The organism is Aminobacter sp. GW821-FHT11F06, from assembly GCF_058808215.1.
Map to the genome: position 1 here is coordinate 408,040 of NZ_JBXARL010000004.1, position 56,228 is coordinate 464,267.

The following is a 56,228-nucleotide window of genomic DNA, read 5'->3' on the forward strand; positions in this document are numbered from 1 at the left end:
TCTGCGCCGCTCGCTGCGCTCGCGCTTCGACCCGAGGATGACGGATGAGTTGATGCCGTACCCAATCGCAAACACAGGAGATTGGCTGGACTACCGATGACTTGGTTGCGGCGCGGGGGATGGGAGTGAGAAAAACTTGGCTGGGCTGTTCTGAGCCGCCGTTTATCTCACAAACGTCACGGCATGGATCCCCGGGGTCTACGCCGCTCGCTGCGCTCGCGCTTCGACCCGAGGATGACGGATGAGTTGATGCCGTACCCAATCGCAAACGCTGGAGATTTGGCAGGACCACTGATTGGTTGGTTGCGGCGTGGGGAGGTTGGCGGGGCCGCCCTTTCAACCGTCATCCTCGTGCCCGTAGCGGCGCAGGCCGCGGAGGGTCACGGGGATCCATGCCGTGAGGCTGGAACTGCCGCGACGGTCACGGACATGATGGTCTCGAAAAGGAGACCGCATTCCGCCGTCAACCCTCGTTCCGCCCCGAAAACTCGGCGATACGCGCGTGTACCGAGGCCGGAACCGTGATGCCCTCCATCTCCGATCGGGCGCGCGCCGCGGCTTTTGCCGGGCCGGGGATGTGGACGCCGTAGCGGCCTGACAGCCGGTCGAGCTGGACGCGCATGCGGATATCGAAGCCGGGATCGAACAGCTTTGGGTCGAGCGCCACCACGAACAGGCCGGTGCCGGGCGACTGATGGCCTTCTGTGATCGACGGGGCGTCGAGCGACCAGTTGGCGCCCGAGACACCGGCGGCAAGCACCTCGACCATCAGGGCGATGTTGGCGCCGCGCGCGCCGCCGAAGGCCAGCAGTACGCCTTTCATCGCCTTCTTGGCGTCGGTGGTGGGGTTGCCTTTGGCATCGAGCGCCCATCCCTCGGGGATGGCCTCGCCGGCATGTGCTGCCTTGCGGACATTGACGAAGGCCGTAGCACTCGACGACTGGTCGATGATCAGCGGCGGGCCGTCGATAACAGGAGCCGCCAGCGATATCGGGTTGGTGCAAAACACTGGCTTGGTCGAACCGGAGCCGGCGACCAATGCCGGCCCATTGGTCGCGGCCAGCGCCACCAAGCCGGCTTCGGCTAGGCGGCCGGTGAAATAGCCGAGCGCGCCGCAGGTATAGGCATTTTTCTGAGAGAAGACGGTGACACCGAACAATCGTGCCGCCTTGGCGATGTCGTCGAAGCTGCGGTCGAAACCGGTATGGGCGGCCCCGCCTTGCCCGTCCGACAGGTAGATCGCCAATGCCGGCCGGTGGATGACGGGTTCTGCCTTGCCGTCGATGCGGCCGGCTTCGAGGGCTTCGAGATAATCGATATAGTGCGAAAGCCCGACGCTCGGCTGGCCGTCGGCCTCGGCGGCGACGGCGGCAAGGGCGATGGAACGCGCCGTTTCTTCGCTGGCGCCGGCACCGATGGCGGCGGAGATGCACAACGAGCGCGCCTCGTCGAGGCTGAGCGTGGCAGTCTTGGTATGCGGCATGGGCGTTATCCCAGTCTGGCCGGAATCCGCGCCTCCAGTTTTCGGAAGGCGAAGACGAGAATGCCGGTGATGATCAGATAGATAAGCGCGAGCAGCAAGAGCGGCTCGTAGACGATGAACGTGTCCTGACGGACACGCGAAGCGACGGCATAGATGTCGATGACGGTGATGGTGGCGACAAGCGGCGTCGCCTTGAGCTGGAGCACGGTTTCGCCGGCCAATGTCGGCAGAGCGCGGCTGACCGCCTGCGGCAGCCAGATGCGGCCGAAACGTTTCCAGGGGCTCATGCCGAAGGCGCGGGCGGCCTCCAATTGGCCTCTCGGCACGCCGGCAAACGCACCGCGCATCACCTCGCCCTCATAGGCGGCATAAGACAGGGTCAGCGCCACGACGGCATAAGGCCATGCCTGCCTCAGGATCGGCCACAGTTCGGACTGCCTGATCCAGGGAAATTGCGGAAACAGCGAACCGAGCCCGTAGTAGAGCAGCCACAGCTGGAGCAGCAGCGGGGTGCCGCGGATGACGGTGCAGAACGCCTTGGCCGGCCAGGCGAGCCAGAACGGGCCGGCGGCCTGGGCAAGCCCGAGCGGAATGGCGAGCATGAAGCCGAGCGTGCAGGTGACGGCCAGGATCCAGATGGTGCGCCAGAGACCGAGCAGCGCCAGGTCGTAATAGTTGGGCAGCCAGTCCCAGCGCATGAACAAGATGGCCGAGAGCACGAGGGCGGCGGCGATGGCGATCAGCACGATGCGGTGCGGCTGCAGCCATTCGGAGCGTACGGCGGGTATTACTTCGGCGGGAGCGGCAGCACTCATTGGCCGGTCTCCGTCACTGGCGGCATGCCACGCCTGGCCCAGCGCTCGACGCGGCCGATGATGACGTTGGAGAACAGTGTGAGCAGCAGATAGAGCACGCCGGCGGCGACGAAGAAGGTGAAATAGGCTTTGGTCGTCGCACCCGCCTGGCGGGTTTCCTGGGTCAGTTCGTTGAAGCCGACGACGGCCAGAAGTGCCGTGTCCTTGGTGGCGATCAGCCAGAGATTGGCGAGGCCGGGAATGGCGAAGGGCAGCATCGCCGGCAAGGTGATGCGGCGCAGCATCTTGCCGGGCGCCATGCCATAGGCGCGGGCAGCCTCGATCTGGCCTTGCGGGATGGCAAGGATGGCGCCGCGGATGACCTCGGTGGCATAGGCACCCTGGACGACGCCGAGCACGCAAATGCCGGCGACAAGGCCTGATATGTCGATCGGCGCGTAGCCGAAGCTGTCGAGCGCGCGGTTGATGAGGTCGGTGCCTGCGTAATAGAGCAAAAGGATCAGCACCAGCTCGGGCACGGCACGCACGACCGTGGTGTAGATCTCCATCAGGTCGCGCACCACCGGGCTGCCATAGAGCTTGCCCCAGGCACCGGCGATTCCAATCGCCAGACCAAGGCCAAAAGCGCCAAGGGCGATCTGGACGGAATTGGCGAGCCCGCGCAGCAGATTGGCGCCCCAGCCTGGCGGCGAGATCGATAGCAGCTCGACCGTGCCCGATTGCAGCAGCGGGTTCAGGAGGTTCTCGATCGGCCTGTTCCTTATGAGAGCTGCGGATATTCCCCTCCCCCTTGTGGGGAGGGGCTAGGGGTGGGGGTGGCTTGCTGCCTTGAGGAACTGAGATTTGTAGCTGGCGAGCGGCCATGGACCCCCACCCTGTATCCCTCCCCACAAGGGGGAGGGAGGGCGTCGGCGTCGCACCCGACCCGGCGCTGGCGCAGGGCCGGATCGGAGCGCCCCGCTCACTTGCCGTAGATATCGAAGTCGAAATACTTCTTGGTGATCTCGGCATATTTGCCGTTGGCGCGGATGGCCTTGATGGCGGCGTTGAACTTTTCCTTCAGCGCGTCGTCGCCCTTGCGCAGGCCCACGCCGACGCCCGGTCCGAGCACTTCGAGGTCTTCGGCGACGTCGCCTTTCATGTCGCAGCAGGCCTTGCCCGCATCGCTAGCAAGGTAGGTCTTGAGCGACAGCGAATCCGCCTGCACCGCGTCGACGCGGCCGGCAGCAAGGTCCGCCTGCGCCTCGTCTTGCGTCTGGTAGATCTTGATCTCGGCAGCACCTTCGCCGAAGTGCTTCTTGGCATAGGCCTCGTGCACGGTCGAAACCTGCACGCCGATGATCTTGCCTTTCAGCCCTTCGGGCGTGGCATCGAACTTGGCGTCCTTGGCGCCGATGATGCCGGTGGGCGTGTTGTAATACTTGTCGGAGAAGTCGATCGACTTCTTGCGCTCGTCGGTGATCGACATCGAGTTGATGATGGCGTCGATCTTCTTGGAATTGAGCGCCGGAATGAGCCCATCCCAGGCGGTCATGGTGACGGTGCACTCAAGCTTGGCTTCGGCGCAGAGCGCGTCGATGATGTCGATCTCCCAACCGCCCCATTTGCCGGAGGCATCGGGCGACTCGAAAGGCGGATAGGGCTCGGGCGCCATGCCGACCTTGATCGCCTCGGCGCTGGCGTTTCCCGCGCTCAAGCCAAGGACCAAGGCCAGGGCCGCTGTTGCAAGCAGTGCTTTCATGCTGTCACTCCCGTTTTCGTTGTTTCGGATGTTCCCCTGATTTCGTCCGCGCTATCCGATGCTGCGGATGAATTGCTTGAGGCGCTCCGATTTGGGAGCGCCGAAAATCTGGTCGGGTGGGCCTTCTTCTTCGACCACACCGTTCCAGAGATAGATCACATGCGTTGCCACCTCGCGGGCGAACTTCATCTCATGCGTCACCAGCACCATGGTGCGGCCCTCGCGCGCGAGGTCGCCGATCACCTTGAGCACCTCGCCGACAAGTTCGGGATCGAGTGCCGAGGTCGGCTCGTCGAACAGCATGACGCGCGGTTGGACCGCGAGCGCACGCGCGATCGCGGCGCGCTGCTGCTGGCCACCTGAGAGATAGGCGGGATAGACATCGCGCTTTTCGGCGAGGCCGACGCGCTCCAGAAGTTTTTCCGCTTCGACAATGGCATCAGCGCGCTTGATGCCCAGCACGTGAACCGGCACCTCGATGACGTTTTCGATCAGCGTCATATGGCTCCACAGATTGAAGCTCTGAAACACCATGCCAAGGCGAGAGCGGATGCGCTCGATCTGGCGCCGGTCGGCCGGCACGCTGTCGCCCAGGCCGTTCGGCTTGAGCCTTATCTGCTCGCCATTGACGCGGATGATGCCGCTGGTGGGGTTTTCCAGGCAGTTGATGCAGCGCAGCAGCGTCGACTTGCCCGAGCCCGAGCCGCCGATGATCGCCACCACCTCGCCGTCACGCGCCGACAGCGACACGCCTTTCAGCACATGCAGCTGGCCGAACTTCTTGTGCAGGTTCTCGACATGGATGGCTTCGGCGGCGACGCCGTCGGTTGAGGCAGGGCGCTGGGCTGCATCAACCGCAGCCATCAGCGATGGCCCCAGTGCGTGAACGTTTTCCCGTCAGCGTGCAATCGGCTGCTCATGGTCGCGTCGCGATGTCCCCTGGCGGTGAAGATGGACCCTCAAGCCTTGCGGCGTCAACGGCACCATTCCCGCTTCTTATGTGCCCATTACGGCACTTGCGACGTTGTTATGCAAGTGTATAAATATTGCCACGATCCGACTTTGACGATTTTTCCGGAAGGCGTGGCCCCATGCCCGAACCCGTGGCGGTGACGATCGCCGGCCGGCGAAAATTCCGCCGCGAAGGCGAGGAGCGCCGGCGGCAGGACCTGATCGAAGCGACGCTCGACTGCGTCGCCGAGCACGGGCTGCAAGGTGCCACAGTCAGGGCGATCGCCTTGCGCGCCGGCGTGACCGCCGGGCTGATCCGGCACTATTTTCCCGGCAAGGAAGAGCTACTGCAGGCGGCTTATGCAACGATCATGGGACGCATGACCGAGCTTGCGAAGACGTCACTGGCAACTGTCGAGCAGGATCCGCGCCGGCGGCTTGCGGCCTTCGTCGAGGCAAGCCTGGTGCCGCCAGTCATCGATGTCAGGACCTTCTCGATCTGGGCGAGCTTTATCGGCCGGGCGGGTTCGGACCCCGCGTTGGGGGCGGCCCACCGCGCCGGTTATCTCGGTTTCCGCGATGAGGTCGAGGGGCTGGTCGCCGAGGTGTTCTCAGGTGTGGGGCGGCTGGCGAGCCAAGGCGAGTTGCGCAGGCACGCCATCGCCATCAATGCCATCATTGACGGGCTATGGGTCGAGGGCTGCCTGGCCGGCGACATGTTCGAGAACGGCGAACTGGCCGAGATCGGCATAAGCTCGGTCGAAGCCATACTCGGCTTGAGATTGCGGCAAGAGGAAATGGCATGACGACGATCGGCGAAGCTCTCATCGCATTGCTCGAGGCGCATGGCGTTGATACCGTCTTCGGCATACCGGGCGTGCACACAATCGAGCTCTATCGCGGGCTGGCGCGGTCGAAGATCCGCCACATCACGCCGCGCCACGAGCAGGGTGCCGGCTTCATGGCCGACGGTTATGCCCGCGCCTCGGGCAAGCCTGGCGTCGCTTTCGTCATCACCGGGCCGGGGCTGACCAACACGATCACGGCGATGGCCCAGGCACGGGCAGACTCCGTGCCGATGCTGGTGATTTCAGGCGTCAACGCGATGCCGACGCTGGGCAAGGGGCTCGGCTATCTGCACGAACTGCCTGATCAACTGGGCATGATGGCAAAGGTGGCGCTGTCGTCGCGACGCGTGACTGAGGCAGCGGAGCTGCCCGGTGCGATTGCCGACGCCTTCGAGATTTTCGCGACGCGGCGGCCCGGCCCGGTGCATATCGAAATCCCGCTCGATGTGATGGGCAGACCGGCGGGTGGGCTGAAACCATTGCCAAGGCGCGCGATCGCGCAGATTCCCGATGAAGCGGCGATTGCCGAAGCGCTAGGCTTGATCCGTGCGGCGAGGCGGCCGTTGATCCTGGCCGGTGGTGGCGCGAAACGCGCCGGGGCCGCACTTCTCGCGCTGGCCGAAAAGCTCGACGCGCCTGTCGTGACCACGGCCAACGGCCGTGGGCTGATGCACGCTCACCCGTTGAACGTGCCGGCGAGCCCCAGCCTGAAAGCGGTGCGGTCGCTGATCGCCGAGGCCGATCTGGTGGTCGCCGCAGGCACCGAGTTCGGCCCGACCGACTACGACATGTATGGCGATGGCGGCTTCGTGCTGCCGAAGAATCTGATCCGCATCGATATCGACGCTTTGCAGCTTGGCCGGCGGCCTGCCGCCGTTTCGATCATGGCCAATGCCGGCGCTGCTCTTGAGAGGCTCAACGCTGACTTTGGCAACGAGAGGCGCTCGGCCGAAGGCGCATCCCGCGCCAAGGCAGTACGGGAGGCTGCATGGGAAGAAATCGGCCCAGTCATGCGCGACCAGGTCAGGGCTGTCGAGGCGATCCGGGATGCGCTACCCGGCGCGATCATCGTCGGCGATTCCACCCAGCCGGTCTATGCCGCCAATCTCTATTACGACCATGACCGTCCAGGTGGCTGGTTCAACGCCGCGACCGGCTATGGCGCGCTTGGCTACGGCCCGCCGGCGGCGATCGGAGCCGCGCTTGCTGTGCCCAACGCGCCTGTCGTTTGCCTGAGCGGCGATGGCGGTTTCCAGTTCACGCTGCCGGAACTGGGGGCAGCACTCGATGCAGATGCGCCCGTGATCTTCGTCGTGTGGAACAATCGCGGCTATCGCGAGATCGAGACCTCGATGCTCGACGCCGGCGTCGAGCCGGTCGGCGTGTCGCCTGTGCCGCCGGACTTTTCACTCATCGCCCAGGCCTACGGGCTCCGGGCTGAGCGGTTGCAGGATATTGGCGCACTCGGCGACGCATTGAAGAAAGCACGCTCGACGGGAAAGCCCTGTCTGATAGAAATTACCGTCGAATAGGCCGCGCTTCGCGGCCAGTCGCGGGAGGCGAGCATGACGAAAAGTTTCGAAGGCCGGCATGTGGTTGTCACTGGCGCAACCGGTTCGCTGGGGGCTGCGGTCACCAGGCTTTTGCTTGGCGAAGGTGCTGTCTGCCACTTGCCTGTCAGCCGGCCGAAAGCGCCTGACGGTTTCGAATTTGCCGGTCACGACCGCGTCCATATCGCCGCCGGCGTGGACCTGACGGACGCGAGCGCCGTCGACGCCTTTTACGACGCCATTCCCGGCCTGTGGGCCTCGATCCATTCGGCCGGCGGCTTCGACATGGCGCCGATCGGGACTGTCGATCCTGACCAGTTCGGCAAGATGATGGACATCAACGCAAAGACCGCCTTTCTCTGCTGCCGTGCCGCGGCCCGCTCGATGCTTGCCGGCAAGGGCGGCGGCCGCATCGTCAACGTCTCGGCGCGCGCCGGCATCGAACCGCGCAAGGGCGGCGGCATGGTCGCTTATGCGGCGAGCAAGGCCGCCGTTGCGGCGCTGACTTTGGCCCTGGCCGAGGAACTGAAGGGCGCCGACATTCTGGTCAATGCGGTTGCGCCGTCGACGCTCGACACGCAAGCGAACCGCAACGACATGCCCAAGGCGGATTTCTCCAAATGGGTTAGCCTGGAAGCGGCGGCGGAGGCCATCGCGCATCTTGCGTCGCCCGCCAACCTGGTCACCAGCGGCACGGTGGCGGCAATTTACGGACGCGCTTAGCGCGCCAGCCCGCCATTCGGCACGCCAAGCAGCTTCGCCGGCAGGTAGATCACCAGCGAGGCGGCGCCGGTGAGGATGTTGGTGCTGTCGGCGAGAAGGGTTTCGGCCTGGGCGCCTTCGCCGCGGACGCCGATATCGCGGTTCAGGGCGCCGCTGGCAGCCAGCGCCATCAGCGTCGGCGAACTGGCGAAGACGTCATGGGCGCCACCGTCGAGGTCGGACGTATCCAGGACCGTGATGTTCTCTTCCTGCAGCGCCTTGATGTCAGCGCCGCTGCCGACACGCGGGTGACCGCCGGTCAACGTGCCCGAGACGCCGAGCGCCTTGTCCTTGCGCGACACCAGAATGGTGAAGGGCTTGGGAAGCTTGCGGATGTCGCGCACCTGGCTCTGGAACACATCGATGTCGATGTCGGGTGCGGCCAGGATGACACCATCGAGTCGCTTGATGTATTGGCCACGGCCACTGAGTGCCAGGCTGCGCAGCGCCTCCATGACGACATAGGTTCCCATCGAATGACCCAGCAGGATGATTCGCTTGGCCTTGGTGCGGGTGGCGATCTCGATGGTTTCGGCAAGCCCGTCGCGGCTGTAGGCGGCACTGTCGCGATCATAGACGTAGAGCGGCAGCGAACCGCCCGACGGCCAGGCGTAATGCAGTGCCACCGCCTTGACGTGGTAGTCGTTCATGATTTGTGCGTTGCGGAAGACGCTGTCGGCGAAATTGTTGTTGTAGCCGTGGACGAAAATGGCGATTTCGCGCTCGTTTTCAGGCCGCTTCGCCAGTGCCGCGTCAAGCGCGTCGATGAACTGCTGCTTGCCGTCGAGTGGCTGGAAGCTGCGGGCGAGGAAATGGCGCGCCGGATCTGGCGCGCGGTCGCTCTTTTCGACCTGGCCCGCGACGTGGGTCTTGGGGATGCCGATCTCGAACTTGGCAAAATTGAGCGTTTTCGCCCGCGCCGAAGAATATGGCAGCGCCAGGTCGTTCGACCGTTCGCGCATCGTCGACACGAAGATCGGCACGACTGCAGCTGATTCGCCTTCCTTGCCGTCGCCGAGGCCGAGCACAGCTCGGCCGGCGCAGCCTGAAAGAACCAGAAACACCATAACAACCGTCAGGAAACGCAACTTGGGCATGATCTGGCTCTGAACGCGGGCAGGGTCCAAGACTAATGATCAGCAAATTTCCGCGACGGCAATCGCGGAAGAGCCCAACGGGGCAGGCTTGTGTCTATTCGGTGGCGGTGCTGTAGCTTTCCGGCATCACTCATGGCCTGTCGGTAGCACCGCGCAGGCCATGAGGCGACGCTTTAGCTTGCGGCTACATACGCATAGCCCGTGCCTTTCTTCTCGGCATAGCCGATGCCCGGATAAGGCCAGTGGAAACCGAGCATCTTGATCTTGTCGGTGGCGGCCCGGTCGAGGAACGTCTTGCGGGTCTGGATGGCAAGGTCGGGAATGGTGTCGAAGCCGAAGCGCCATTCGGGATGCGGGAATGCGATCGGTACCGCAACGACGGCGTCGCCGACGATGATGAGCATTTCATCGCCAGGCACCTCGAACGAGACGTGGCCAGGTGTATGGCCGGGCGTGTCGAGCACCTTGATGCCGGCGTGGACCTCGTCACCAGGCTTGAACATCGTCACCTTGTCCTTCACGGCCGTGAGATTCTTCTGCGCGCCGGTAACGAAGGGCTGCATCCCCTCGGGCACCTTCGTGACAAGGTCCTTGTCCATCCAGAAATTCCACTCCGCGGCGGCGGCATAGTAGGCGGCCTTCGGGAAGGTAAGGTTCCCGCCCGTGCCGAGCGTTCCCCAGATGTGGTCGGGATGCGCGTGGGTAAACACGACCTTGGTGATGGCGTCGGGTTTGACGCCCGCCAAAGCGAGATTTTCAACCAGCTTGCCTGCCGTGGGCTGGAAGTTCGCGCCGGAGCCCGTGTCGAACAGGATCGTGTCGGCTCCCGAGCGGATCAGAGTGACGTTGGTGTCGGGCTTGATATCGGTGCCGGTGATGCCTGCGGCGTCCAAAAGCTGCTTGAGCGCGTCAGGTGGGGCGTCGGGCGCGAGGATGCTGGTCGGAAACACCAGGTGGCCGTCGCTGACCACCGTGATGTCGAGCGCGCCCTGCTTGAAGCTGTAAGGCCCGGCGAGCGCAAGTGCCCGGGCAGGCAGGACGCCAGCAGCGACAAGGGCGGCTGCGACCGCGAGAAAGCGCCGGCGGTCGAGCGTGACTAAGCTTGGACGCGAAGTGTCAGATCCGTTCATAACGTGGCCCTCCTTTGGAGGCTGACGGCCCGCCCGACAAAGGATTATAGCGCTGATGGGGGATGCCGAGAACCGGTCGACTTCCCCCCGTGCCAATTATCATCGGCAGGGCTGTGGTTCTGATCGCGCTGCGCCCAAGAAAAAACCCCGCCGGATCGCTCCGGCGGGGTTTTCAGTTCACGACAATGAGCGGTTGGCTCAGTTGTTGCGGTTCTTCAGGGCTGCGCCCAGGATGTCGCCGAGCGAAGCGCCGGAGTCGGTCGAGCCGTACTGAGCGACTGCTTCCTTCTCTTCAGCGATTTCCAGCGCCTTGATCGAGACCTGCAGCTTGCGGGTCTTCTTGTCGAAGGCGATGATGCGGGCGTCTACCTTCTGGCCGACGACGAAGCGCTCTGGGCGCTGCTCGTCACGGTCACGCGACAGGTCCGAACGCTTGATGAAGGTCTCGATGCCGCTCTCGACGAGACGGACTTCGAGGCCACCATCCTTGATGCCGGTGACTTCGCAGGTGACGACGGCGTTCTTGCGCAGTTCGCCAGAGGTCGCGGCTTCGACGACGGTGTCGCGGCCGAGCTGCTTGATGCCGAGCGAGATGCGTTCCTTGTCGATGTCGACGTCGAGCACCTGAGCCTTGACCATGTCGCCACGGTTGTACTCTTCGATGACCTGCTCGCCCGGACGGTTCCAGTCGAGGTCGGACAGGTGCACCATGCCGTCGACGTCGCCGTCGAGGCCGATGAACAGGCCGAATTCGGTCTTGTTCTTGACTTCGCCTTCGACTTCGCTGCCGGCCGGGTGGTTACGGGCGAAAGCTTCCCAAGGATTCTCGAGCGTCTGCTTGAGGCCGAGCGAGATGCGGCGCTTGGCCGGATCGACCTCGAGCACAACCACGTCGACCTGCTGGGTGGTCGACAGGATCTTGCCGGGGTGCACGTTCTTCTTGGTCCACGACATTTCCGAAACGTGGATGAGGCCTTCGATGCCCGGCTCGAGTTCGACGAACGCACCGTAGTCGGTGATGTTCGTGACGGTGCCGGTGATCTTCTTGCCGATCGGGAACTTGGTGCCGATGTCCGACCACGGATCGCTCTCGAGCTGCTTCATGCCGAGCGAGATACGGTGGGTTTCCTGGTTGATGCGGATGATCTGCACCTTGACCGTCTGACCGATGTTGAGGATTTCGGTCGGATGGTTGACGCGGCGCCAGGCCATGTCGGTGACGTGCAGCAGGCCGTCGATGCCGCCGAGGTCGACGAACGCACCGTAGTCGGTGATGTTCTTGACCACGCCTTCGACAACCTGGCCCTCTTCGAGGTTCTGCACGATTTCCGAACGCTGCTCGGCACGGCTCTCTTCAAGCACGGTGCGGCGCGACACAACGATGTTGCCACGACGGCGATCCATCTTGAGGATCTCGAAGGGCTGCGGGTTGTGCATGAGCGGGGTGACGTCGCGGATCGGACGGATGTCGACCTGCGAACGCGGCAGGAAGGCAACAGCGCCGTCGAGATCGACGGTGAAGCCGCCCTTGACCTGGTTGAAGATGACGCCTTCGACGCGCTCACCCTTGGTGAACTTCTCTTCGAGCTTGACCCAGCTCTCTTCGCGGCGAGCCTTGTCGCGCGACAGCATGGCTTCGCCAAGCGCGTTTTCGATGCGCTCGACATAGACTTCGACGGTGTCGCCGACCTTGAGCTGGCCGTCCTTGGCCTTGGCGCCGAATTCCTTCAGCGGCACGCGACCTTCGACCTTCAGGCCGACGTCGATGATGGCCATGTCTTTTTCGATGGCCGTAACGATACCCTTGACGACCTGGCCTTCGCCCGAATGACCGTCCGAGAAGGACTCTTCGAGCAGGCTCGCGAAATCGTCGCGGGAGGGATTAGCTTGTGACATTAGATCTCCTGGTGCGTCCCGGCTAGCGGGAGCGGCGCCGTGGGTTGGTGTTGCGTTGGCCTGCCGACACCCCGGGCTGGAAGCCCTTGGCCGCCCAAAGCGGCAAATCGGCGCAAGAAGAATGCTGGCAGGTCGGTTAAGTGGCGAAACCTTGCGACTTCAGCCGTATCTTCAACTTCCAAGGACCCGATCGACGATGTCTTTGGCTGCGGAAAACGCGGCTTCTATATCCATTTCTGACGTGTCGAGCAAGTGCGCGTTGTTAGCGGGCCTGAGTGGCGAGTCGGCGCGGCCGCTGTCACGCTCGTCGCGACGCACGATATCGGCCAGGATGCCGGCGAAATCGGCGGTTCCGCCATTGGCCTCGATTTCGGCCAAACGACGCTGGGCGCGGACCTCGGCACTGGCCGTGACATAAAGCTTCACGTCCGCGTCGGGGCAGACAACAGTGCCGATGTCGCGGCCGTCGAGCACCGCCCCTTGCGGCGAACGCGCGAACTGGCGCTGCTTTTCGACAAGGATTTTTCGTACCTCGGGAATGACGGCAACCTTGGATGCTGCTTCGCCGACGGCATGCGCCGAAAGCACCTTGCGGTCGAGATGGCTAAGGTCGACGAGCTTGGCCGCCTCGATGGCGTGCGCAACGTCGTCGAGCGGCCAGCCCTTTTCGATCAGCATCTGGGCCACCGCGCGGTAGGTGAGCCCGGTGTCGAGCAAAGCGAGGTGGTAATAATCGGCGAGCCGACGGGCCAGAGTGCCTTTGCCCGCACCCGCGGGGCCGTCGATGGCTATAGTGATGGAGGTAGGCATTTTTCGCGCGGGTTCCTCGTCAGATGCTGCGCATCAAGCCGCCGTCGACCCGCAGGTTCTGGCCCGTGATGTAGGCAGCACCCTCCGAGGCCAGGAAGGCGATCGTCGCGGCGATCTCTTCCGACGTGCCGTAACGCTGCATCGGCACGCCGGCGCGGCGCTCGTCGGTCTGCGGCAAGCTGTCGATCCAGCCCGGCAGCACATTGTTCATGCGGACATTATGCGGAGCGTACTGATCGGCGAAAAGCTTGACATAGGCGGCAAGGCCGGCGCGCGCGACCGCCGACGTCGGGAACATCGCCGCCGGTTCGCTGACCCAGGCTGTCGAGATGTTGACGATGGCGCCGCCCTTCTGGGCGACCATGACCGGTGCGACGAGCCGCACCGCGCGTGCGACATTCATGAAATAGACGTCGAAGCCGGTGTGCCACTGCTCGTCGGTGATCTCCAGCAGCGGCGCGCGCGGGCCGTGACCTGCACCATTGACCAGCACATCGATGCGGCCCCACTTTTCCAAGGTGAGGTCGACGAAACGCTTCAACTCCTCGTTCGACTGGTTGGAGCCGGTAAAGCCGAGGCCGCCGAGCTCCTTGCCCAGCGCTTCGCCCTTGCCGGATGAGGACATGACGGCCACGGCATAGCCGTCGGCTGCCAGCTTGCGTGCCGCCGCAGCACCCATGCCGCTGCCCCCGCCGACGATCATCGCTACTTTGCTGGTCATGGTGCGTTCCTTCGATTTTTTGTTGCCGGCCTCAGGTGCTAGCGCTTCGGTGTCTTTGGCAAGCCTTTTGCTTGTTTGACCAGGGCGGCGATTGTCTCGTCCGCTTCTTCCTGGCGCGTTACTTTCCGCGACTGATCGAATTTCTCGTACTCGGTTTCGGCGATTTGCCTGGCTGCCGAGGTTTTTACCGACCCACCCGTTCGCAGCACGTTTCGACCCAGATTGGCAAGCTGCCTGTCCAGCAGATTCTGCGCGTCCAGCATGACGACAAGCCGCCCGAGATCGAGCTGATCCTCAAAAATGTCGAGGAGTATCGTTGTCAGCCGGTTCAGCTCCCTGATTTCGGCCTCGGCGAGATAGTTCTTGGAAACGGTTACGTCAGACTTCCGGATGTTGTCGCCCTGCCATGCCGTGAGGCCCATATTGACGGCATTGTGATCGGCTCTCGTCGCGACGATTTCCGCCGGCGTGTGGGACGTCACAGCAAACACAAGCTTGGCTTGGGTTCTTTGATAAAACTCCCGGGCTGCGTCCGTGTTGCCATCATAATCCTGGCACATGGCGCAAATCGCGCGCAGTTCCCGATAGACATTGGTCTCGTCGGACCGGATGTCGCGGATGATTTCCCGAAGTTCAGCGACCCGGCCCCTGGCTTCGGGTTGCTTGAGGCGAGGGGCGTCGACGACAAACCCTTTTTTCGCAAACTGGACGAGAATCCCGGTTGCCCAGCGCCGGAAAAGGGTGGCTTGAGCAGACGAGACGCGGTAGCCGACGGATATTACCGCGTCCAAGTTATAGTGCTCGATTTGTCGCTCGACCTTTCGCCCGCCCTCCTGGCGAACTTGTGCAATTTTTGCACTCGTTGCCTCAGGCTCCAGCTCGCCCTCGGCAAATACATTCGACAAATGTTTGGTAACAACCGAACGATCGACGCCAAAAAGCTGCGCGATCTGCGCTTGAGTCATCCAGAGCGTTTCGCCTTCGTAGCGAATGTCGAGGCGAAGGCCTTTGTCTGAGTCGTAGACGAGAAAGCGGTCGCCAGATTCCGCGTCCTCGACCAGACGAACAGGTCCCTCAATGTCGTTGCCCATAGCCCCACCTAGCTTCTAGGGAAAAGAACATAATGGCAACATTGCTATGACAGATCGGCTGCGAGCTCAAGCGCTGACAGAGGCCCGCCCTATTCGATCTCCGCCCCCAGATTGCCCATCAGGCCCATGAATTCCGGAAAGCTCGTCGCGATCATCGCCTGGTCGTCGACGGTAACAGCTTTTTCCGAAGCCAGCCCCATGACAAGGAAGCTCATGGCGATGCGGTGGTCGAGATGGGTTTTGACTGTGCCACCACCAAGGCCCTTGCCGCCAGGAACGCCGCGGACGGAAAGCGTGGTCTCGCCTTCGGTGCAATCGGCGCCATTGGCTTCGAGCCCGCGTGCCACGGCCGCGAGACGGTCGGATTCCTTGACGCGCAGCTCCTCCAGCCCCTGCATCAGCGTTTCGCCTTCGGCAAAACAGGCGGCGACCGCGAGCACGGGATATTCGTCGATCATCGAGGGCGCGCGTTCGGCCGGGACCACAACACCCTTGAGCTCGGAGCCGCGCACGCGCAGGTCCGCGACATCCTCGCCGCCGGCATTGCGCGGGTTGAGGATGTCGATCTTGCCACCCATTTCGATCAGCGTGGTGATCAGGCCGGTGCGGGTCGGGTTCATCAGCACGTTTTCGATGGTGATGTCAGAGCCCGGCACGATCAGGGCCGCGACCAGCGGGAAGCCGGCCGAGGATGGATCGCCCGGCACGGCGATGATCTGGCCGGCGAGCTTGCCCTGGCCTTCGATGAAGATGTGGCGCACGCCCTGTTCGTCGGTCTGGACCTCGATGTTGGCGCCAAACCCCTTGAGCATCTTTTCGGTGTGGTCGCGCGTCATCACAGGTTCGATGACGGTGGTGATGCCAGGCGTGTTGAGGCCGGCGAGCAGGACCGCCGACTTGACCTGGGCGGATGCCATGGGCACGCGATAGGTGATGGGCGTTGCCTGGCGTGGGCCGCGCAACGTCAGCGGCATACGGTCGCCGGGAGCGGCATTGATGACCTGAACGCCCATCTGGCGCAGCGGATCGAGCACGCGACCCATCGGCCTGCCCGACAGCGAATCGTCGCCGATGAAGGTGGTTTCCATGTCATAGGTGCCGACAAGACCCATGGTCAGGCGCGAGCCGGTGCCGGCATTGCCGAAGTCGAGCGGTGCTTCGGCCTGCAACAGGGCGCCGTTGCCGGTGCCCTGGATGATCCATTCGCCATTGCGCTTTTCGATATGCGCGCCCATGGCCTTCATCGCGTCGCCGGTGCGCATCACGTCTTCGCCTTCAAGCAGGCCCGTGATGCGAGTTTCGCCCGACGCAAGGCCGCCGAACATGAAGGAGCGATGCGAAATCGACTTGTCGCCGGGCACGCGAGCGGTTCCAGACAGAGATTTCGACTTCCGGGCGACGGCCGGCTGTGGCACAGCTTGATGCGACATGGTGGTTCCTCGTGCGGATCGCCCAAGAAAACCGGGCTTTCCCAATGATTGCGGCGGTGTCGTAGCATCGATTGCGATAAGGGTCATCCCCCATTGCCCTTGCCGGGGATTTGGCTTTGACAGCGCCACAAACTGCGGCTAAGGGGACAAAAATCTAGAAAATGAGGCCTGACGTGGCAAAATCCGAGCTTGGCACAAAACGTATCGACCCGGAGACGGGCCGAAAATTCTATGACCTGAACAAGGACCCGATTGTTTCGCCCTATACGGGCAAGACTTATGCGCGTTCCTACTTCGACGACGGCAAGATTGCCGCCATCCTCGAGGAAGAAGAGGAAGTCGAGACCAAGGAGCTCGACCCCGAAGAGGAAACCGCTGAGGTCGTTTCCCTGGAGGACGCCGACGAAGAGGCCAAGGCCGCCGACGACCTGCCGGATCTCGACGATGAAGACGTCGATCTGGGCGACGATGACGACGACACCTTCCTTGCCGAAGAGGAAGAGGACGACGACGACGTCTCCGACATGATCGGCGTCGGCGACGACGACGACGAGATCTGACCCGCCTTTTCGGCAAACCGAAAAAAGGTTTCGATCAAGGCTTGCCAATGGTCGAATGCGGCGCTAGAAGCCGCCAACAAATACGGCGCGGACCCCAAATTCGCGCCGTCCTCTTCGCCGGAAACGGCGCCGGCTGACTGCCGGGTGTGGGGCCATAGCTCAGCTGGGAGAGCGCCTGCATGGCATGCAGGAGGTCAGCGGTTCGATCCCGCTTGGCTCCACCAAATCAGTCTTCTTAAAAACAGACAATGTCCAGAAAACACGCCCAGAGACGCACCTCTGTGGGCTACATCGACTGTTGCAACGGTCCATGACCGGGCTTTGCGGCGATGCCTAGATGATTTGGGGCGCAATTCGCCTCGACGTGCCTTTTGCAGTTCAGCCGGCCCATGCCGATGCTGTCCGGCATGGTTCGCATGCAGGCATTCATCGGTCTTTGGGGCGGCAAGCTGTCAGGTCTGGCAGCTGCGGGCGTCGACCGGAAGCGTCAGCGCCTCGCCGTGTTCGCGGCGCAGCGTGAAGCGGTCGAAATTGGCGATCGAGGCACAGGAATGATTGGGGAAAACGCGCACCCGGCTGCCAAGTGGCAAGCTGCGGCCCGACAAGGGCACGAAGCCATGTTCTTCGGACATTCGTTCGAGCGTCCACACACCAGCATCGGCGTCGCCGTCCGCTGAAACCACGATGCCGAAGCCGGCACCGCCCATGCCATGGGCACCGCGGTCGGAACTCATGCTCTTCGAGCCCGCATCGATGATGAAATGTTTGTCGTTTGAGGCAACGACCCGGGCGACGACCGATAGCGCCAGGTCGTCGGCGGTGCAGATGCCAAGCCTGAGTGCTGTGCCGTCGAGAAAGACGTAGTTGCCCGGCCGGATGCAGTCGACCGCCTGAAGCGGTGCGCCGACGCATGTCGGCGTGGCCCCGACCGAGATGCAGGGGACTGTGATGCCACGGCCTTTCAGCTCGGCGGCGAGGCCTGCCATGGAAGCTGCCTCGTCGCGCGCGACGGCAGCGATGCTGCTAGCGTCGGCGGCGGCATAGGAGTGCCCGGCATGCGACAGCAGGCCGGCGAAGCGGAGGCCTTCGGCGGCGACGATCCTTGCGCAAACGGCGAGTGCCGCCGGATCATTCGGCTTCAGGCCGACGCGGCCGAGGCCGACATCGACCTTGAGGAAGACGCCTAGTTCGACACCGTGGCGCGTTGCGGCTGCGGACAGCGCGTCGACGCCGGTTTCGCTCGCTGCAATAGCGCGCAACTCGGTGCCGTGCGCCTTCACCGCCGGCAGCAGGCGGTCGAGCGATTCGGGGCTGACGATGGGGTAGGCGAGAATGATCGAGGGGATGCCTGCCTCGACGAAAACAAGCGCTTCGCTCGGCTTGGACGCGGTGATGCCGCGCGCGCCCAAAGCCAGCTGCTGCTGTGCCAGATAGATGCTCTTGTGCGTCTTGACGTGCGGAAACATCACCAGGCCGGCCGTGTCGGCGCGGTGCTGCATGGCCTGCATGTTGCGCCTCAGCCGCGTCTCGTCGACCTCGATATAAGGCGTTGGCCGCTCAGCAGCCGCTGGTCGTCGCAAACCCTCGATCCTCAGCCTGGAGGAATTGCCAATATCCGCCGTCACGCCGCCCGCCGTTACGGCGGCCAGCGACACATTTGAAGTGGTCATTTACGAATGCTCTGATCTGGAAACGAAGAACTCTTGATGGGGCCGCCGTCAGACTGTCGCGACCTGGCGGACGAAATGGGTCGATGAGATTTGATGCATCGGCAGCTCGACAGGCACGAAATCTGGCGCGCGCATGGCACTCGGGATTTCGTCGGACATCGGCTGCCGTCCTTCCGGGCGGCGTGTTGGGTCGGCGATGGGAACCGTCGACAGCAGCTTGCGCGTGTAGGGATGCTGGGGATTGTTGAAGACCGAACGGCGATCGCCGATCTCGACGATTTCGCCGAGATACATCACAGCCACCCGATGCGCGATGCGCTCGACCACGGCCATGTCGTGACTGATGAACAAAAGCGCAATCTGCATGTCGCGCTGCAGGTCCATCAGAAGGTTGATGACCTGCGCCTGGATCGTCACGTCGAGCGAGGCGACAGCCTCGTCGGCGACGATGAGCCGGGGGTTGAGCGCCAGGGCGCGGGCGATGCAGATGCGCTGGCGCTGGCCGCCTGAAAACGCATGCGGATAACGTTCGAGGAGTTCGGGCGCGAGCTCGACCTTTGCCATCAGTTCGGCGGCGCGGGCGCGCATGGTTTCGGTCGAGCCAAGCTTGTGGACCCGCATCGGATCCATCAGCGACTGCTCGATGGTCATGCGCGGATTGAGCGAGGAGAACGGGTCCTGGAAGACCATCTGCGCCTGGCGGCGAAACCGCGCCACGACCTGGCGCGGCGCGCCGATCAGTTCGGTGCCGTCAAAGCGGATCGAGCCGGAGCGCGGCTTGTCCAGTTGCATGAGCGAACGGGCGACGGTGGACTTGCCGCAACCCGACTCGCCGACAAGCGCCAGTGTTTCGCCGGGGAAGATGTCGAAGGAGACGTTTTCAACGGCGTGCACGCGGCCGGAAACGTGACCGAACAGGCCTGCCTTGAGATCGAACCGCGTCACCAGATTGCGGACTTCGACGAGCGGCTGGCGGGTGTCCTTGTGCGGGGCGGACGCGTTCATTTGCTGACCTCTGCGGGCTGGCGCTCGGGCTCGAACACCAGCAGCGGGAATTTTTCCGGCGCATCCTTGTCGGCCATGCTGCCAAGCCGAGGCACGGCTGAAATCAGGGCGCGCGTGTAGGTGTGCTTGGGGTTGGCGAAGACGTCATAGACAGAGCCGGTCTCGACGATTTCGCCCTTGAGCATGACGCAGACCCGGTCGGCGACTTCGGCGACGACACCCATGTCGTGGGTGATGAACAGCACCGACATGCCGATCTCGTGTTGCAGGGCGCGCACCAGATCGAGGATCTGCGCCTGGATGGTCACGTCGAGTGCCGTGGTCGGCTCGTCGAGGATCATCAGCGAGGGACGGCAGGCAAGCGCTATGGCGATCATCACGCGCTGGCGCATGCCGCCGGAAAGCTGGTGCGGATACTGGTCGAGGCGGCGTTCTGCGTCGGGAACACGTACAAGCTTGAGCGTGTTCAGCGCGATCTGGCGCGCTTGCTTCGGCGTTTTGTTCTGGTGATGGATCACTGCCTCGGCGATCTGGTCGCCGATGGTGAAGACCGGGTTCAGGCTGGACATGGGGTCCTGGAACACGATCGAAATCTCTGCCCCCCTGAGGGTCTCGACGCTTTTTTCGGAGAGCTTGGCGAGGTCGGCGACCTTGCCGTCCTTGAACCGCATCAGAACCCGGCCGCCGGTGATGGCCGCACCGTCATATTCGGTCAGCCGCATGATCGTCATTGCGGTGACCGACTTGCCCGAACCGGACTCGCCGACAAGCGCCACCGTCTCGCCGCGCGAGATGGTAAAGGAGATGCCGCGCACGGCGCGCACGTTCGCCCTGGAGCGGACAGCGAAGGAGACTTCGAGGTCCTCCACCGAAAGGATCACATTCTCGGGCAGGGCAAGTGTTGCGGCTTTGGCAGGGATCATCGGCACATGGACCCGTTTCAACGATGGACGTTGCGTTGACGGGCATCGAACGCAAGGGTGCTGCGTTCTGTCAATAGGCCGGGAAGGGGCTGCCGATGCGCCTACGAGGGCGGTCGGCACCGTTCGGCACGGACGATGCATCGTGCCGTTGGGGCAAAAGCCAGCGAAATCAACGCGCGGCGATGGCTGTGGCTAAAACTATGCGTGTCACGCATTGCGCCACCTGTCTTCGCATATCGTGCCGGACAGGCCATTCGAGATGCCTGAACGGTCAGGCCGCGTCCAAGGTGGACTCAAAACCGCTCTTGTATTGGGGTAGTTCGGCGCATTCCTTGAGGTGTCTCCACAACGCGTCGCCATCGTGGCTGCTACCGCCGACACGCCTGAAGATGCGGATCTCGACCTCCAGCGACATTTGCGGGCCGCCGATCTGGACGAGTTGGCCGTGCTTCATCGCCTCGGCGACGCAGATCTGTGGCAGCCAGGCCACGCCGCGTCCGGCAACGGCCATGTGCTTCAATCCGTCGGCAAGTGCCGACTGGTAGACCGTGCTGAGGTTGAGGGGGCGGCGCCAGCGCGACTGGATCAGCGTGGTCAGCTTGCCGATATAGCCGTCGCTCCAGGAATAGGCGAGGTAAGGGATTTCAGTGCTCTCTGGCACATCGATGTCGAACAGCGCCCTGCCGTTCTCATCGGTTCCGGACACCAAAATCAGCCGATCCTTGCCGATCTGCAGCGATTCGAACGGTCCACCCTCCAAAACCGGCGGACCGTCTGGATGGACATAGGTGATGGCGAAATCGCACTGGCCCGAGCACAGATGGTCGACGCTTTCGAGGAAATCCGCCGCATGCATGCTGGTGCGCAAGGGCATGCGCGAGATCAGCGGCGAGCTGATCCACTTCGGAAAGAAGTACATCGCCAGCGTGTGCAGCGAGGTGAAGGTCAGCATCGCTGAGCTTTCGCCGGCGACATTTCGGCAATCAGTGCGCAGGCGATAAGCTTCCCGCACCAGCCGCTGGCAGCCAGGCAAGAACATGTTGCCAGCCCGGGTCAGCTGCACCGGATAGGTGCTGCGGTCGATCAGGTCCGCCCCGATCCAGCTCTCCAGCGATTTGATGCGGCGACTGAAGGCCGGCTGCGAAATATTGCGCGCCGTCGCTGCCGTTGAGAAATTCCGCGTCGCGGCAATTTCCAGAAAATCTTCAAGCCATTGCAGTTCCATGGCGGACCTCATGCGTCTTTTGCATAGTCCATCCTATCTACACATTGGACAGACCGGCAAGCGCTCTTCTAGCCTTTCCCTAACGAGAAGAGAAACTTCCGCCTCCACCACAAGGGAACGATGATGAAACGAGCCTTAGCCCTAGCCCTTTGTCTGGGGCTCGGCATGACGGTTGCCCCCGCCATGGCCGAGACCAAGAACCCCGGAACATTTGTCTTCATGTGGACCGACGATATCCAGTCGTTCGATCCCGCCTACATCGCCAACACGCCGAGCTCTTATGGCTCGCTCAACATCTACAGCCGGTTGCTGAACTTCAACGGCTCGAAGATCTCCGAGTTCGTGCCGTCGCTGTCGACCGAGGTGCCGTCGCTCGAAAACGGCCTGATCAAGCAGGGCACGGACGGCTCGGTGAGCTACACCTTCCCGATCCGCAAGGGCGTCCACGCCCACAAGGTTGGCGTCAAGGGCACTGATGGCAAGATCACCTGGGAATATTACGACAAGCTGACGGATGCCCAGAAGGCCGCGATCGAGCCGGGTTACGGCGAGATCACGCCGGAAGACGTGCGCTATTCGCTGCTGCGCGCCATTCTCCAGGGGCAGTCGTGGATGTCGAATGCGATCACCGAGGTGATCACCGCCGGCAAATACACCAACATCGCCAAGTGGGTGGAAACAGAAGGCAACGTCAAATCCATCAATGACGCCAGCCCCGAGACGCTGCGCAAGATCTATGACCAGCTCGCCTCGCAGATCGTCGTCGAAGGCGACAATGTCACGCTCAAGCTGCCCAAGTCGTTTCCGGCCACCCTTGGCGTGATCGCGCTGCCGTTCGGCACCTCGATCCTCGACAAGGAATGGGTCGCCTCGGTCGGTGGCTGGGATGGTTCGGGCGACGACTGGAAGAAACATTATCGCCCGGAGCTCGGTGCCAATCCGCTGTTTGCCGAGGAAAACGGCACCGGCCCGTTCATGCTCGAGGAATGGGACCGTACCGACCGACGCATCACGCTGAAGCGCTTCGACAACTATTTCATGGGCCCGGCCAAGCTCGAGCGGGTGGTCATGCGCACAGTTCCCGAATGGACGACACGGCGCCTGCAGCTTCTGTCCGGTGACGCTGACTTCGTTACGACACCAGTCGAGTTCATCGACGAACTGAGCAAGACCGAGGGCGTCAAGGTCATCGATGGGCTGCAGAAAGTGTTCTCGCGCGGCATCTTCTTCGCCTGGCCGCTCGACGACAACGACAACCCGGCCATCGGCAGCGGCAAGCTGGACGGCGCCGGCATCCCGCCGGAGTTCTTCGGCGACATCGACGTGCGCAAAGGGTTCAACTATGCGCAAAACTACGATGCGCTGCTGACCCAGGTGCTGCTCGGCAAGACCGTCCAATCGCGCGGTCCGACTGTGCGCGGCATCATGGGTTATCGCCCGGATTCGCCTATCTACAGCTACGATCCGGCCAAGGCCGAGGAACACTTCAAAAAGGCGTTCGGCGGCAAGCTTTGGGACGTGGGCTTCACCTTCACGGCCTATGTGACGGAAGGCTACCCGCAACTGACAGCCTCCCTGTCGGCGCTGCAGCAGGGCCTGTCGCGCATCAACCCGAAGTTCAAGATGCAGATCCAGGCGCTGCCATGGGCTTCTGTTTCGGACAAGCTCAACAACCGCGAAAAGCCGGCGGCTCCGCTGACCGTCATGGGCTGGGGTCCTGACTATTCCGATCCGGGTGGCCCGCTGGGTGCGGCAAGCTACTATCTCTCGCCGACAGGTCTGGTTGGCGGCATGGCCGGCCAGGGCTACCGCGACCTGATGGCGGAGAAGTTCAAGCCGCTTTTGGACGAAGCCTGGGCCTCGAGCGATCCGGCGGTGCGTGAGCCGATCTACGCCAAGCTGCAGGAGATGTCGTACGACTACGCCACCACCCAGTTCCTGTGGGAGGACTTCGGCTATGTCGTCGTCCGCAACAACATCGATGGCTATGTCGACAACATGATCCTCTACGGCGCCTGGGACTTCTACCCGGTGACCAAGGCCAACGACTGATTGGCTTCAGGGACGTCGGACGCTTGTCCGACGTGCCCACTGCTTCATTTCCCCTGAAATCGGAACGTGTGGACCTGTGCTGAATTACGCGCTCAGACGACTGATGATGTTGCCCATCGTCTTATTCGCTCTGTCATTGATGATCTTTGCGCTGCAGATGTCGCTCTCGCCGACACAGCGTCTGGCGGCTTACGCGCCGTCGCCTGACTACCTTAAAGGGGGCCAGGAAAGCATCCGTCGAATGATCGAGCAGTACGGGCTGAACGATCCTTTCTACATCCAGTACGGCCGCTGGATCGGCGGCATTTTGACCGGCAATCTCGGCTGGTCGGAAACAGCCCGGCAGCCGGTGTCGACGGCGCTGATGTCGCTGTTTCCGGCGACTCTGGAACTTGTCGTCCTCGCCTTCATTCCCTGTCTGCTGCTCGCCGTTTTCTTGGGCTCGCGCGCCGGCATCTATCTCAACCGCTGGCCGGACCACGTCATCCGCATCTTCACCATTCTCGGCTGGTCGTTCCCCGTCTACGTCTTCGGCCTCTTGATGCTGCTGATCTTTTATTCGGCCCTCGACTGGTTCCCGCCCGGTCGGCTCAGCCAGTGGGCGCAGACGGTCGTGAGTTCGGACGAGTTCGTGCGTTACACCGGCGCCAACACGATCGATGCCTTGCTCAACGGCAATTGGGCGATCTTCGGTGACTCGCTTCGCCATCTCGCCGCACCCGTCATCACGCTGACCTATGTCAACGTCGCCAGCATGACGCGGGTGATGCGCACCTCGATGCTGGAGACGCTGCGCCAGGATTATGTCCGCACCGCCCGCGCCAAGGGTCTGCCGCGCCGCGTCGTGGAACTCAAGCACGCACGGCGCAACGCGCTTTTGCCAGTGGCGACCATCGCCGGCATGGAACTGGCCGTCATGATGGGTGGTGTCGTCATCACCGAAACTATTTTCGACTATGCCGGTCTCGGCCAGTTCGCCGCCAAGACCGCGGCCAATCTCGACTTCCCGGCGGTTCTGGGCTTCGGCCTCTATTTCGCGGTCGTCCTTGTGGTGATGAACCTGATCGTCGACCTGATCTACCCGCTGCTCGATCCGAGGGTGAAGACGCAATGAAGGCCCTTCGTTACCTCGCGCGCAATCCGGTCTCGCTGCTGGGCGTTGTGATCCTTTTGGCCTTCGTGCTGATCGCCATCTTCGCACCACTTCTGGCGCCGCCGCAGAGCTTCCAGCTGTCGCCCTACGACACCCCGCGCGCCGGCTTTTTGGCAACGCCCATGCCGCCGTCGCGCGACGCGATCTTCGGCACCACGCAAGGCCAGTACGACATCTTCTACGGCGTTGTCTGGGGCACCCGCACGGCGTTCAAGATCGGGCTCGGCGTCGTTGCGATCTCGGTGCTGATCGGCACTGTGGTCGGCGCTGTTGCCGCCTATTATGGCGGGCTCGCCGAAGAAATCCTGATGCGCATCGTCGACGTGTTCATGGCGGTGCCGTTCCTGATCGCCGCGATGGTGCTGACGGCGCTGCTCGGCAAGGGCATCTGGCCGATCACGATTGCACTGACGACATTCGGCTGGATGAGCTACGCCCGCATCGTGCGAAGCGAAATCCTGAGAATCCGCGAGATGGATTACATCCACGCGGCCAGGAGCTACGGCGCGAGCGACCTCCGGCTGATCGTGCTGCATATCCTGCCCAATGCGATGTTCCCGGTTCTGGTGCTGGCGACCATGGCCACCGGCTCGATGGTGCTGTCGGCCTCGGCACTTAGCTTCCTCGGTGTCGGCACCGAAGAAGGTTACGCCGACTGGGGCCAGTTCATCGCCTATTCGCGCAACTGGATCGTCGGCCAGCCCGGAAATCCGTTCCAGTTCTGGTACACGCTGGCCTTCCCGGGTGCTGCGGTCTTCCTGTTCGTTTTGTCGTGGAACCTCGTCGGCGATGCGCTGCGCGACATGCTGGACCCCCGTCATTCCCATTGAGATCCCCTTTACGATTCAAGGAGCGTTTTCCATGCCCTCTCTGTCTGCCGCCGGAATTGAGCTGTTCGAGGACCTGATCCGCTACGAAGTCGAGGACAAGGCGATCCCGTCGATCTCCTATGCGCTAGTCGATCGCGACGGCGTGCTGGCCCAGGGCCACATGCAGCGCAACGATCGCCATTTCGACATGCGCGAGGACACCTGCTTCCGCATCGGCTCCATCACCAAGACCTTCACCTCTCTGGCGTTGATGCAACTGGCCGAAAAGGGCCTGGTCGACCTCGACGCCGACGTCTCGACCTATCTGCCCGGTTTCCACCCGATCAATCCGTTCGCCGGGGCCGAGGGCGGCCCCAACGGTTCGGTCATTAGCCTGCGCAAGCTGTTGACGCATACGGCCGGTCTCGTGCGCGAGCCCAAGAGCGGCCATTATCTCGATGCGACCCGGCCGCCGCTCGAAGATACGGTCAACGAGCTGGCAAGCTCGACGCTGAAGCAGGATCCGAGCATCGGCATCATGCACTATTCCAATGCCGGCATCGCCGTTGCCGGGCGGGTCATCGAGGTGGTGACCGGCCAGAGCTATTCCGACTACGTCGCCCAGCACATCCTGAAGCCGCTCGGCATGAACAACTCTTCATGCGGCATGGCGCCGGGTATCCGCGAGCGGCTTGCGCCCGCAGACATGTGGACGCTCGACGGCGACACGCCGGCACCGGTGTTCAGCCTCGGCGGCTCGCCTGCGGGCAACATCTTTTCGACCACCAGCGACATGGCGCGTTATGTCGAGTGCCTGCTGCGCGGCGGCTTCGACGCCAAGGGCAATTCGATCATCTCGCCCGCTTCGCTGCGCGAGATGTGGACGCCCTTCGGCAAGCGCCCCGACAGCCTGGACAAGTCGATGGCCGGCTACGGCCTGTGCTTCGGCGCCGGCGAGGTTGATGGCTGGGAGTCGGTTGGCCATGGCGGCGCGGTCTATGGCTATGCCTCGCACATGTTGCTCCTGCCGGGCGCCGGCATCGGCGTGCTGGTCTTCGCGACGCTCGATTTCGCCAACCAGATCGCCTCGCGGCTTGGCATCGACGGCCTGCGCATCGCGCTTTCAGAGCGCAAGATGGGCAAGGCGCTGGAGCGACATCAGCGCCCGCCCGCAATCGCCGACGAGTTGTTCAGGACCTTGCCGGGCCACTACCGCGACGACGTCTCGGGTGAAGTCGTCGAGGTCAAGGCAAAGGCCGGCAAGCTCTACCTGATGGGCGACGGCGTGCCGCTGCAGATCCGGCCGGTGTCGGGCAATGACTTTGTCATTGACGGTCGCATCTACGGGCGCGGTGCCGGTTATGCCCACATGAACCTGTCCTTTCCCGAAGCGGGAAAACTCGTCTGGAAGGATGCGAGCTGGGCGCGCATCGAAGCCCCGGCCGACGAGACGGTGCCCGACGAGATCAAGCCGCATCTCGGCGAATACGGGCCCGACTTCAACATCACCTACCTGACCTACAGCCATGGCGGGCTGAAGTGCCTGATCGAGTATTTCTGCACCCATGCTTGCGAGCCGGTCGAGGAAGGGCGGTTCCGCATGCATGGCAAACTCTATGAGGACGAGATTTTGGAACTCGATGCTGTCGACGACAATGGCAAGCGCGGCATTCGCGTCGGGCCGATGTTCCTGGAGCGCCGCGCATCCTCCCAAGCCGCGGCGGCCTGAGCAGCAGCATGAGCGCTCCGTTCAAAATGGAATCGCCCATCGGCGCCCGCATGGTCATTGGCGGGCGTGAGGTCGATTATTACTGCGGCACCTCCTACTTCTGCCTGCACGGCCACCCCGAAGTGATCGAGGCGGCCTGCACTGCGACCAGGCAGTACGGCATGGGGCCGGGCACTCTGGCCCACATGCAGGTCTATGCCGACCTGCAGGAGAGGCTGCGCCAGTGGTTCGGCACCGAGGAGGTCGTCTACATGATCTCCGGCTACACCAGCCCCTTGGTGCTGCTGCAGGGATTGCGTGAGGATTTCGATATCATCTTCGTCGACGCCGCGACCCACTACAGTACCCGCGATGCGATCCCGACGCTGGGCAAGCCGGTTCATGAGTTTCGTCATGCCGATGCCGGCGATTTGGCCGAACAGTTGTCGCGCCATGTCCAGCCGAAACAACGGCCGGCGGTGCTGACCGACGGGGTGTTTCCGTCTTCCGGCAAGCTCGCGCCGCTGAACGACTACAGGCAGGCGATGGCGCCATACGACGGCGCGCTGTTGTGCATCGACGACTCCCATGGCGTCGGCGTGCTGGGCGAAACCGGGCGCGGGTCGTTGCAGCATGCCGGGCTCGAAGGCGAGGGCAATTTCTTGGCCGGCACGATGAGCAAGGCGTTCGGAGCGCTCGGCGGCATTGTGCCCGGCGACGCGACACTGGCCGAAAAGATCACGCGCAACGCCATGATCATGCGCGGTGCATCGCCAGCGCCGCCAGGCCTCGCCGCCGCAGCCACCGCGTCGCTGAAGGTTTTGCAGACCACGGACAAGCGCGCCAATCTGGCCCGCAACGTCAAACACATGCGCGGCGGGTTGCGGGGCCTGGGCTTCGAGGTTGCCGACACGCCGGTGCCGATCGTCACCATCAAGGGCGTCACCGATCTGGAGCGGATGCGCGATCGCCTTGCCGAGCGCGACATCATCGTCAGGGTCCAGCAGCCGGGCGGCTATTCCGACGCGTCCGACGTGCCGAGCATGCGGCTCGCGGTGTTTTCCGAGCATTCCCCAATCCAGATCGACAGGCTTTTGTCGTCGATGTCCGAGCTTCTGTAAAAACCGTAGGGAACGATCATGAAAGTTTTCATCAGCGCCGACATCGAAGGCACCGCCGGCATCACCGTCTGGGACGAGGCCCGTAAGGGGCATGCCGCCTATGACGAATTCCGCGAATACATGACCGACGAGCTGGTGGCGGCCTGTGAAGGCGCCAAGGCTGCCGGCGCCAAGGAAGTGGTGGTCAAGGACGCGCACTCCACCGGGCGCAACCTCATCCTGTCGAAGCTGCCGGCCTATGTTAGCATCATCAGGGACTGGAGCGGTCACCCCGACATCATGATGTTCGGCATCGACAAGAGCTTTTCGGCGGCACTCTACACCGGCTACCACAACAAGGCCGGCACCGACACCAACCCGCTGGCGCATACGCTGACCGGCACGGTGTCGCGCCTGCTGATCAATGGCGAGGTGGCGTCGGAATTCACGCTGAACGCGCTGTGCGCCGCGCGCTACGGCGTGCCGTCGGCGTTTCTTTCGGGCGACGCCGGCATGTGTGCCGAAGCCAAGGCGATCGTCTCGGGCATCGGCACCGTTGCCACAAGCGAAGGCTTTGGCCCGGCCACCCGGTCGCTGACGCCGAAGGCTTCGGTGGCCGCCATTCGCGAAGGCGTGGAAAAGGCGCTGTCGGGCGACCTGAAGGGCTGCCTGCCCAGGCTCGCCGACCGTTTCGAGCTGGTTGTCGAATACACCAACCCGACCGAGGCCTATCGCGGCAGCTGGTATCCCGGCGTCGAGCACGTCGCGGCGCGCACGCTGCGCTTCACGGCGAGCGACTTCTTCGAGATCCAGCGCGCGATCCGCTTCATCGTCTAGGCAGGCCGGACCGGGCTGTCCGGTGGCTGGTCAGTTGGAAGCCTTGGCTTCCGACACCAGCACCGGGTCGCTGCGGTAGCTCCCGGGGAACAGGCGCCTGAGATTTTCGATCTTCGGCAGGTCGTTGTAGACGATGTAGGGGTAGCTCGGGTTCAGGGCGAGGAAGTCCTGATGATAGGCCTCGGCCGGATAAAAGGCGCGGCCGGGTTCGATGCTGGTGGCGATGGCCGCATCGTAGATTTTCGCCTGTTCGAGCTGGGCGATGTAGGCCTTGGCTATCCTCGCCTGCTCGGCATTGGCCGGGAAGATCGCCGAGCGATATTGCGTGCCGGTATCAGGACCCTGGCGGTTCAATTCGGTCGGATCGTGGGCGACCGAGAAATAGATCTGCAGGATCCGGCCATAGCTGATCTTGTGCGGGTCGAAGGTGATCTTCACCGACTCGGCATGGCCGGTCGAGCCGGTGCTGACCGTGTTGTATTGCGCCGTCTTGCCGTCGCCGCCGGCATAGCCCGAGACCGCGTCCTTGACGCCCGCGACGTGCTGGAACACGCCCTGCACGCCCCAGAAGCAGCCGCCTGCCAGCACCGCCACCTCCGAGCTGCCTTGCGCTGGCTCGTCGAGTGCCGGGGCCGGGATCCTTATCCCTTCCTGGGCGACGCTTGGCGCTGCCGCAAAAGCCCAGGCGCCGACGGCCACGGCTGCAGCTGTTAGCCAGAATGCCAGGCGGTACCTGGGAACGAACGCGGTTGCTGATGAAAGTGCCCTGGTCATCGGTCTTCTCCCTATGCCGGCAATTGCACAAGATACGAAGGCCGAGGCGGTTTTGTTACGGGGAATAAGCGGGGTCACGCGCAAGTGAATGCGCCTTGATAGAAGCCAAAAAAACAAACGGCCCCTGCTTTGCGGTGAAGCAGGGGCCGTCCGGCCGTATGCGCGGCGGCTATTTCGCCGGCTTGATGCTCTTCACGACGGTCTTGCCAGCCGCATCGGTCGAAAGGCTGATCAGGACCTTCTCGCCGGCCTTGAGCGTCTCGGCTTCGATGCCTTCAGGCAGTGTCAGCGTCTGGCCGCTGTCCAGGACAACTGCGTCCTTTGCCTTGTCGACGCTCTTGATGGTGGCGCTCATGTCCTTGGCGAAGGCACCGGTGGATGCGACCGTCAGGATCGCTGCGGCAATGACAAACTTCTTCATGGTTCACTCCTGTTTCGTTTCGTCAGGCTGGCTGAGACAGGAGCGACAGTGGCAGGCGGATATTGCCGCCATATCGCCTGCGCATTACGAATTGGTAGGTCAAAAGCCACTGTGCGGACATGATGACGCCCATAAAAAGACCGACCGCCGGACAAGCCATGCGGTCGGCCTGAAGCGCACTTGTTCGGCTCAGTTCGGCTTGCGGTGACGCGGATAGCTGCCTGTGTCGGGCGCATTGGCAAAGCTCTGCAGGGTCTGTCCGCCATCGATCAGCCAGTCGACGCCGGTGATGTGGCGCGCTTCGTCGGAGGCGAGGAAGGCGACTGCGGCGGCGACGTCCTCCGGCTGGCCGATGCGGCGCAGCGGGATGCGATCGGCAAAGCGCTGGATGCCTGACGCATAGGCCTCGCGGTCGTTGGCCGGCACGCCGAGCGTCGTTTCGATGACACCGGGGCAGATGGCGTTGACGCGGATGCCGTAGGCGGCGGCGTCGAGCGCGGCAACCCGGGTAAGGCCAACGACGCCATGCTTCGTCGAGGCGTAGCCAGCCCCACCCGACAGCACGTCCCAGCCGGCCATCGACGAGCCCATATTGACGATCGAACCTTCGATGCCGGCGGCAATCATCGCCTTGAGCGAGGCCTGGAGCACCAGGAACATGCTGCGCAGATTGATCCGCACGATGCGGTCCCAGTCCTCGACGGGCAGTTCGTGGACGGGTGCTACCTTGCCGGAAATGCCGGCATTGTTGAACACCGCATCGAGGCGGCCGAACTGTTCGACGGTTTTGGCGACGGCTTGTTGTGCCGCCGTCTCGTCGGAAACGTCAGCGGTGATGGCAATGGCCTTGTCGCCAAATGCCGAAGCGACCTGTGTCGCGCGATCGCCGTCGAGGTCGACCACCGATACGCGGGCGCCCTCATCGATGAAACGGCGCACCGCAGCACTGCCGATAGCGCCGCCACCGCCGGTGACCAGAACGACCTTGCCTTCGAAACGCATCATCTTCGTCTCCTGTCTTTATTTGCCGTAAGCGCGCCAGGAATGACGCGGCGAAAAGCCGAGCGTTTCCAGCGCATGCGTATTGTCGATGACCGCGTCATGGCCCGAAAGCGGCCGCTTCAGCGGCGTTGCCGGAAAGGCGCGCTTGACCAGCGCTTCCGTAAGCTCTTCCGAATAGGTGTCGGCGGCACTGAGGAAGGTGCGCAGATGGCCTTCGCCTTGCCAGGCCAACGCTTTGATGAAGGCGTCGGCGGCGTCGCGCGAATCGAGATAGCCCCACAGGTCGTGCGCTGCCTCGGCTAGGTTGCGGCGCGGGCCGACGCTGTCGAAGAAGCTTTCCGGCGTCTGGATCCACGGCATGCGCAAGCTCACGGCCGAAAACGCGCCACGGCGGACGGCGGCCTCGACGATTTCTTCGCCGAGCCATTTAGACAGGCCATAAGCGTCCTGCGCGCCGATCGGGTGGTTCTGGTCGATCGGCAGATAGGCCGGGTCGACGAAGTTTTCGGCAAAGGGATAACCGAGCACGGAGAAGGACGAGGCGTAGATGAAGCGCTTGGCTTTAGAAAGAGCCGCCGCTTCGATGACGTTGTAGGCGATCGCCATGTTGGTCTTGAACACTTCGGCCGGCGCCTTGCCGAGCGGGCGCGGGATCGCCGCTATATGGACGACGGCGTCGCAGTCGCGGATCAGCTGCAGCGTCAGGCCGAGATCGGTGAGGTCGGCGCTGACATGGGGCCAATTGCCCTCAGTGGGCGCGACGGCGTCGATGCCAAGCACGTCATGGCCGGCGTTCACAAAGGCTGAAGCGACATGGCGGCCAAGCAGTCCGCTCGATCCGGTAATGACGATTTTCATCTCGTGCTCCTCTTGTCGGTCATGCGCGCCATGGCAAATATCGTTGATGGTCAAACAATCGGACATCGCAAATGGCCCCGCTTGTCAATGCATTTCTTGCCGGGGGATAAGCTCCTGAGATAGCCGCAAGTCGCATGGCGAGGCGCACCGGTCCGCCATATTGTGACAACCAGCAAGCTCAAGGATTGACTTGGAAGTCGTCACAGTTTTTTGTACGACCACCAACAATCGGCAGTTCGCTGAAGAGGTAGGATCATGCCACTGGACAGCTTTTCGTCACATCGCCAGGACGCTGGGATCAAGATCGATCCGGCGCGCGTGGCGGTTATCGTCGTCGACATGATCAACGACTTCTGCAAGCCGGGCGGCGCCATGGTGCTGCCGGGCTATGAAGCGCTTGTCGGTCCGCAGTTGAGCGTGATCGAGGCGGCGCGTGCAGCCGGCGCACCTGTGATCTGGGTGCATGATGCGCATCGCCGCAACATGCGTCGCGACCGCGAGTGGCTGAAGCGTGCGCCGCATTGCGTCGAAGGCACCTGGGGCACTGAGATCATCGACGATCTCGGCGCCCGCGACGATGAGATCCACATCATCAAGCGACGCTATTCGTCGTTCTTCCAGACCGATCTCGACATGACGCTGAAGGACATGATGGTCGACCAGATCATCGTCTTCGGCGTGGTCACCAATATCTGCGTGCGCTCGACAGTGCATGACGCGTTCTTCAACGGCTACGAAGTCGTGGTGCCCGCCGATTGCTGTGCGGCCACCGGGCCGCGCGAGCAGGAAAGCACGCTCTACGACATCTCGACCCATTTCGGCGTCGTCAGCGATGCCGAAAGCGTGGTCAAAGCGCTGCGCGACGGCGCTTTCGTCGAAAACGTCAACATCGCCGCATAACCTCAGGGGTTGGCGGATCTCAGGTCTCAAGCCAGGAGTTGGAAGCGCCGTGACAACCCTCGACGAAGCCCGGAAATTCAAGCGCAAGACGGCAAGTGCGGCGAATGAGCCGCTGAGCCGCGAAGAGACAATGACGAAATACACCAAGACCGGTTACGACCTAGACCTCCATCCCGCCCACGTCGTGCGGCGCGCCCATCAGCGTGCCACCCTGTGCTTCCAGCAGGTGATGGCGGGCGAGGACCTGTCGCCGACGCAGTTCGCTGCCCTTGCCACGGTGCTCAAGCATGGCGAGGTTTCACAGAACCATCTCGGCCGCATGACGGCGATGGACCCTTCCACCATCAGCCTTGTGGTGCGCAAGCTTTTGAAGCAGGGGCTGATCAAACGCAGCGCCTCCGACACCGACCAGCGCCTGACGATCATCACGCTGACCGACGAAGGCACGCGCTACACGCTCGACAGGCTCGAACGCAGCATCGAGGTTGGCCAAAAGCTGCTTTCGCCATTGACGGCGGCTGAGCAGGCAACACTGCTCAGGCTGCTCCAGCGCATCAGCGGCGACGAGCCGGGCGGCGCCGAAGGCAAATGACAGGCTAGCAACCTTCAATCACACCATTCTCCGAAGCGACCGATACCGGCCTTGGGCCGGATCGACCGCCTCATGCCCCAAACAAGGAACGCCATCGATGTCGCCTGATCCGCAAACCAAGGCTGCCGCAGACAAGCTCGTCATCCGCAATATCGGCCAGATGCTCAGCGGCGACCTCGCCCAGCCGATCCTCGATGCCGACACCATCATTGTCGTCGATGGCCGCATCTTCGCTGTCGGCAAGGCAACCGATCTCGATCTCGACGGTGCGACGAGCACCATCGACGCGCAGGGTTGCGTCGTCACCCCTGGCCTGATCGACAACCATGTGCATCCCGTTGCCGGCGACTGGACCCCGCGCCAGAACCAGATCGGCTGGATCGATTCGACGCTGCATGGCGGCGTCACCACCATCATCTCGGCCGGCGAGGCGCATTATCCGGGCCGTCCGCGCGACATCGTCGGCGTCAAGGCGTTGGGAATCGCGGCTCAGCGGACATTCGCCAACTTCCGTCCCAGCGGCATGAAGATCATCGCTGGCGCGCCGGTGCTCGAACACGGCATGACCGAAAACGATTTCCGCGAATTGGCTGAAGCCGGCGTGACGCTGATCGGCGAAGTCGGCCTCGGTGGCGTCAAGGACGGTCCGACCGGCAAGCAGATGATCGCCTGGGCGCGCAAATATGGCATGACCTCGATGACCCACACCGGCGGGCCATCGATCCCCGGCTCGGGCCGCATCGGCGCCGATGTCGTGCTCGAAGTCGATGCCGACGTTGTGGCGCATGTGAATGGCGGCCCGACCGCATTGCCCGATGAAGAGATCCGCCGCATCTGCGAGGAAGGCACCCGGGCACTTGAGATCGTGCACAACGGCAATCTGCGCACCGGCCTGTTCGTGCTTGGCATCGCCAAGGAGCGCAACGAACTCGACCGCGTCATCCTGGGCACCGACGGTCCGGCCGGCTCGGGCGTTCAGCCGCTCGGCATCCTGCGCACCATCTGCCACCTCGCCTCGCTCGGCGACGTGCCGACCGAGGTCGCCTTCTGCTTTGCCACCGGCAATACCGCACGGGTCCGCAAGCTCGACGACCGTGGCGTGATCGAGGCCGGCCGTGCCGCCGACCTGGTGTTCATGGACCAGGCAGCAGGCGGCATCGGCAAGGATTTCCTGGAAAGCCTGGCGCTCGGCAATTTGCCGGGCATCGGCATGATCATGGTCGACGGTGTGGTGCGCACGGCCCGCAGCCGCAACACGCCGCCGGCGATCCGCGTGCCGGAAATCGTAGGCTGAAACCGAAGCACGCAAATGCGGTCCTGCCGGTATCTGACCGTCGGCGACAATGATCGTCGACGGCAGGAGGCAAGAAGCATTCAGCTCGAAAATGGGTGGTCGAGGAACTGCCGATTGAAGAGATGTGCAGCGTCGCTGAAGATCTCATGCGGGATCATTTTCAGCTCGTCCCGTTCATAAGGCAGGTGTGCAAGATAGGTCGCGACGATCTTGCCTACGGCTCGCGCCTGGGCGGCGTCACGCAGCCGCTTGACCGGCTCGCGCCCGGGTTGTTTTGAAACCCAAAGCTTGTGGGCCGCGAAGACGCGTGGATCGGTGGCAACGATCTTGAGAGGACCGCCCCTTTCGTCGATGGCCACAGCTTCGAAACCTGGAGCGTTCTCGTGCCAGGACAGGCCTTCTATCGGGATGGATATCAAATCTCCGGCGTCGTCGCTGATGCGCTCGCGTTCATTTGTCCAAGGCGGGTTTCGCTGGGGACGGATGAGGTCGACCAGATAGCCGTCCCGGTTGACTGCCCTGAAACCCTGCGGGGCACGTTCAAAGCTCTTGTCGACCTTCTTGAGCAGGCCGAGGAGCGTGCGGTCTTCGACGTCTTCCGATGCCGCGATGCGCAGCGTTTGACGGGCATCCATCAGGAGGTCGATGTCCTGTGTCGACGTAATGCCGGGATCGACGATGACGCCGGCAACCGCTTCGTAGGCGTAGATCGCGTTCGTACCGACAATCCGGATACCATGGCCGAGCAGGCCAGCGTCATCGAGGGCCCTGATGATCTTGGCTGCTGCCATCGGAACACGGCCCAAGCGTAGCGCTCTGTTTACCGCCGTCTGGCGGGCAAGTATTTCGCGCATCGACTGCAGTCCGGCCTTAGCCTCCTGCCTTCCGCGCTCCCATTCGTCCTTCATGCGCTCCGTTTCGACACTTCGGCGACCAAGCGACTTTTGCTTGCGCACGCCGGATGCGTCGTAGTGACTGCGAGCGAGATACTCCTCGCCTTTCACCTCTTGCCAGACCATTGAGCCCCGATAGCGGTCCGCTTTTGCCTTAGCATTGCGCCACGCAGCGAAACGCTGATCCGAGTTCACTTTTTCGCGACGCTGGTCGCTGTTAAGCTCTTGAAAATCCATTGTTTCAACAATTATTGCGCTTTGGCAGTCATAATGTTGAAACGAAATATGAACGAAAGACGGATCGGTTTCAACAGTTAGGCATGTTGCAATGATGAAACTGTTGAAACCGGCCGAGCATTCACGACAAAATCAGCCGGCTGAAAACGCAGCGGATTTTTGTCATAAAAGTCGGTCACAGATGTCCGATCTTTGCGGCCGGCTTTTGTGACGATAGGCATCCCATATTTGGGTTGGGGCCGCCCCGAAGGGCCGCCTTTTTCAGCTCACGCCGTCCTTGCCGACGATCTGGTCTTTGGTCAGCCCGCCGACACGCGGATGTGGCCGGCCTGAATCGGTGACGGCGATCGCCACCATGATCTCGTCGTCGCGGGGGGCGTCGGACACGCGCACTTCCATGCCGTCGAAGTGACTGCGCACCTTCGCTGCATCCTTGTGTCCCAATGGAATGTCGAGCGGGATGCCAAGTCCGCCACGCTTCTTGGATGACGGGATCAGCGCCGCGCCCTTGCCGAGAATGTCGCGGAAAGGGGCGCCGAGCTTGGGGTGCAGGATGGCGGCTGCGTGTTCCAGTTCGCCATCGGCGCCGACCGCTGCTGCCTTGCCGAAGCTCTCGACTTGGTCACCCGCAATACCGAGCGCAGCGACTGCCCGGCGCGGCAGAATGTCGCCGAGTTCGGCGCCGATGTCGCTGAGTGCTTCGAGGTCGTCGACGAAGGTGCCGACATAGGGATTGCGGATGACCGCGACCGCCGCGGCACGGCGCGTCGGCGGATTAACCGCCTTGCCGCCCTCGCTGCGCGTCTCTTCGACGATGGTGATGATTCGCCGGATTTCGACGCTCATCGCAGGCCGTCCTCGCCCTTGATGTCCTTGGCATCGAGGCCGCCGACGCGGGCATGCACGCGCGAACCGGTGGTCATTGCCAGGATGAGCACCAGCTCGTTGTTGCGCGGCGCGTCGTTGATGCCGACCTCGATCGCGTCGAAATGGCTGCGCACATAAGAGGCGTTGACGTGGGTGACCGGAATGTCGATGCGAACGCCTGGGCCGCCGACCTTCTTGCTCGACGGAACGATGGCCTTGGCGCCGCCCAGAAGCTCGCGCATCGCGTAGCCGCCGGGGTTGTGCCACAGCGCACCGTGCTCGAGTTCGCCGCCACCGCCGACGATGGAACCCTTGCCGTAGCTCTCGATCAGCGAAGCATCGCCGCCGAGTGCTTCGAGCAGGCGGGTCGCCATTTCGAGGCCGAGCGGCTTCAGATCTTCCATGAACGGGGCGATGTCTTCGACATAACGCCCGGCATAGGGGTTGGCGACGACGGCAAGCACCGTGCCGCGCTTGATCGGCTCGGCGCGCACCGGCCCGCCTTCATGAAAGATCTCTTCGACCTGTACGACAAACTTTCTGACGACCACGTCCGGCATCGATGGCTCCACATTCTGGCGGGCTGAAAAACTTGTTAGAGTAGCAACAATTATCCTTCCTGCATTTTTGTCAAGCCGGATGCGTGAAACCGCCGCCGCGTCGATTGCTCACATCGATTTTGGCCGCTCGCTGAGCGATTGACAGTTTGTTGGACCACCCATAAAGTCATATGACCACCAACAAGTTTTGCGGGCATCGAGGAAGAGCCCGGCGCTTGATGCCAAGGTGTCAATTGGGGAGTTGAGATGAAAAGCGTATTCCGTAAATGCATTATCGCCGGCGCGGCTCTTGCGGCCTCGATCGGCTCCGCGGCAGCCCAGGACAAGGTGTCCGTTGCGGCGATCTCCGGCTATTTCGCGCAAGGCTTCGGCATCACGATCGTTGACGGCCTCAACAAGGCCAAGAGCGAATTCGGCATCGATCTCAAGCTGGTGGACACCGGCAACCGCGCGCTCGACTATGAAGAGCAGTTCGCCAATCTCGCCAAGGGCGGCCAGTACGACCTGATCTTCGTCATGGGCTGGGAGCTTGTCGACGCGCTGACCAAGGCGAGCGAAGCCTATCCGAACCAGCGATTCATCTTCATCGATGGCGTGCTCGACTCCGACAAGCTGACCTATGCCAACTTTGCTGAAGAGCAGGGCTCCTTCGTTGCCGGCGCGCTTGCCGGCATGATCGAAAACCAGGGTAGCAGCTTCGACAAGATCGGCGACGGCAAGGCTATCGGCTTTGTCGGCGGCCGCGACATTCCCGTCATCCGCAACTTCCTCGGCGGTTATGAGGAGGGCTCGAAATACGCAGCCCCCGACGTCAAGGTGAACCCGGTTTTCGCCGGCACCTTCGATGATCCGGCAAAGGGCAGCGAGCTGGCACTGGCGCTCTACGGCCAGGGCGCTGACATCGTCTACAACGTCGCCGGCCCGACGGGCGAAGGCGTCATGCAGGCGAGCGCTGCAGCCGACAAATACTCGATCGGCGTCGACATCGACATGTGCGGCTCGGCTCCGGGCAACGTGCTGGCCTCGATGCTGAAGCGCGGCGACATTGCAGTCTACTCGCTGATCAAGGACGAGGTCGAAGGCCGCAAGATCACGCCGGGCACCCGCACGTTCGACCTCGCCGCAGGTGGTGTCGAAGTGAAGATCTGCGACGACATCGCGCCTTCCATTCCAGCCGACGTGACCGCCAAGCTTGACGAGATCAAGAAGGGCATCGCCGACGGCTCGATCAAGGTCACCCGGCACAAATAAGAAGCCGGGCTTCTCCGCGAGCCGCCCCCACGGCTCGCGGAGCCACTCTCCCAAGACTAGGTAGAGACGTATCCGTTCCGGGTTTTGGAACGGATACGTCTGAAGCTGCGAGGCTCTCTTGTCGACCACGTCGCCAGCCATGACGGCACCAACGGCAGGACTTGCCGAGACCGCCGTCGAATTGATCGGTATCACCAAGCGTTTCGGCGCCTTCGTTGCCAATGAGGACGTCAGTCTCACCGTCAAGCGCGGCGAGATCCACGCCATCATCGGCGAGAACGGCGCCGGCAAGACGACGCTGATGAACATCCTGTTTGGGCTGCTGCAGCCCGACGAAGGCAGGATCCGCCTGAATGGCGAGGACACAGTGGTCGGCGATCCCGCCACCGCGATCTCAGCCGGCCTCGGCATGGTGCACCAGCACTTCAAGCTGGTGCCGTCGCTGTCGGTCGCCGACAATGTCTTCCTTGGCATGGAAATCCGCCGCAACGGTTTGATCGACCATACAGCCCAGATTGAAAAGACCCGCGAGTTGTCCGAGCGTTTCGGCCTCAAGGTCGAGCCGGAAGAGCGCGTGTCATTGCTCTCCGTGGGCATTGAACAGCGCATTGAAATCCTGAAGGTGCTGGCGCGCGGCGCACGCACCATCATCCTCGACGAGCCGACCGCGGTGCTGACGCCGCAGGAAAGCCGCGAGCTGTTCCAGACGCTGCGCGGTTTCGTTGCCGGCGGCATGACGGTCATCTTCATCTCGCATCATCTCGAGGAGGTGATCGAGGTTTCAGATACGGTAACCGTGCTGCGCCACGGCAAGCATGTCGCGACGCGGCCGACCGCCGAGCTGACCAAGGCCGACATGGTGCGCATGATGGTTGGCCGCGATGTCAGCTTCGATCGCCGCCCACGCGAAAAGACCGACGGCCAGGTGGTGCTCGACGTCAACAATTTGTGGGCGCGCGACGACCGCCGCCTGCCGGCCTTGCGCGATGCGAGCTTTACCGTCCGCGCTGGCGAGATCGTCGGCATCGCCGGTGTCGCCGGCAACGGCCAGACCGAGCTTGCCGAAGTGCTGTCTGGCCTGCGTCCTGCAAGCCACGGCTCGGCGCTGCTCAAAGGCCGCGATCTGACTACTCTTTCGACGTCTGAGATTCGCGAAGCCGGTCTCGCCCACGTGCCGGGCGACCGGCTTGTGCGTGGCGTCGACGGCAGTGCCTCGATCTCCTCCAATCTCCTGATGGGGCGGCAAAACAAGGCGCCGTGGAGCCGCAACGGCGTCCTCGACTGGCGCGCCGCGGCCAACCAGGCCGTCGAGATGATCAAGCGTTTCGACATTCGCGCCCGTGGTCCCGAAGACACCGTCAAGCGGCTGTCGGGCGGCAACATCCAGAAGGTCGTTCTGGCGCGCGAATTCACCAATGAGGCGGACTTCCTGCTGATCGATCAGCCGACGCGCGGTGTCGACATCGGTGCGCAGGAATCCATTCACGACGAGATCATGCGCCAGCGTGCCACCGGTCGCGCTGTGCTCGTCATTTCGGTGCAGCTCGACGAACTGCTCACCTTGGCCGACCGCATCCTGGTGATGTTCAACGGCCGGATCATGGGCGAGGTCGACGGCGATAGCGCCGACAGCGAAAGGATCGGCATGATGATGGCAGGTCTCGAACCCGGCAATGCTTCGGACGAGGTGGCGTCGTGAACGACAAATTGCGTGCATTCTCCGGCCAGATCGTCGCCGTCCTGATCGCGCTCGCCATGGGTGCTGTGATCATCATGCTGATCGACGAAAGCCCCATCAAGGTGTTCATGACCTTGATGCGCGGTGCCTTCGGCGACCAGGCCAAGATCGCCGGCACCTTGTTGCAGACCACGCCTATCCTGATCTGCGGCATCGCTGCTTGCATCGGCTTGCGCGGTGGCATGTTCAATGTCGGCATCGAGGGCCAACTCTTCCTCGGCGGCTTTGCTGCTGCGTGGGTCGGCTTCGCCATGCCGCTGCCGCCTGGCCTGCATGTCGTGGTCGCCATGACGGTTGCCGTGATCGCTGGCGCTGCCTGGGTTTCGATCCCCGCCTTCTTCCGCACGCGCTACGGCACCAACGAGGTCGTCTCGACGATCTTGTCCAACTACGTCGCAGTGCTGCTGACCTCCTATTTGACCATCTTCCTGTTCAAGCGTCCCGGCGGCTGGTCGGAAACACCGCCGATCCTGGCGACCGCCTATCTGCCCGAGCTGTTTGCCTTCTCGCGGCTGAACTGGGGTCTGATCATCGGTCTGGCGCTCGCCTTCTTCGTTGCCTGGTTCTTCCGCTCCACGGCCAAGGGCTACTCGATCTCGATGGTCGGCTCGGCGCCGAAATTCGCCGAATATGGCGGCATCGATGTCAAGCGTCAGGGGTTCCTGGTGCTGCTGGCATCGGGTGCGGTCGGCGGCTTGGCCGGCGGCATCGAAACGCTCGGCGTGCATCACCGCTTCATGGAAGGCTTCGCGCCTGGTTTCGGCTTCGACGGCCTGATCGCGGCCCTGCTCGCCAACGGCTCGCCGATCGGCACCATCGTCACTGCGCTGTTCTTCGGCGCGTTGCGCAACGGGTCGCTGCTGCTTGAGACCGACACCAACGCGTCGCGCGAAATCATCACCGTGATCCAGGCCCTGATCATCCTCAGCGTCTCGGCCCAGGTTCTGATGAAGCGTCGTGGTGACAGCACGGCAGGAGAGCGCCGATGGAAATTCTAAGCCTTTTCAACGTCGCCCTGCTCGTCGCAACGCTGCGGATGACGGCACCGATCCTGCTTGTCGCGCTCGGCGGCTCGTTCACCACCAAGGCCGGCATCTTCAACATCGGCCTCGAAGGCCAGATGCTGGTCGGCGCCTTCTTTGCGGTGCTCGGCTCGATCTGGTCCGGCTCGGCCCTGGTCGGCGTCGCCTGCGGTGTCGCGGCGGCCCTGGTGTTCGCGCTCGCCTTCGCGGTGCTGGTCGTCAGCTTCCGCGCCAATGAAGTGGTGGTGGGCCTGGCGCTCAACATCCTGGCTGGCGGCATGACAATTTCGCTGATGAAGGCAATCTTCGGCACCCGTGGGTCGATCGTCGGCAAGGGCATCGTCGGCCTGCCCAAGGTGCAGATCCCCGGTGCGCGGGATCTCCTTGGCTCATGGGCGCCGCTGATCAACGGCTTCACGCCTATGGTCTATGTCGCCTTCATCGCCGTGCCGCTTCTGGTGCTGTTTTACAAGCGCACCCGCCTTGGCCTCTACATCCGCGTCGTCGGCGAAAAGCCTGAGGCCGCCGAAGCGCTCGGCATTTCGATCACCCGTGTTCGCTACATCGCCTCGCTGCTGTGCGGCCTGCTGGCCGGCCTTGCCGGTGCGCACCTGTCGCTGGGTTACATCACCATGTTCACCGAAAACATGTCGTCGGGTCGTGGCTTCATGGCGGTCGCCATTTTGATCTTCTCCAATGGCAGCCCGTTGAAGGTGCTGGCGGGTTGTCTGCTGTTTGGCTTCGCCGATGCGTTCTCGCTCAGGCTGCAGACCTTCGGCTTCCCGTCCTACCTGATCCTGGCGGTGCCTTATCTCGTCGCGCTGACGGCACTGTTCGCGCTGTCTTATCGCAGCCGTCCCAAGATCATCCGCGAGACCCTGGAGAGCATGCGCAAGCTGCTTTCGGTCGACAACAAGCCGGCCGAGACCGGCAAGTAACCTCTCACGCTGAAGGGCTGTAGCAAGGAATGGAACGTATAATTCTCGACGTGGATTCAGCTGGCGATGACATTCTCGCCGTGCTGTTTGCCGCGGCCAATCCCAACGTCAAGCTGGAAGCCGTGACCGCCTGCACCGGTGCGGCTGGCCCCATCGAACAGGTCACCAATGTCGTGCTCAACACGCTGTCGCTCGCCGGCCGCGACGACATTCCGGTCTATGCCGGCGCATGGCGCCCGATCGTCGGCCACTCCAAGGCCGACATGGAAGCGCCGGTGCATTTCGAAAAGCGCCTGACCGCACGGTTCGGCGATCGCCTCAAGCAGTTCAATCCGCCGGCCCCCACGCCCAAGCGCGCGGCGACGCCGGGTCACGCCGTCGATTTCATCATCAACACGGTGATGTCCAATCCGGGCGAGATCACGCTTGTCACCACCGGCCCGCTGACCAATGCCGCGATGGCGCTGCTGCAGGAACCCAGGCTGACCACGGCGCTCAAGCGTCTCATCGTTCTCGGTGGCACCTTCACCACGCCCGGCAACATCACGCCGGTGACCGAGTACAACATCTGGGCCGACCCGGAGGCCTCGCGCATCGTGCTCAATGCCGATGTCGACAAGATCCTCGTGCCGCTCGATATCTGCGAGGACAACCGCGTCGCTACCTCGATGCTGACGCGCGACGACATCGCCGACATGCAGGCGACCGCCAAGAACAACCCGGTGCTCGACATGATCGCCGAGGTGTTCCCGATCTATATCGACATCTGGCGCGAGTTCTTTGGCCTCGTCGGCTTCCCGCTCGACGACGTCATTACCGTTGCGCTCGCCTTCGATCCGGAACTGGCGACGCTAACCGAGCCGCTGTTCGTCGACGTGCTGCTCGACGGGCGCGTGGCGCGCGGCCAGACTGTAGCCTATCGCGGCTTCCAGATCCTGCCTGGCGGCGGACCCAGGACCACCCGCATCGGCACCGATCTCGAAGGTCGCCGCTTCCTCGAAATGTTCAAGAAAACCATCGCGCGCTACGAGCGGGCAGCGTGAGGGGCGAAATCATGACAGCTACACCTATCCTCTTCGACTGCGATCCCGGCCACGACGACGCCATTGCGCTTGTCATGGCGCATCGTTCGCCTGATATCGAGCTGCTCGGCGTGACCACAACCTGCGGCAACTCCGAACTCGAAAAGACGACGACCAACGCGCTGCGCATCCTTGAATATATCGGCGCCGGCGACGTGCCGGTCGCAGCCGGCTGCCATCGCCCGCTGGCGCGTCCGCTTGTGCTCGGCACAGCCGACGGTCCGAGCGGCCTCGAAGGCTCGCCCTACCTGCCGCAAGCGACAATCAAGCCTGTCGACCAGCATGCCGTCGACTTTCTCGCCGAAAAGCTGCTTGCTTCAGCCGAGCCGATCCTGGTCGTCGCCACCGGCCCGCTCAGCAATATTGGCCTGTTGATCCTCAAGCACCCCGAGGTGCTGCCCAAGATCAAGGAACTGCTCTGGATGGGCGGCGTGTTCTACCGCAAGAGCGAGATCATCACGCCGACCGAATTCAACGCCTTCTGCGATCCCGAAGCGCTGCGCATCGTGCTCGATTCAGGCGTGCCGATCACCATGGTCGGCCTCGACGTGACGATGCAGGTTCTGGTCGAGGCGCCGCAATATGCGGAGCTTGCCACGATCGACACGCCGCTCGGCAAGCTCGTCAACGACTGGTTGCTGTATTACGAGAAGCTGCACCGCAATTCGATGGGTGTCGGCGGGGCCATGCACGACCCGCTGGCGCTGGCGCTGGCAATCGACCCGACGTTGGTCAAGACCCGTCCGGCCCATATCGGTGTCGACCTCTCGGGCACTTTTACCTTCGGCGCCACGGTCGCCGACTTCTGGGGCGAACGCGGCGAAAAAGACAACGCCAAGATCGCCTATGAGGTCGATGCCGATCGCTTCTTCAAGCTGATGTTCGATCTCCTCAGGGATTGAACGTCGCTTATGAAGTGACGTCGAAGGAGGGCGGCGGACATTCCTGGCCCGCGCCGCCGCCCAAACTTTTGATCGCTAGCGCTGGCCGCGATGCCAGCGCAACGACATGCAAGACAGGCCGGCGTCGATCTTGCCGATCTCCGTGGTCTTGAGCGCGACCACCTTGTAGCCAAGCTTGTCGAGCATCTCGATGGTTCTGGGGTAGTCGGCTCCGACCATCACCACGTCGTTGACACGCAGCGCGTTGGCGGCGGGCTCTTCGCCTTGGGGGATGAGCACTTCGCGAAAACCCTTGAACACGCCCGAACGCGCCAGCCGCTTTGTCGACAGCATCGTTTCGCTGTCGAGCAGCGAGCAGTCGCTCTTGAAATGCAGCACGCCTTCCGGCGTCTGCACGATCTCGCCCTTGCGGCCGAGCCTGGCGAGGCTTGCGATCAGCCCTTCGGCGCCAGCACGGTCGGTGCGGGCCGACAGGCCGATCATCACGCTTTTCGGTGTCGTCAGCACGTCGCCGCCATCGGCGAAGCCGGGCGCGGGCAGGTCGAGCACCGTCTCGAACATTCTTCTCAGTGTCGGTGCGATCTCAGCCGTTTCATTGACGCGGGTCTCGGCACCCGGGCGCAGCAGGATGGCGCCCTCGGGAAACACCAGCGCCGGGTCTTCGACAAAGATCGAATCCGGGAAGTTTTCCAGCGCCGGCAGCACAGTCACCTCGACGCCCGCCGCTCGCAACGCCGCGATGTAGGCTGTGTGCTCTGCCTTCACGCCGTCAAAGGTCGGGTTGCCGCGATCGTCGGCGCGCAGGCCGTTGACCACCGACCGCGCGGGTTCGCGCACAATGGCGGCGTTGAATTCGTAGACCGCTGGCTTGGATGTCATGTCGGGGTGCTCGTATTGGGGGGCAGATGCCTCAAACTGCCCGAATTGGCGGGGCCTGTCGACGGGCGAAGCTATTGTCCTTGCGCGCGTCGAAATTCGCTCGGCGACTGGCCTGCGATGCGGCGGAAATCGCGGCTGAAATGATAGGGGTCGCCATAACCGCAGGCGAGCGCTACCGCAGCGATCTTGGCAGTCGACTCCGTCAGCAGGCGCTTGGCGAGGTTCATGCGTTCATGGCGAATCCAGTCCATCGGCGTCGTGCCGGTCTTTTCCTTGAACTGGCGGTGCAACTGCGAGGCGCTGAGGCTGGAAATTGCAGCCAGCTCCTCGATCTGCCAGTTGCGGGCGATGTCGGCGCGTACCTCGCGCATGACGCGTAACACACGCTCGCCCCGGTCCTCGGAGCTATCCTGCTCGCCGCGTTCGGCGACAAGCAATTCGACAAGCTGGGCGACGACGGCGCTTGAAGTGGCGTCGGTCGTTTGCCCGCGCAGGGCGAGGTTGTCGATGGCCCGCTCGAAGGCGACAACATTGCCATCGCCTGATGTGGCGAATAGCGGGTTTCCGGCGACGCGCAGGAAGGAGAAGACCGCGTCGAGCCCATGGCCCTCGATGCTCATCCAGAGATAGTGCCAGTGGTCGGCATCGGGGTGGCAGCCATGGGCATATTGCAGCGATGTGTCGAGCCAGGCGATGGTCTGCGGGCCGGCCGCGACCCTGTTGCCGCCGACCTCGATCAGGCCGAGGCCCGACAGCGTGTAGATCAGCGTATGGTGGTGGAACCGTCGGGTGACGAAACCGTCGCTATGGGAGAAGCGCGTGCGGCCCGCGACCAGGATCTTGTAGGGATAAGCGTCCGCATGCCGGCCCGGCGTGTGAAAGAAGATCTCGCTGCTTTTGTCGGTTAGCGTGGTCATTTTTGCGCAGGCATCGATTTCAAACGGCTTGCTCTGTTGTATCCGGTCGCAAACTGCGATGCGAGTTTTATCCAGCAGTCTGCGAGTGGCATGCATTCAATTTGCCGCTTTTGCCGCTACGCTGAACGCAGCCAGCCGTTTTTCGGCGGCAATCCATTGATTGGAGCGTTGGATGACCGCTAACCCGTCGGCAAGCGTGCAGGCTTTCGAGCCTCTGTCCGCCACCTTCGCCCAGAATCCATACCCCGCCTATGCGGCGCTGCGCGACAAGGGCACGCCCCAGTTCTTCGCCGATTTCGACATGTGGCTGGTGACACGCTTCGACGATGTCGCGGCCATCGCCCGCGATATCTCGATGGTGCGCTCGCCCGAGTTCTTCATGTCCGAAGCCGAGATCACCGAGCAGAAGCGCCTGCAGAACTGGCTCGACATGCCGCACCACCAGCGCTTCGTGCAGTTCTCCATGCTCGACAGCGACGGCGAGGTGCATGACCGGCTGCGCAAGCAGGTGTTTCGCGAGTTCACCCCCGCCTTCATCGCCCGCCAGCGCGGCATGATCCAGAGTTTCGTCGATGGCGTTGTCGACAGCTTGATCGACAAAAGCGAGATCGATTTCGTCGAGGAGCTTGCCGCCCAGGTGCCTGGCCACATCATCGGCCGCGTGCTCGGTGTGCCTGACGCGGACTGCCCGCAGCTGCGCGTCTGGTCGGAAAGGGTCGTGCAATTCTTCGACATCGACCGCTCTGACGAGCGCAAGGCGCTGGCCGAGCAGGCGACCACCGAATTCTACCATTATCTGCTCAAGCTGATGGCCGAGCGCCGCAAGGCACCACAAGAGGACCTGATCACCCGGCTGATGGCGGCACAGGATGCCGGCGCGCTCAGCGAGGACGAGCTTGTTTCTACCTGCATGCTGATCCTGATGGCCGGCCACGGCTCGACAATCGACGTGCTCGGCTCAGGCATGCATGCGCTACTGCGCTTTCCCGACCAGATGGCGCGGCTGAAGGCCGACCCCGGCCTGATCCACACCGCGATCCAGGAGATGTTTCGCTTCGAGTCGCCGCTGCCCTTCTTCCATCGCTACGCCACAACGGACGCGGTGGTCGGCGGCCAGAATTTTGCGCGTGGCACCAAGTTCGGCCTGCTCTATGGCGCTGCCAATCGCGATCCGGCACAATTCGAGAACCCTGATATGTTCGACGTCGGCCGCAACCCGAACCGGCACCTCGCCTTCGGCGGCGGTGCGCATTTCTGCCTCGGCAACCATCTGGCGCGGCTCGACATGGAGGTGATCTTCACCACGCTGCTCAAGCGCCTGTCGTCCATTTCACTGGTCGATGCCGAACCGCAATACAAGCGCGGCCTGTCCGTGCGCGGCCCCAAGATGCTGCGCCTGGCGCTGACGCCCGCCTGATCCAGGAGATTTCATGTACCGCGTAACCTTCATCGACGCCGACGGGCAAGCGACCGAACTCACCGCCCAGCCGGGGCAGAGCGTCATGTCCGTGGCGGTCGCCAATGGCATCGACCAGATCCTCGCCGAATGCGGCGGCGCCTGCGCCTGCGGCACCTGCCATTGTTATGTCGACGACGCCTGGACCGATCGCCTGGCGCCGCCTGATGATTCCGAGCAGGGCATGATCGAGTGCCTGATGAACCCGACCGAGCGCAGCCGCTTGAGCTGCCAGCTCAAGATGTCGGAGGCGCTCGACGGGTTGGTGGTGCATCTGCCGCGCGAGCAGTATTGAGCCCAGCCTTCCCGCTTAAGCCGAGAGCCTGATGCGGGCCGCGACCCACGCGCCAACGAGCTCGACGTCGCCTACGTCGAAGCCATGGCCGGACGATATGGTGCGGGCGTCGACTTGAGCACCGGCGTCGCGCAGCAGGCCGGCGAGGTCGGGACCAAAACTGCTGAACACGTCGACGTCGCCTTTGACAACCAGCGCATCGACGTCGGACAGATCGGCTGTGGGCGGCTGTTCAAGCACCAACGCGGCTCGAAGCAGTGCAGCGCGGCGGATCAGATGCGGATGCAAGAGCATCGTCGCCGCCAGCATGTTGGCGCCGTTGGAATGGCCCAGAAAAAACAGCTTTTCGGCATCGATGCGATAGGCTTCGACGGCACCTTCGATGAAGGCGGCGAGTGCTGCGGCTTCGGACCTGATGTCGGCCTGGTCGAACTTGTTTGCTGAAAGGCGGCGGAACCAGCGCGGCGTGCCTTCGTCGGTGGCGCGGCCGCGCAAGGCGAGCAGCGTCGCGCGCGGTGCGGCCTTCGCCGCGAACGGCAGCAGGGAGGTCTCGTTGCCGCCCGAGCCATGCAGCAGGACGATGACGCTGCCGTCGGCATTCTCAGGCGTGTAGAAGCGGTGGACGAAGGGCAGGTCGCGATAGATCACGCGCTCTTCGCCTGGCCAGGAGAATTGCGGCAGCATCGTCCGCAACTCGTCGATCTTGTCGGCACGTTCCGGCGGCACGAACAGATGCGTTCCGAGCTCGTCGGCGGGTTCGTCGACCGCCATGCCAGGGCCATCGGTTGCCAGTTCAAACAGTGTGCCGCCGGGCTCGCGGACATAAAGCGAGTAGAAATATTTGCGGTCATGCACATTGGTGATGGTCGAGTTGGAGGAGGCGAGTTCGCCATGGACCCGCTCGACCTCGTCCGTGTCCTTGGCGCGGAAGGCGATGTGGTCGATGGTGCCGGTACCTGGCGCGCTGGTCCAGAAACCCTTGGCGTCCCTGATATCGATGATGTCGCCTGAGTCGGAGACGAGGCGCCGGATGAACTCGCTGCCTTGCGCCGGCCGGTAGCCGAAATGCCGCGACAGGAAGCTCTCGGTGAGTTCAGGCACTTCACTCAGGATGGTCGCGCCGCGAATGCGACGGATCGCCTGTTTTGGCGGCACGTCGCTGCCTTCCCAGACGGCGGGCGCTGGAAAGCCACTGACGCCGACAAGCTTGACGATGACACCATCGGGGTCCTTGAGCCGCAAGGTCGGCTCGCCCATCTCATCCGAAGGACCCGATATCTCGACATGGTGGGACAGGGCTCGTGTCAGCCAGAAACCGATGCTCGATGGTTCGATGGCGAGCGAAATCTCGCTTGGCTGGCCATGGCCGACACGCCCCTGGGCGCCGTCTTCCCAGACAAGGAAGGTGATCAGCGTGCCCGGGCTGGCAGCGCCGTCGCCATAAAACAGATGCAGCTGCGTTGCGTCTTCATAACCGCCGGTCTGCTTGACCAGGCGTAGGCCGAGGAAGCCGACGTAAAAATCGACATTGGCCTGCACCTTGCGGGTGATGAGCGTGACGTGGTGGATTCCGGCGCCCATGACGCACTCCTGTCGGTATCTGATACGTGCGACATTCCACCAGGGCGCCGCGCCGCGCAACCAACGATCGCGTGCCAAAGCACAAAGGCCCCGCTCGATGAACGGGGCCTTTCGCAATTTCGGATGGCTGGCAGCGTTATGCCTGCAGTGCCTTTGCCTCGCGGCGCCTGATATGCAGCACATGCTCGGTGTAGCCGTTGGGCTGCGTGGTGAAGACAAGGTCTTCGGCAGCCTTGAAGGCCGGGCCGTCGAAGCCGGGCGCGATCGGCTTGTAGCCTGCGGTGGCCGCGTTCTGCTTGTCGACCACGAGGGCCATGCGCCGCATCGTCTCGCGCACCTGCTCTGCGCTGACGATGCCGTGATGCAGCCAGTTGGCGACATGCTGGCTCGAGATGCGCAAGGTGGCGCGGTCTTCCATCAGCCTGACATCGTTGATGTCGGGAACTGTCGAAACACCGACGCCCTGATCGACCCAGCGCACGACATAGCCAAGCAGGCCCTGGAGGTTGTTTTCGAGCTCGGCCTTGATCTCGTCGGCCGAATAGGTGGCGGTGGCCAGCGGAATGGTCAAAAGCTCGGTGAGCGAGGCCTGTGCTGTGCCGCGCAGATCGTCCTGCACGCTTGCCACGTCGACCGCGTGATAGTGCAGCGCATGCAGCACGGCAGCGGTGGGCGTCGGAACCCAGGCGGTGCTGGCGCCTGCGCGCGGATGGGCGATCTTCTTTTCGATCAGGTCCGCCATCTGGTCGGGTGCCGCCCACATGCCTTTGCCGATCTGGGCGCGGCCGGGCAGGTTGCGGGCGATGCCGACATCGACATTGTTCGCCTCATAGGCCTTGAGCCAGAGGGCCGACCCCATCTCGGCCTTGCGCAGCATCGGGCCCGCTTCCATCGAGGTGTGGATCTCGTCGCCGGTGCGGTCGAGGAAGCCAGTGTTGATGAAGGCCGTGCGGTCGCGCACCTTGGACAGGCAGGCGGCGAGATTGACTGATGTGCGGCGCTCCTCGTCCATCACGCCGATCTTCATGGTGTATTTGGGCAGGCCGACAAGTTCTTCGATGCGCTTGAACAAAAGATCCGACAGGCCGACCTCGTCGGGGCCGTGCATCTTGGGCTTCACGACATAGACCGAGCCGGTCCGGCTGTTGCGCACGGCGTTTTCGCCACGAATGTCCTGAGCGGCACTCGCAACGGTGATCGCGGCGTCGAGGATCGCCTCGGGCACCGGCTTGCCGGCTTGGTCGAGCACGGCGTCGGTGAACATGTGGTGGCCGACATTGCGCACCAGCATTGTCGAGCGGCCATTGAGGGTAAGCGTTCCGCCGCCTGGCGCGGTGAAGACGCGGTCCACGACGAGGCGGCGGGTGAAGGTCTTGCCGTCCCTAGTGACCTCTGAACTCAGGCTGCCGTCCATCAGGCGCTGCCAGTTGCGGTAGACGGCGATCTTGTCTTCGGCGTCGACAGCGGCAACCGCGTCTTCGAGGTCCATGATGATCGAGATCGCCGCCTCGATGACGACATCGGCGATTCCGGCGGCGTCGAGCGCGCCGACCACGTGTTCGCGGTCGAACACCAGCTCGACATGCAGGCCGTTGTTGACGAGCAGGACGCTCTTCGGCTCGTGCCGCGGGCCGGTGAAGCCGGCAAGCTGGCCGGCTGATTTCAGCCCTGTCTTGCTGCCGTCGGCAAGCGTGACCTGCAGCTTGCCGCGTTCGACGATGTAGCTCACGGCATCCGCATGGCTGCCCGAAACGAGCGGGGCGGCCTGGTCGAGGAATTCACGCACATAGGCAATGACGCGCCTGGCGCGCACGGGATTGAAGGCCTTGCCGCGCTCGGCACCTTCGGTTTCGGCGATGGCGTCGGTGCCGTAGAGCGCGTCGTAGAGCGAACCCCAGCGCGCATTGGCGGCGTTCAGCGCGTAACGCGCGTTGGACAGGGGCACGACCAGCTGCGGGCCGGCAATGGTGCCGATCTCGGCGTCGACATTCTTGGTTGCGACCTGATAGGCGTCGGCGGCTGGTGCGGCTACCAGATAGCCGATGTCGCGCAGGAACTGCTCATAGCCGGCTGCGTCGTGCGGCTGGCCCTTGCGGGCGCGGTGATAGGCGTCGATCTTGGCCTGAAGCTCGTCGCGCACGGCAAGCAGCTCATGATGCCTGGGGGCGAGGTCGCGGATGATCTCGGAGAGGCCGGACCAGAACGCTGCCGGCTCGATACGGGCCGAGGGCAGGACCTCGGTGTCGACGAAGGCGCGCAGCGCCGGGTGGACTGAAAGGCCGGCGACGCTTTCATAATTCTTGGTCATGGGAGGCTCCTTCGATACGCGCAGGGCGCGGCAGTTCCGTACGGTGCTGATGACAGCGATTGTATCCATTGACAAGCATTTTTTGATACAAGATAGTATCCAAGTGGCTGGCATGCCAGGGGCGTCTGACGCGTCAGGTGGCCGCTGCGTACCCATTCTTTCCAGCGAGATGGCAGCATGATCGGCATCATCAAGAGTTCATTGCCGGATGGCCGGGGCCTGAGCGCAGTTGCGGCATTGCAAGCTGCAGCGCAAATGGGCCTTCAGGGGCTGCTGTTCAATTCGCTGTTCGACATCAGCCCAACGCTGGACCCGGCGGAGTTGGGCGCTGTACGCGATGAGGCCGACCGGCTGGGACTGGAAATCTCGTCGATGCTCGGCATCGTCAATCCAGCCTTGCCGGCGCGTTGCCAGCTGATCGTCGACGCCGGATCAGGCGATCTGGAGGCCGGCGTCAGACGACTGATCGAACTCGGCAGCGGCATCGGTATTCACGACATGTTCTTCATCATCGGCATGATCGAGGACCGTTTCCACGGTGCGGTCAGCTGGCAAAGCCAGGTCGATGGTGTCGGCGAATTGCTCGCACGTTGTGCGCCGCTGCTGCGTCAGCACGGCTCGAAGCTGCTGCTCAAGACCCACGAGGAGATCACCACCGCCGAGGTCATCGCCTTGGTCGAAAAGGTCGGGCCGGATGTGCTGGGCATTGCCTTTGATCCAGTCAATGTGCTGTGCCGGCTTGAGGATCCGGTCGCTGCGGCAAGGCGGGTCGCACCTTATGCCGCCCAGCTTTATGTCGACGACGCGGTTGTGCGTTTCCAGGACGGCGGCATCCGTCGCTTCCTGGCGCCTCTCGGCGATGGTTTTGTCGACTGGGACGCGATCATGCCCTTGATGCCCGATGCGAAAATCTGGATCGAGATGCATAGCGGCCAATTCGCAATGCCGGTGTTCGATCCTCATTGGCTGCGCGCCCAGCCCGAAATCGCGCTCAACGAGTTCGCCGCGGTGCTGGCCATGGCGGCAAGGTTTGGCGGGCGCGAAATGCCCTGGGATCAGGCCGCCCCTGTCGCGCGGCTGTCACAGGCGTTGCGTAGATGCCTCGCATAGCCATTTTCGCCGAATTATTGGATACGATCTTAACGTGAGCCGAATTTAGACATCGAGGCTTTGCCCCGATGTCGGACGTCAACACTCAGTCATTGGCGCGAGAAGCGACCGCGCATCCCCAGGAGACCTTCATGCGACAAGCCAACGGGCTGATGCCCTCGAAGATGGACAAGGCTCGCTTTGTCGAAAAGTTCGGCCAGTGCTTCCGCAACGGTGAATTGCTTGCCGAACGCGCCTTCGATAGCGAGCTCGGGCTGGTCAATGACAGCGCCAATGGCCTGTATTTGGCGCTGCGCACCGAGTTCCGCGCGGCCTCCGATGCGGAAAAGCTCGAGGTGCTGCGCGGCTACACGCCGCTCGACCCGCGCATTCAGGCGGCGAAGATCATCGCCGATGAGAAGGACGCAAATAGCCTCGACGCCATGACCGCCAAACAGCAGAAGCGGATGCTGACGCTGCTCGGCGCCTATGCCGAAAAATTCGGCTTCGACGCCATCTTTGTCGTGCGCAACTACACCACCGCATCGCTGCTCGCTGCGCTGGAAGCTCGGATCGAAACCGGCCGCGAGACCGAGCTTGCCGTGACCTATGGCGAGGTCGAGCGGCTGGCCGAGCTCCAGGTCGAGGCGCGCTTCGCCGAATAGGCCTGCATTGGATAGTGAGTGCGTCCTTCGAGGCTCGCCCGTTGGGCGAGCTCCTCAGGAGAGGGCCTCCCTGCCATGGCCTTCATGATGAGGACAGCTATGCTACGGTCCTCATCCTGAGGAGCCCGCGAAGCGGGCCTCGAAGGACGCACCAAACTCAAGCGTAGCGCGACAGGATCTCGCTGAGATTGCGCTTGGTGCGCTTGGTCTGGCCGATATTGGCCTGCTCGAACACTTGCTGCAGGTGTTCGATGATCGCGGCCGCACTTGCTTGCGGGTCGCGCGCCCTGAGCGCCTGCAGGATCGCCGCATGCTCATCGATGCTGCAGTCGGTTTCCTGATGCGTGCTGTGCTGGGCAAGGATCAGCGATGTGCGCGAAATCAGCGATTTGAGGAAGCCGGCGAGCACCTCGTTTCCGGCCATATGGGCGGCGAGCAGATGGAATTCGCCCGACGCGACGATGGCAGCGGTATGGTCGCCGGCGTGGCGGATGCTGTGCTCCTTTTCGAGGTGCTGCTCCAGCATGGCAACCTGCTTGTCGGTGACGACGGTGGCGAGCTTGGAAAAAATCTCGCGTTCGATCGCATTACGCGCTTCGAACACCTGGCGTGCCTCGTCGGGCGTGGTGCTGGCGACAAAGGCGCCGCGATTCTGCCGGAACTCGACAAGCGATTCAGTGTGCAGGCGGTTGAGTGCGGCGCGCACGATGGTACGGCTGACCGAAAACAGCGAGCCGATCGATTCTTCGCTGAGTTTTGTGCCCGGTGTCAGCTCGCGCGCCAAAATGGCCCGGAAAAGAGCCTGGTAGATCGCATCGATCTTTGATCCGGATTTCTCGTCGAGATCAGTATTCGCAGCTTTCGCCATTCTCTCACCAGCCAGTGTTGCACAGGCAGCGCTTAATAATGCTACGTCTCAGATGCATCGGCGCCGGGCGGAAGACAAGAAGAATGCGAGCCTTGCTTCGTTGTTCGTTGTGTATTAGCCGGTGTCGAACGATGCAGCCGGCGCGCTACAGCCGCCGTGTCTCCTCCACTGCAAGCCGGCGCAGTCGCTCGTTTGCATTGCGGTCACTCTAGCACAAGTTTTCTAATACAATAGCGAAAACTATTGAGCGCAATTGTGTGGTCTTTTGAATACGATTTTAGCGCAGCCAGTCGCTGGGCCGGAGCTGTGAGACCAGTCTGGTCAGCGTCAGCTGCTTCGGCGCTGAACCAGGGGCGCAGGCCCGCTGAGCGCATCCGAAAGGAAAGGCGACAGGCCAAAGGTCGCGGTCGCGTCGGCTGGAATTCTTCGCGTCGTCGGCTGCGGGTTTGCGGCAAAGCCAAGCGCCTTGCCGATGGCGATGCGGTGGGGGTCGAGGATCGGCACGCGGGCCACCTTGATGATCTCAGGCAAGGTAGGGATCAGGCCCGCTCCGCCCAACACCACCCGGTCGGCTTTCAGGGTCGCGGCCTCTTCCGCCAGGAATTCGGCGATGGCCTGCGTGTCATCGGCGACGGTCTCGATGGAGCGGATGCCGGCGATCTTGTCGCTGATGCCGAGTTTCAGCACCAGTTCGCCAAGCATATCGCACCAGACCGTGCCGTTGGTGGAGACAAGTGAAGTCCCTGGCAAGGCAGCTGCTGCCAACAGGCCTGCCTCGGCAAAGCCAATGACCGGCAGGCCGGTCATTTCGGCAAGTGCCTCACGGCCAGGGTCGCCAAAACAGGCGAGCACGATCGCGTCGGGCTCGGCACCTTCGGCAAGCGCCTTGGCTGCGGCGTCGAGCACGGCGTGTGCGGCGATCGACACGGCGACGCGGGTCGAGATGTAGCTGAAGCCAAAGCTTGCAGTCACAGTTTGCACGTCCGCCGCACCCTTGGTTTCCTCGCGTACCAATGCGTCGACCAATTGGCTGACGCCGGTCGAAATGTTCGGATTGATGACGAGCAGGCGAGGCAGGCGGCGCATCGATTTCCTCAGGGTACAACGGACTTTGCTGCCGCCCCTCGCTTGCATTTGATGACAACCGAATAGCGGCTTTGGGCTTGATGACGCCCGCGCTCATGTGTTGGGCGCGGCCAGCCTGCAGTTCGATGCGATAGCATTGTATCATATCGAATGTAAAGTTTGTATCCATATGCCGGATGCATTTTTGCCTGTGTGAGCAGCAGATTGCTTTCGAAATAGCCATTCTGTGCCTCGAAAAAGGCAGCTTTGATACCGTTTCGCCGTCGTATGCATATGCCTTCTCGAAAGAAATTTTTCGTTGGGCTGACGGCCATCGTCCGGATTAGCCCGTCTAGTTTATTGATTTAAAAACATTTTTTGGTGTCGCAGACAGGGTTGTTTGCACG

General features: G+C 62.9%; 50 protein-coding genes, 1 tRNA gene and 1 pseudogene. 24 read left to right on the forward strand and 28 right to left on the reverse strand.

What is annotated here, in order from left to right; genetic code table 11:
* Window positions 1-463 precede the first annotated feature (463 nt).
* The 5 genes from AC1RTB_RS13395 to AC1RTB_RS13415 form a co-directional block, all read right to left on the reverse strand.
* On the reverse strand, window positions 464-1,483 hold the full coding sequence (locus AC1RTB_RS13395) for an Ldh family oxidoreductase (protein ID WP_492878319.1): 1,020 nt from the start codon (window positions 1,481-1,483) through the stop codon (window positions 464-466).
* A 5-nt stretch (window positions 1,484-1,488) separates the two neighbouring features.
* Complete coding sequence (locus AC1RTB_RS13400; protein WP_492878318.1) at window positions 1,489-2,298, reverse strand: ABC transporter permease; 810 nt, start codon at window positions 2,296-2,298, stop codon at window positions 1,489-1,491.
* A complete protein-coding gene (locus tag AC1RTB_RS13405) occupies window positions 2,295-3,023 on the reverse strand; it encodes an ABC transporter permease (RefSeq protein WP_492879004.1) in 729 nt (242 codons plus the stop codon). Before AC1RTB_RS13405 ends, AC1RTB_RS13400 begins: the two co-directional genes overlap by 4 nt.
* A gap of 236 nt (window positions 3,024-3,259) precedes the next feature.
* Window positions 3,260-4,039: a transporter substrate-binding domain-containing protein gene (locus tag AC1RTB_RS13410; protein ID WP_492878316.1), complete on the reverse strand. Its 780-nt coding sequence runs from the start codon at window positions 4,037-4,039 to the stop codon at window positions 3,260-3,262.
* Window positions 4,040-4,090: 51 nt separating this feature from the next.
* Complete coding sequence (locus tag AC1RTB_RS13415; RefSeq protein ID WP_492878314.1) at window positions 4,091-4,903, reverse strand: ABC transporter ATP-binding protein; 813 nt, start codon at window positions 4,901-4,903, stop codon at window positions 4,091-4,093.
* 227 nt (window positions 4,904-5,130) lie between these two features.
* Here AC1RTB_RS13415 and AC1RTB_RS13420 point away from each other — a divergent pair, with 227 nt between their 5' ends.
* Genes AC1RTB_RS13420 through AC1RTB_RS13430 form a run of 3 tightly spaced genes read left to right on the forward strand, consistent with a single transcriptional unit; the run spans window position 5,131 to window position 8,111 of the window.
* Window positions 5,131-5,796, forward strand: a complete 666-nt coding sequence (locus tag AC1RTB_RS13420) for a TetR family transcriptional regulator C-terminal domain-containing protein (protein WP_492878313.1) — start codon at window positions 5,131-5,133, stop codon at window positions 5,794-5,796.
* Window positions 5,793-7,370 carry a 5-guanidino-2-oxopentanoate decarboxylase gene (locus AC1RTB_RS13425; protein WP_492878311.1) on the forward strand — a complete coding sequence of 526 codons (1,578 nt, stop codon included), beginning with the start codon at window positions 5,793-5,795 and terminating at the stop codon, window positions 7,368-7,370. Before AC1RTB_RS13420 ends, AC1RTB_RS13425 begins: the two co-directional genes overlap by 4 nt.
* Before the next feature lie 33 nt (window positions 7,371-7,403).
* The gene (locus AC1RTB_RS13430; RefSeq protein WP_492878309.1) at window positions 7,404-8,111 is read left to right on the forward strand and encodes an SDR family NAD(P)-dependent oxidoreductase; all 708 of its coding nucleotides are present in this window, start codon (window positions 7,404-7,406) and stop codon (window positions 8,109-8,111) included.
* Here the strand turns inward: AC1RTB_RS13430 and AC1RTB_RS13435 are convergent.
* The 7 genes from AC1RTB_RS13435 to aroA all read right to left on the reverse strand — a co-directional run bounded on the left by AC1RTB_RS13435 (window position 8,108) and on the right by aroA (window position 16,325).
* Complete coding sequence (locus tag AC1RTB_RS13435; protein WP_492878307.1) at window positions 8,108-9,247, reverse strand: alpha/beta hydrolase; 1,140 nt, start codon at window positions 9,245-9,247, stop codon at window positions 8,108-8,110. The two genes, AC1RTB_RS13430 and AC1RTB_RS13435, sit on opposite strands and share 4 nt — an antisense overlap.
* Before the next feature lie 173 nt (window positions 9,248-9,420).
* Window positions 9,421-10,377 (reverse strand): MBL fold metallo-hydrolase, encoded by a 957-nt coding sequence (locus AC1RTB_RS13440; protein ID WP_492878305.1) that lies wholly within the window; start codon window positions 10,375-10,377, stop codon window positions 9,421-9,423.
* Between the two features lie 198 nt (window positions 10,378-10,575).
* Window positions 10,576-12,273, reverse strand: coding sequence for a 30S ribosomal protein S1 (rpsA, locus tag AC1RTB_RS13445; RefSeq protein ID WP_492878304.1), 1,698 nt, complete (start codon window positions 12,271-12,273; stop codon window positions 10,576-10,578).
* Between the two features lie 171 nt (window positions 12,274-12,444).
* Entirely contained in the window at window positions 12,445-13,083 is a 639-nt protein-coding gene (gene cmk / locus AC1RTB_RS13450; protein ID WP_492878302.1) for a (d)CMP kinase, read from the reverse strand.
* Window positions 13,084-13,102: 19 nt separating this feature from the next.
* The gene (locus AC1RTB_RS13455; RefSeq protein ID WP_492878299.1) at window positions 13,103-13,804 is read right to left on the reverse strand and encodes an SDR family oxidoreductase; all 702 of its coding nucleotides are present in this window, start codon (window positions 13,802-13,804) and stop codon (window positions 13,103-13,105) included.
* Between the two features lie 38 nt (window positions 13,805-13,842).
* Window positions 13,843-14,895, reverse strand: a complete 1,053-nt coding sequence (gene rhuM / locus AC1RTB_RS13460; protein ID WP_492878297.1) for a RhuM family protein — start codon at window positions 14,893-14,895, stop codon at window positions 13,843-13,845.
* Window positions 14,896-14,984: 89 nt separating this feature from the next.
* Complete coding sequence (gene aroA / locus AC1RTB_RS13465) at window positions 14,985-16,325, reverse strand: 3-phosphoshikimate 1-carboxyvinyltransferase (protein ID WP_492878295.1); 1,341 nt, start codon at window positions 16,323-16,325, stop codon at window positions 14,985-14,987.
* A gap of 173 nt (window positions 16,326-16,498) precedes the next feature.
* Between aroA and AC1RTB_RS13470 the strand changes: the two genes are divergently transcribed.
* Window positions 16,499-16,885, forward strand: a complete 387-nt coding sequence (locus tag AC1RTB_RS13470; RefSeq protein WP_492878293.1) for a TIGR02300 family protein — start codon at window positions 16,499-16,501, stop codon at window positions 16,883-16,885.
* A 148-nt stretch (window positions 16,886-17,033) separates the two neighbouring features.
* Window positions 17,034-17,109, forward strand: a tRNA-Ala gene (locus AC1RTB_RS13475).
* A gap of 228 nt (window positions 17,110-17,337) precedes the next feature.
* On the opposite strand, the gene AC1RTB_RS13480 is transcribed toward AC1RTB_RS13475, so the two are convergent.
* From AC1RTB_RS13480 to AC1RTB_RS13490, 3 genes and pseudogenes are all read right to left on the reverse strand, one after another.
* Window positions 17,338-18,555 (reverse strand): alanine racemase, encoded by a 1,218-nt coding sequence (locus AC1RTB_RS13480; RefSeq protein ID WP_492878292.1) that lies wholly within the window; start codon window positions 18,553-18,555, stop codon window positions 17,338-17,340.
* 48 nt (window positions 18,556-18,603) lie between these two features.
* Window positions 18,604-20,483 (reverse strand): annotated as a pseudogene (locus tag AC1RTB_RS13485) (ABC transporter ATP-binding protein).
* A 271-nt stretch (window positions 20,484-20,754) separates the two neighbouring features.
* Complete coding sequence (locus AC1RTB_RS13490) at window positions 20,755-21,708, reverse strand: LysR family transcriptional regulator (RefSeq protein WP_492878290.1); 954 nt, start codon at window positions 21,706-21,708, stop codon at window positions 20,755-20,757.
* Window positions 21,709-21,873: 165 nt separating this feature from the next.
* Here AC1RTB_RS13490 and AC1RTB_RS13495 point away from each other — a divergent pair, with 165 nt between their 5' ends.
* From AC1RTB_RS13495 to AC1RTB_RS13520, 6 genes are all read left to right on the forward strand, one after another.
* Entirely contained in the window at window positions 21,874-23,760 is a 1,887-nt protein-coding gene (locus AC1RTB_RS13495) for an ABC transporter substrate-binding protein (RefSeq protein ID WP_492878288.1), read from the forward strand.
* Window positions 23,761-24,001: 241 nt separating this feature from the next.
* Window positions 24,002-24,874, forward strand: coding sequence for an ABC transporter permease (locus tag AC1RTB_RS13500; RefSeq protein ID WP_492878287.1), 873 nt, complete (start codon window positions 24,002-24,004; stop codon window positions 24,872-24,874).
* Entirely contained in the window at window positions 24,871-25,743 is an 873-nt protein-coding gene (locus AC1RTB_RS13505; protein WP_492878285.1) for an ABC transporter permease, read from the forward strand. Before AC1RTB_RS13500 ends, AC1RTB_RS13505 begins: the two co-directional genes overlap by 4 nt.
* A 31-nt stretch (window positions 25,744-25,774) precedes the next feature.
* Window positions 25,775-27,451, forward strand: a complete 1,677-nt coding sequence (locus tag AC1RTB_RS13510; RefSeq protein WP_492878284.1) for a serine hydrolase domain-containing protein — start codon at window positions 25,775-25,777, stop codon at window positions 27,449-27,451.
* Window positions 27,452-27,459: 8 nt separating this feature from the next.
* A complete protein-coding gene (locus AC1RTB_RS13515) occupies window positions 27,460-28,551 on the forward strand; it encodes an aminotransferase class I/II-fold pyridoxal phosphate-dependent enzyme (RefSeq protein ID WP_492878282.1) in 1,092 nt (363 codons plus the stop codon).
* 18 nt (window positions 28,552-28,569) lie between these two features.
* On the forward strand, window positions 28,570-29,367 hold the full coding sequence (locus AC1RTB_RS13520) for a M55 family metallopeptidase (protein ID WP_492878280.1): 798 nt from the start codon (window positions 28,570-28,572) through the stop codon (window positions 29,365-29,367).
* Between the two features lie 30 nt (window positions 29,368-29,397).
* On the opposite strand, the gene msrA is transcribed toward AC1RTB_RS13520, so the two are convergent.
* From msrA to AC1RTB_RS13540, 4 genes are all read right to left on the reverse strand, one after another.
* Entirely contained in the window at window positions 29,398-30,141 is a 744-nt protein-coding gene (gene msrA, locus AC1RTB_RS13525; protein WP_492878278.1) for a peptide-methionine (S)-S-oxide reductase MsrA, read from the reverse strand.
* 169 nt (window positions 30,142-30,310) lie between these two features.
* Window positions 30,311-30,562, reverse strand: a complete 252-nt coding sequence (locus AC1RTB_RS13530; RefSeq protein ID WP_492878276.1) for a DUF1344 domain-containing protein — start codon at window positions 30,560-30,562, stop codon at window positions 30,311-30,313.
* 189 nt (window positions 30,563-30,751) lie between these two features.
* Entirely contained in the window at window positions 30,752-31,567 is an 816-nt protein-coding gene (locus tag AC1RTB_RS13535; RefSeq protein ID WP_492878274.1) for an SDR family NAD(P)-dependent oxidoreductase, read from the reverse strand.
* A gap of 15 nt (window positions 31,568-31,582) precedes the next feature.
* On the reverse strand, window positions 31,583-32,422 hold the full coding sequence (locus AC1RTB_RS13540; RefSeq protein WP_492878272.1) for an NAD-dependent epimerase/dehydratase family protein: 840 nt from the start codon (window positions 32,420-32,422) through the stop codon (window positions 31,583-31,585).
* A 255-nt stretch (window positions 32,423-32,677) separates the two neighbouring features.
* On the opposite strand from AC1RTB_RS13540, the gene AC1RTB_RS13545 reads away from it, so the two are divergent.
* The 3 genes from AC1RTB_RS13545 to AC1RTB_RS13555 all read left to right on the forward strand — a co-directional run bounded on the left by AC1RTB_RS13545 (window position 32,678) and on the right by AC1RTB_RS13555 (window position 35,208).
* Entirely contained in the window at window positions 32,678-33,322 is a 645-nt protein-coding gene (locus AC1RTB_RS13545; RefSeq protein ID WP_492878270.1) for a cysteine hydrolase family protein, read from the forward strand.
* Window positions 33,323-33,371: 49 nt separating this feature from the next.
* On the forward strand, window positions 33,372-33,914 hold the full coding sequence (locus tag AC1RTB_RS13550) for a MarR family winged helix-turn-helix transcriptional regulator (protein ID WP_492878268.1): 543 nt from the start codon (window positions 33,372-33,374) through the stop codon (window positions 33,912-33,914).
* A 97-nt stretch (window positions 33,915-34,011) separates the two neighbouring features.
* A complete protein-coding gene (locus AC1RTB_RS13555; RefSeq protein ID WP_492878266.1) occupies window positions 34,012-35,208 on the forward strand; it encodes an amidohydrolase family protein in 1,197 nt (398 codons plus the stop codon).
* Between the two features lie 80 nt (window positions 35,209-35,288).
* On the opposite strand, the gene AC1RTB_RS13560 is transcribed toward AC1RTB_RS13555, so the two are convergent.
* From AC1RTB_RS13560 to AC1RTB_RS13570, 3 genes are all read right to left on the reverse strand, one after another.
* A complete protein-coding gene (locus AC1RTB_RS13560) occupies window positions 35,289-36,338 on the reverse strand; it encodes a GSU2403 family nucleotidyltransferase fold protein (RefSeq protein WP_492878264.1) in 1,050 nt (349 codons plus the stop codon).
* Between the two features lie 261 nt (window positions 36,339-36,599).
* Window positions 36,600-37,184, reverse strand: a complete 585-nt coding sequence (locus AC1RTB_RS13565) for an amino acid synthesis family protein (protein WP_492878262.1) — start codon at window positions 37,182-37,184, stop codon at window positions 36,600-36,602.
* Window positions 37,181-37,765, reverse strand: a complete 585-nt coding sequence (locus AC1RTB_RS13570; RefSeq protein ID WP_492878260.1) for an amino acid synthesis family protein — start codon at window positions 37,763-37,765, stop codon at window positions 37,181-37,183. The genes AC1RTB_RS13565 and AC1RTB_RS13570 overlap by 4 nt, the downstream gene beginning before the upstream one ends.
* Window positions 37,766-38,011: 246 nt before the next feature.
* Here AC1RTB_RS13570 and AC1RTB_RS13575 point away from each other — a divergent pair, with 246 nt between their 5' ends.
* The 6 genes from AC1RTB_RS13575 to AC1RTB_RS13600 all read left to right on the forward strand — a co-directional run bounded on the left by AC1RTB_RS13575 (window position 38,012) and on the right by AC1RTB_RS13600 (window position 44,698).
* Window positions 38,012-39,016: a BMP family lipoprotein gene (locus tag AC1RTB_RS13575; RefSeq protein WP_492878258.1), complete on the forward strand. Its 1,005-nt coding sequence runs from the start codon at window positions 38,012-38,014 to the stop codon at window positions 39,014-39,016.
* Window positions 39,017-39,155: 139 nt separating this feature from the next.
* Complete coding sequence (locus tag AC1RTB_RS13580) at window positions 39,156-40,715, forward strand: ABC transporter ATP-binding protein (protein ID WP_492879002.1); 1,560 nt, start codon at window positions 39,156-39,158, stop codon at window positions 40,713-40,715.
* Window positions 40,712-41,752, forward strand: a complete 1,041-nt coding sequence (locus AC1RTB_RS13585; protein WP_492878256.1) for an ABC transporter permease — start codon at window positions 40,712-40,714, stop codon at window positions 41,750-41,752. Before AC1RTB_RS13580 ends, AC1RTB_RS13585 begins: the two co-directional genes overlap by 4 nt.
* The gene (locus AC1RTB_RS13590; RefSeq protein ID WP_492878254.1) at window positions 41,740-42,714 is read left to right on the forward strand and encodes an ABC transporter permease; all 975 of its coding nucleotides are present in this window, start codon (window positions 41,740-41,742) and stop codon (window positions 42,712-42,714) included. Before AC1RTB_RS13585 ends, AC1RTB_RS13590 begins: the two co-directional genes overlap by 13 nt.
* Before the next feature lie 29 nt (window positions 42,715-42,743).
* Window positions 42,744-43,757, forward strand: coding sequence for a nucleoside hydrolase (locus AC1RTB_RS13595; RefSeq protein ID WP_492878252.1), 1,014 nt, complete (start codon window positions 42,744-42,746; stop codon window positions 43,755-43,757).
* A gap of 11 nt (window positions 43,758-43,768) precedes the next feature.
* On the forward strand, window positions 43,769-44,698 hold the full coding sequence (locus AC1RTB_RS13600) for a nucleoside hydrolase (protein WP_492878250.1): 930 nt from the start codon (window positions 43,769-43,771) through the stop codon (window positions 44,696-44,698).
* A gap of 75 nt (window positions 44,699-44,773) precedes the next feature.
* On the opposite strand, the gene AC1RTB_RS13605 is transcribed toward AC1RTB_RS13600, so the two are convergent.
* A complete protein-coding gene (locus AC1RTB_RS13605) occupies window positions 44,774-45,577 on the reverse strand; it encodes an arginine deiminase family protein (RefSeq protein WP_492878248.1) in 804 nt (267 codons plus the stop codon).
* A 71-nt stretch (window positions 45,578-45,648) separates the two neighbouring features.
* Window positions 45,649-46,494 carry a helix-turn-helix transcriptional regulator gene (locus AC1RTB_RS13610; RefSeq protein WP_492878246.1) on the reverse strand — a complete coding sequence of 282 codons (846 nt, stop codon included), beginning with the start codon at window positions 46,492-46,494 and terminating at the stop codon, window positions 45,649-45,651.
* A gap of 172 nt (window positions 46,495-46,666) precedes the next feature.
* Between AC1RTB_RS13610 and AC1RTB_RS13615 the strand changes: the two genes are divergently transcribed.
* Both AC1RTB_RS13615 and AC1RTB_RS13620 read left to right on the forward strand, forming a co-directional pair.
* The gene (locus AC1RTB_RS13615) at window positions 46,667-47,911 is read left to right on the forward strand and encodes a cytochrome P450 (protein WP_492878244.1); all 1,245 of its coding nucleotides are present in this window, start codon (window positions 46,667-46,669) and stop codon (window positions 47,909-47,911) included.
* Between the two features lie 13 nt (window positions 47,912-47,924).
* Window positions 47,925-48,245, forward strand: a complete 321-nt coding sequence (locus AC1RTB_RS13620; protein ID WP_492878242.1) for a 2Fe-2S iron-sulfur cluster-binding protein — start codon at window positions 47,925-47,927, stop codon at window positions 48,243-48,245.
* Window positions 48,246-48,260: 15 nt separating this feature from the next.
* On the opposite strand, the gene AC1RTB_RS13625 is transcribed toward AC1RTB_RS13620, so the two are convergent.
* Window positions 48,261-49,826 carry a VOC family protein gene (locus AC1RTB_RS13625; RefSeq protein ID WP_492878241.1) on the reverse strand — a complete coding sequence of 522 codons (1,566 nt, stop codon included), beginning with the start codon at window positions 49,824-49,826 and terminating at the stop codon, window positions 48,261-48,263.
* 136 nt (window positions 49,827-49,962) lie between these two features.
* Entirely contained in the window at window positions 49,963-52,134 is a 2,172-nt protein-coding gene (locus AC1RTB_RS13630; RefSeq protein ID WP_492878239.1) for a malate synthase G, read from the reverse strand.
* 177 nt (window positions 52,135-52,311) lie between these two features.
* On the opposite strand from AC1RTB_RS13630, the gene AC1RTB_RS13635 reads away from it, so the two are divergent.
* On the forward strand, window positions 52,312-53,244 hold the full coding sequence (locus AC1RTB_RS13635; RefSeq protein ID WP_492878237.1) for a sugar phosphate isomerase/epimerase family protein: 933 nt from the start codon (window positions 52,312-52,314) through the stop codon (window positions 53,242-53,244).
* A gap of 131 nt (window positions 53,245-53,375) precedes the next feature.
* Complete coding sequence (locus AC1RTB_RS13640) at window positions 53,376-53,888, forward strand: 2-oxo-4-hydroxy-4-carboxy-5-ureidoimidazoline decarboxylase (protein ID WP_492878235.1); 513 nt, start codon at window positions 53,376-53,378, stop codon at window positions 53,886-53,888.
* Between the two features lie 157 nt (window positions 53,889-54,045).
* On the opposite strand, the gene AC1RTB_RS13645 is transcribed toward AC1RTB_RS13640, so the two are convergent.
* Complete coding sequence (locus AC1RTB_RS13645) at window positions 54,046-54,756, reverse strand: GntR family transcriptional regulator (protein WP_492878234.1); 711 nt, start codon at window positions 54,754-54,756, stop codon at window positions 54,046-54,048.
* Window positions 54,757-55,083: 327 nt separating this feature from the next.
* A complete protein-coding gene (locus tag AC1RTB_RS13650) occupies window positions 55,084-55,842 on the reverse strand; it encodes an aspartate/glutamate racemase family protein (RefSeq protein ID WP_492878232.1) in 759 nt (252 codons plus the stop codon).
* Window positions 55,843-56,228: the final 386 nt, after the last annotated feature.

What these genes read in the sequence shown, in the direction of transcription:
- AC1RTB_RS13395 (WP_492878319.1), bottom strand. Translation starts at nt 1,483, where the DNA reads ATGCCGCATACCAAGACTGCCACGCTCAGCCTCGACGAGGCGCGCTCG.
- AC1RTB_RS13400 (WP_492878318.1), bottom strand. Translation starts at nt 2,298, where the DNA reads ATGAGTGCTGCCGCTCCCGCCGAAGTAATACCCGCCGTACGCTCCGAA.
- AC1RTB_RS13410 (WP_492878316.1), bottom strand. Translation starts at nt 4,039, where the DNA reads ATGAAAGCACTGCTTGCAACAGCGGCCCTGGCCTTGGTCCTTGGCTTG.
- AC1RTB_RS13415 (WP_492878314.1), bottom strand. Translation starts at nt 4,903, where the DNA reads ATGGCTGCGGTTGATGCAGCCCAGCGCCCTGCCTCAACCGACGGCGTC.
- AC1RTB_RS13420 (WP_492878313.1), top strand. Translation starts at nt 5,131, where the DNA reads ATGCCCGAACCCGTGGCGGTGACGATCGCCGGCCGGCGAAAATTCCGC.
- AC1RTB_RS13425 (WP_492878311.1), top strand. Translation starts at nt 5,793, where the DNA reads ATGACGACGATCGGCGAAGCTCTCATCGCATTGCTCGAGGCGCATGGC.
- AC1RTB_RS13430 (WP_492878309.1), top strand. Translation starts at nt 7,404, where the DNA reads ATGACGAAAAGTTTCGAAGGCCGGCATGTGGTTGTCACTGGCGCAACC.
- AC1RTB_RS13435 (WP_492878307.1), bottom strand. Translation starts at nt 9,247, where the DNA reads ATGCCCAAGTTGCGTTTCCTGACGGTTGTTATGGTGTTTCTGGTTCTT.
- AC1RTB_RS13440 (WP_492878305.1), bottom strand. Translation starts at nt 10,377, where the DNA reads ATGAACGGATCTGACACTTCGCGTCCAAGCTTAGTCACGCTCGACCGC.
- rpsA (WP_492878304.1), bottom strand. Translation starts at nt 12,273, where the DNA reads ATGTCACAAGCTAATCCCTCCCGCGACGATTTCGCGAGCCTGCTCGAA.
- cmk (WP_492878302.1), bottom strand. Translation starts at nt 13,083, where the DNA reads ATGCCTACCTCCATCACTATAGCCATCGACGGCCCCGCGGGTGCGGGC.
- AC1RTB_RS13455 (WP_492878299.1), bottom strand. Translation starts at nt 13,804, where the DNA reads ATGACCAGCAAAGTAGCGATGATCGTCGGCGGGGGCAGCGGCATGGGT.
- rhuM (WP_492878297.1), bottom strand. Translation starts at nt 14,895, where the DNA reads ATGGGCAACGACATTGAGGGACCTGTTCGTCTGGTCGAGGACGCGGAA.
- aroA (WP_492878295.1), bottom strand. Translation starts at nt 16,325, where the DNA reads ATGTCGCATCAAGCTGTGCCACAGCCGGCCGTCGCCCGGAAGTCGAAA.
- AC1RTB_RS13480 (WP_492878292.1), bottom strand. Translation starts at nt 18,555, where the DNA reads ATGACCACTTCAAATGTGTCGCTGGCCGCCGTAACGGCGGGCGGCGTG.
- AC1RTB_RS13490 (WP_492878290.1), bottom strand. Translation starts at nt 21,708, where the DNA reads ATGGAACTGCAATGGCTTGAAGATTTTCTGGAAATTGCCGCGACGCGG.
- AC1RTB_RS13495 (WP_492878288.1), top strand. Translation starts at nt 21,874, where the DNA reads ATGACGGTTGCCCCCGCCATGGCCGAGACCAAGAACCCCGGAACATTT.
- AC1RTB_RS13500 (WP_492878287.1), top strand. Translation starts at nt 24,002, where the DNA reads ATGATCGAGCAGTACGGGCTGAACGATCCTTTCTACATCCAGTACGGC.
- AC1RTB_RS13505 (WP_492878285.1), top strand. Translation starts at nt 24,871, where the DNA reads ATGAAGGCCCTTCGTTACCTCGCGCGCAATCCGGTCTCGCTGCTGGGC.
- AC1RTB_RS13510 (WP_492878284.1), top strand. Translation starts at nt 25,775, where the DNA reads ATGCCCTCTCTGTCTGCCGCCGGAATTGAGCTGTTCGAGGACCTGATC.
- AC1RTB_RS13515 (WP_492878282.1), top strand. Translation starts at nt 27,460, where the DNA reads ATGAGCGCTCCGTTCAAAATGGAATCGCCCATCGGCGCCCGCATGGTC.
- AC1RTB_RS13520 (WP_492878280.1), top strand. Translation starts at nt 28,570, where the DNA reads ATGAAAGTTTTCATCAGCGCCGACATCGAAGGCACCGCCGGCATCACC.
- msrA (WP_492878278.1), bottom strand. Translation starts at nt 30,141, where the DNA reads ATGACCAGGGCACTTTCATCAGCAACCGCGTTCGTTCCCAGGTACCGC.
- AC1RTB_RS13530 (WP_492878276.1), bottom strand. Translation starts at nt 30,562, where the DNA reads ATGAAGAAGTTTGTCATTGCCGCAGCGATCCTGACGGTCGCATCCACC.
- AC1RTB_RS13535 (WP_492878274.1), bottom strand. Translation starts at nt 31,567, where the DNA reads ATGATGCGTTTCGAAGGCAAGGTCGTTCTGGTCACCGGCGGTGGCGGC.
- AC1RTB_RS13540 (WP_492878272.1), bottom strand. Translation starts at nt 32,422, where the DNA reads ATGAAAATCGTCATTACCGGATCGAGCGGACTGCTTGGCCGCCATGTC.
- AC1RTB_RS13545 (WP_492878270.1), top strand. Translation starts at nt 32,678, where the DNA reads ATGCCACTGGACAGCTTTTCGTCACATCGCCAGGACGCTGGGATCAAG.
- AC1RTB_RS13555 (WP_492878266.1), top strand. Translation starts at nt 34,012, where the DNA reads ATGTCGCCTGATCCGCAAACCAAGGCTGCCGCAGACAAGCTCGTCATC.
- AC1RTB_RS13560 (WP_492878264.1), bottom strand. Translation starts at nt 36,338, where the DNA reads ATGGATTTTCAAGAGCTTAACAGCGACCAGCGTCGCGAAAAAGTGAAC.
- AC1RTB_RS13565 (WP_492878262.1), bottom strand. Translation starts at nt 37,184, where the DNA reads ATGAGCGTCGAAATCCGGCGAATCATCACCATCGTCGAAGAGACGCGC.
- AC1RTB_RS13570 (WP_492878260.1), bottom strand. Translation starts at nt 37,765, where the DNA reads ATGCCGGACGTGGTCGTCAGAAAGTTTGTCGTACAGGTCGAAGAGATC.
- AC1RTB_RS13575 (WP_492878258.1), top strand. Translation starts at nt 38,012, where the DNA reads ATGAAAAGCGTATTCCGTAAATGCATTATCGCCGGCGCGGCTCTTGCG.
- AC1RTB_RS13580 (WP_492879002.1), top strand. Translation starts at nt 39,156, where the DNA reads ATGACGGCACCAACGGCAGGACTTGCCGAGACCGCCGTCGAATTGATC.
- AC1RTB_RS13590 (WP_492878254.1), top strand. Translation starts at nt 41,740, where the DNA reads ATGGAAATTCTAAGCCTTTTCAACGTCGCCCTGCTCGTCGCAACGCTG.
- AC1RTB_RS13595 (WP_492878252.1), top strand. Translation starts at nt 42,744, where the DNA reads ATGGAACGTATAATTCTCGACGTGGATTCAGCTGGCGATGACATTCTC.
- AC1RTB_RS13600 (WP_492878250.1), top strand. Translation starts at nt 43,769, where the DNA reads ATGACAGCTACACCTATCCTCTTCGACTGCGATCCCGGCCACGACGAC.
- AC1RTB_RS13605 (WP_492878248.1), bottom strand. Translation starts at nt 45,577, where the DNA reads ATGACATCCAAGCCAGCGGTCTACGAATTCAACGCCGCCATTGTGCGC.
- AC1RTB_RS13610 (WP_492878246.1), bottom strand. Translation starts at nt 46,494, where the DNA reads ATGACCACGCTAACCGACAAAAGCAGCGAGATCTTCTTTCACACGCCG.
- AC1RTB_RS13615 (WP_492878244.1), top strand. Translation starts at nt 46,667, where the DNA reads ATGACCGCTAACCCGTCGGCAAGCGTGCAGGCTTTCGAGCCTCTGTCC.
- AC1RTB_RS13620 (WP_492878242.1), top strand. Translation starts at nt 47,925, where the DNA reads ATGTACCGCGTAACCTTCATCGACGCCGACGGGCAAGCGACCGAACTC.
- AC1RTB_RS13625 (WP_492878241.1), bottom strand. Translation starts at nt 49,826, where the DNA reads ATGGGCGCCGGAATCCACCACGTCACGCTCATCACCCGCAAGGTGCAG.
- AC1RTB_RS13630 (WP_492878239.1), bottom strand. Translation starts at nt 52,134, where the DNA reads ATGACCAAGAATTATGAAAGCGTCGCCGGCCTTTCAGTCCACCCGGCG.
- AC1RTB_RS13635 (WP_492878237.1), top strand. Translation starts at nt 52,312, where the DNA reads ATGATCGGCATCATCAAGAGTTCATTGCCGGATGGCCGGGGCCTGAGC.
- AC1RTB_RS13640 (WP_492878235.1), top strand. Translation starts at nt 53,376, where the DNA reads ATGCGACAAGCCAACGGGCTGATGCCCTCGAAGATGGACAAGGCTCGC.
- AC1RTB_RS13645 (WP_492878234.1), bottom strand. Translation starts at nt 54,756, where the DNA reads ATGGCGAAAGCTGCGAATACTGATCTCGACGAGAAATCCGGATCAAAG.
- AC1RTB_RS13650 (WP_492878232.1), bottom strand. Translation starts at nt 55,842, where the DNA reads ATGCGCCGCCTGCCTCGCCTGCTCGTCATCAATCCGAACATTTCGACC.